47 protein-coding genes and 1 riboswitch (1 of these 48 running past the window's edge) are annotated in these 57,671 nt (G+C 63.4%); of the genes, 33 read left to right on the forward strand and 14 right to left on the reverse strand.

The window, feature by feature from the left end; translation table 11 throughout:
- The first annotated feature begins 218 nt into the window (after positions 1-218).
- Positions 219-322: riboswitch (TPP riboswitch) on the forward strand.
- The 4 genes from thiM (at position 310) to BANT918_RS13580 (ending at position 3,644) form a co-directional block, all read left to right on the forward strand.
- A complete protein-coding gene (thiM, locus tag BANT918_RS13565) occupies positions 310-1,146 on the forward strand; it encodes a hydroxyethylthiazole kinase (protein ID WP_101620761.1) in 837 nt (278 codons plus the stop codon). It overlaps the preceding riboswitch by 13 nt.
- Positions 1,143-1,955, forward strand: coding sequence for a thiamine phosphate synthase (gene thiE, locus BANT918_RS13570; protein WP_101620762.1), 813 nt, complete (start codon positions 1,143-1,145; stop codon positions 1,953-1,955). The genes thiM and thiE overlap by 4 nt, the downstream gene beginning before the upstream one ends.
- Complete coding sequence (gene thiD / locus BANT918_RS13575) at positions 1,952-2,818, forward strand: bifunctional hydroxymethylpyrimidine kinase/phosphomethylpyrimidine kinase (protein ID WP_101620763.1); 867 nt, start codon at positions 1,952-1,954, stop codon at positions 2,816-2,818. Before thiE ends, thiD begins: the two co-directional genes overlap by 4 nt.
- Positions 2,819-2,912: 94 nt before the next feature.
- On the forward strand, positions 2,913-3,644 hold the full coding sequence (locus BANT918_RS13580) for a TenA family protein (protein ID WP_101620764.1): 732 nt from the start codon (positions 2,913-2,915) through the stop codon (positions 3,642-3,644).
- A gap of 131 nt (positions 3,645-3,775) precedes the next feature.
- On the opposite strand, the gene BANT918_RS13585 is transcribed toward BANT918_RS13580, so the two are convergent.
- Entirely contained in the window at positions 3,776-4,312 is a 537-nt protein-coding gene (locus BANT918_RS13585; protein WP_233429415.1) for a DUF1648 domain-containing protein, read from the reverse strand.
- A 787-nt stretch (positions 4,313-5,099) separates the two neighbouring features.
- Here BANT918_RS13585 and BANT918_RS13595 point away from each other — a divergent pair.
- A complete protein-coding gene (locus BANT918_RS13595) occupies positions 5,100-7,004 on the forward strand; it encodes an HNH endonuclease signature motif containing protein (protein ID WP_233430490.1) in 1,905 nt (634 codons plus the stop codon).
- A 184-nt stretch (positions 7,005-7,188) separates the two neighbouring features.
- Here BANT918_RS13595 and BANT918_RS13600 read toward each other — a convergent pair whose 3' ends face one another.
- Genes BANT918_RS13600 through nadA form a run of 4 tightly spaced genes read right to left on the reverse strand, consistent with a single transcriptional unit; the run spans position 7,189 to position 12,349 of the window.
- The gene (locus tag BANT918_RS13600) at positions 7,189-8,433 is read right to left on the reverse strand and encodes a cysteine desulfurase family protein (RefSeq protein WP_101620767.1); all 1,245 of its coding nucleotides are present in this window, start codon (positions 8,431-8,433) and stop codon (positions 7,189-7,191) included.
- Position 8,434: 1 nt separating this feature from the next.
- Positions 8,435-9,430, reverse strand: coding sequence for a carboxylating nicotinate-nucleotide diphosphorylase (gene nadC / locus BANT918_RS13605; RefSeq protein ID WP_101620768.1), 996 nt, complete (start codon positions 9,428-9,430; stop codon positions 8,435-8,437).
- Positions 9,424-11,058 (reverse strand): L-aspartate oxidase, encoded by a 1,635-nt coding sequence (gene nadB, locus BANT918_RS13610; RefSeq protein WP_101620769.1) that lies wholly within the window; start codon positions 11,056-11,058, stop codon positions 9,424-9,426. Before nadB ends, nadC begins: the two co-directional genes overlap by 7 nt.
- 7 nt (positions 11,059-11,065) lie before the next feature.
- Positions 11,066-12,349, reverse strand: a complete 1,284-nt coding sequence (gene nadA / locus BANT918_RS13615; protein WP_101620770.1) for a quinolinate synthase NadA — start codon at positions 12,347-12,349, stop codon at positions 11,066-11,068.
- 278 nt (positions 12,350-12,627) lie between these two features.
- Between nadA and panB the strand changes: the two genes are divergently transcribed.
- From panB to BANT918_RS13630, 3 genes are all read left to right on the forward strand, one after another.
- Positions 12,628-13,599, forward strand: coding sequence for a 3-methyl-2-oxobutanoate hydroxymethyltransferase (gene panB / locus BANT918_RS13620; protein WP_101620771.1), 972 nt, complete (start codon positions 12,628-12,630; stop codon positions 13,597-13,599).
- Positions 13,599-14,450 carry a pantoate--beta-alanine ligase gene (gene panC / locus BANT918_RS13625; RefSeq protein ID WP_101620772.1) on the forward strand — a complete coding sequence of 284 codons (852 nt, stop codon included), beginning with the start codon at positions 13,599-13,601 and terminating at the stop codon, positions 14,448-14,450. The genes panB and panC overlap by 1 nt, the downstream gene beginning before the upstream one ends.
- 359 nt (positions 14,451-14,809) lie before the next feature.
- Entirely contained in the window at positions 14,810-16,396 is a 1,587-nt protein-coding gene (locus BANT918_RS13630) for a mechanosensitive ion channel (protein ID WP_101620773.1), read from the forward strand.
- 122 nt (positions 16,397-16,518) lie between these two features.
- Here the strand turns inward: BANT918_RS13630 and BANT918_RS13635 are convergent, their stop codons facing one another.
- Positions 16,519-17,289 (reverse strand): LysE family translocator, encoded by a 771-nt coding sequence (locus BANT918_RS13635; protein WP_101620774.1) that lies wholly within the window; start codon positions 17,287-17,289, stop codon positions 16,519-16,521.
- Positions 17,290-17,515: 226 nt separating this feature from the next.
- On the opposite strand from BANT918_RS13635, the gene BANT918_RS13640 reads away from it, so the two are divergent.
- The 8 genes from BANT918_RS13640 (at position 17,516) to BANT918_RS13675 (ending at position 25,001) form a co-directional block, all read left to right on the forward strand.
- Positions 17,516-18,418: a LysR family transcriptional regulator gene (locus BANT918_RS13640; RefSeq protein ID WP_101620775.1), complete on the forward strand. Its 903-nt coding sequence runs from the start codon at positions 17,516-17,518 to the stop codon at positions 18,416-18,418.
- A 174-nt stretch (positions 18,419-18,592) separates the two neighbouring features.
- Positions 18,593-19,726: a GuaB3 family IMP dehydrogenase-related protein gene (locus tag BANT918_RS13645; RefSeq protein WP_101620776.1), complete on the forward strand. Its 1,134-nt coding sequence runs from the start codon at positions 18,593-18,595 to the stop codon at positions 19,724-19,726.
- On the forward strand, positions 19,686-20,741 hold the full coding sequence (locus BANT918_RS13650) for an SURF1 family protein (RefSeq protein ID WP_233430492.1): 1,056 nt from the start codon (positions 19,686-19,688) through the stop codon (positions 20,739-20,741). Before BANT918_RS13645 ends, BANT918_RS13650 begins: the two co-directional genes overlap by 41 nt.
- A 2-nt stretch (positions 20,742-20,743) precedes the next feature.
- Positions 20,744-21,181, forward strand: coding sequence for a DUF3817 domain-containing protein (locus BANT918_RS13655; RefSeq protein WP_101620777.1), 438 nt, complete (start codon positions 20,744-20,746; stop codon positions 21,179-21,181).
- Positions 21,182-21,225: 44 nt separating this feature from the next.
- On the forward strand, positions 21,226-22,806 hold the full coding sequence (gene guaA, locus BANT918_RS13660; RefSeq protein WP_101620778.1) for a glutamine-hydrolyzing GMP synthase: 1,581 nt from the start codon (positions 21,226-21,228) through the stop codon (positions 22,804-22,806).
- A 92-nt stretch (positions 22,807-22,898) separates the two neighbouring features.
- Entirely contained in the window at positions 22,899-23,585 is a 687-nt protein-coding gene (locus BANT918_RS13665) for a biotin transporter BioY (RefSeq protein ID WP_101620779.1), read from the forward strand.
- Positions 23,582-24,352 (forward strand): energy-coupling factor ABC transporter ATP-binding protein, encoded by a 771-nt coding sequence (locus tag BANT918_RS13670; RefSeq protein ID WP_101620780.1) that lies wholly within the window; start codon positions 23,582-23,584, stop codon positions 24,350-24,352. The genes BANT918_RS13665 and BANT918_RS13670 overlap by 4 nt, the downstream gene beginning before the upstream one ends.
- A gap of 10 nt (positions 24,353-24,362) precedes the next feature.
- Positions 24,363-25,001, forward strand: a complete 639-nt coding sequence (locus BANT918_RS13675; RefSeq protein WP_267892109.1) for an energy-coupling factor transporter transmembrane component T family protein — start codon at positions 24,363-24,365, stop codon at positions 24,999-25,001.
- A 140-nt stretch (positions 25,002-25,141) separates the two neighbouring features.
- Here BANT918_RS13675 and BANT918_RS13680 read toward each other — a convergent pair whose 3' ends face one another.
- Positions 25,142-26,296 carry a glycosyltransferase family 4 protein gene (locus tag BANT918_RS13680; protein ID WP_233430496.1) on the reverse strand — a complete coding sequence of 385 codons (1,155 nt, stop codon included), beginning with the start codon at positions 26,294-26,296 and terminating at the stop codon, positions 25,142-25,144.
- 270 nt (positions 26,297-26,566) lie between these two features.
- On the opposite strand from BANT918_RS13680, the gene BANT918_RS13685 reads away from it, so the two are divergent.
- The 3 genes from BANT918_RS13685 to BANT918_RS13695 all read left to right on the forward strand — a co-directional run bounded on the left by BANT918_RS13685 (position 26,567) and on the right by BANT918_RS13695 (position 30,813).
- Entirely contained in the window at positions 26,567-27,205 is a 639-nt protein-coding gene (locus tag BANT918_RS13685; protein WP_101620781.1) for a LemA family protein, read from the forward strand.
- Positions 27,202-28,056 (forward strand): tRNA pseudouridine(38-40) synthase TruA, encoded by an 855-nt coding sequence (gene truA, locus BANT918_RS13690; protein ID WP_101620782.1) that lies wholly within the window; start codon positions 27,202-27,204, stop codon positions 28,054-28,056. Before BANT918_RS13685 ends, truA begins: the two co-directional genes overlap by 4 nt.
- A gap of 204 nt (positions 28,057-28,260) precedes the next feature.
- On the forward strand, positions 28,261-30,813 hold the full coding sequence (locus tag BANT918_RS13695; RefSeq protein ID WP_233430498.1) for a bifunctional metallophosphatase/5'-nucleotidase: 2,553 nt from the start codon (positions 28,261-28,263) through the stop codon (positions 30,811-30,813).
- Between the two features lie 57 nt (positions 30,814-30,870).
- On the opposite strand, the gene BANT918_RS13700 is transcribed toward BANT918_RS13695, so the two are convergent.
- Positions 30,871-33,015, reverse strand: a complete 2,145-nt coding sequence (locus tag BANT918_RS13700; protein WP_101620783.1) for a hypothetical protein — start codon at positions 33,013-33,015, stop codon at positions 30,871-30,873.
- Positions 33,012-35,636 carry a hypothetical protein gene (locus tag BANT918_RS13705; RefSeq protein ID WP_101620784.1) on the reverse strand — a complete coding sequence of 875 codons (2,625 nt, stop codon included), beginning with the start codon at positions 35,634-35,636 and terminating at the stop codon, positions 33,012-33,014. Before BANT918_RS13705 ends, BANT918_RS13700 begins: the two co-directional genes overlap by 4 nt.
- Positions 35,637-35,901: 265 nt before the next feature.
- Here BANT918_RS13705 and rplM point away from each other — a divergent pair, with 265 nt between their 5' ends.
- The 4 genes from rplM to BANT918_RS13725 all read left to right on the forward strand — a co-directional run bounded on the left by rplM (position 35,902) and on the right by BANT918_RS13725 (position 39,946).
- Positions 35,902-36,345, forward strand: a complete 444-nt coding sequence (gene rplM, locus BANT918_RS13710) for a 50S ribosomal protein L13 (RefSeq protein ID WP_009883872.1) — start codon at positions 35,902-35,904, stop codon at positions 36,343-36,345.
- Between the two features lie 34 nt (positions 36,346-36,379).
- Positions 36,380-36,895 carry a 30S ribosomal protein S9 gene (gene rpsI / locus BANT918_RS13715; RefSeq protein ID WP_101620785.1) on the forward strand — a complete coding sequence of 172 codons (516 nt, stop codon included), beginning with the start codon at positions 36,380-36,382 and terminating at the stop codon, positions 36,893-36,895.
- Between the two features lie 278 nt (positions 36,896-37,173).
- A complete protein-coding gene (glmM, locus tag BANT918_RS13720) occupies positions 37,174-38,526 on the forward strand; it encodes a phosphoglucosamine mutase (RefSeq protein WP_101620786.1) in 1,353 nt (450 codons plus the stop codon).
- A 478-nt stretch (positions 38,527-39,004) separates the two neighbouring features.
- Entirely contained in the window at positions 39,005-39,946 is a 942-nt protein-coding gene (locus tag BANT918_RS13725; RefSeq protein WP_145996987.1) for a hypothetical protein, read from the forward strand.
- A 349-nt stretch (positions 39,947-40,295) separates the two neighbouring features.
- Here BANT918_RS13725 and BANT918_RS13730 read toward each other — a convergent pair whose 3' ends face one another.
- Both BANT918_RS13730 and coaA read right to left on the reverse strand, forming a co-directional pair.
- The gene (locus BANT918_RS13730; protein WP_101620788.1) at positions 40,296-42,158 is read right to left on the reverse strand and encodes an ABC transporter ATP-binding protein; all 1,863 of its coding nucleotides are present in this window, start codon (positions 42,156-42,158) and stop codon (positions 40,296-40,298) included.
- Between the two features lie 256 nt (positions 42,159-42,414).
- Entirely contained in the window at positions 42,415-43,452 is a 1,038-nt protein-coding gene (coaA, locus tag BANT918_RS13735; RefSeq protein WP_101620789.1) for a type I pantothenate kinase, read from the reverse strand.
- A 111-nt stretch (positions 43,453-43,563) separates the two neighbouring features.
- Between coaA and glmS the strand changes: the two genes are divergently transcribed.
- Complete coding sequence (gene glmS, locus BANT918_RS13740; RefSeq protein ID WP_101620790.1) at positions 43,564-45,438, forward strand: glutamine--fructose-6-phosphate transaminase (isomerizing); 1,875 nt, start codon at positions 43,564-43,566, stop codon at positions 45,436-45,438.
- Between the two features lie 10 nt (positions 45,439-45,448).
- A complete protein-coding gene (locus tag BANT918_RS13745; protein ID WP_101620791.1) occupies positions 45,449-45,871 on the forward strand; it encodes a holo-ACP synthase in 423 nt (140 codons plus the stop codon).
- 407 nt (positions 45,872-46,278) lie between these two features.
- Here the strand turns inward: BANT918_RS13745 and BANT918_RS13755 are convergent, their stop codons facing one another.
- A complete protein-coding gene (locus BANT918_RS13755; protein WP_101620793.1) occupies positions 46,279-47,571 on the reverse strand; it encodes a hypothetical protein in 1,293 nt (430 codons plus the stop codon).
- A gap of 187 nt (positions 47,572-47,758) precedes the next feature.
- Between BANT918_RS13755 and BANT918_RS13760 the strand changes: the two genes are divergently transcribed.
- A protein-coding gene (locus BANT918_RS13760; protein ID WP_101620794.1) for an IS3 family transposase occupies positions 47,759-48,999 on the forward strand; the annotation gives its coding sequence in 2 pieces (ribosomal slippage) (positions 47,759-48,080 and positions 48,080-48,999; 1,242 coding nt in all).
- Positions 49,000-49,046: 47 nt separating this feature from the next.
- The gene (locus BANT918_RS13765) at positions 49,047-49,379 is read left to right on the forward strand and encodes a glycosyltransferase (protein ID WP_233430503.1); all 333 of its coding nucleotides are present in this window, start codon (positions 49,047-49,049) and stop codon (positions 49,377-49,379) included.
- Between the two features lie 728 nt (positions 49,380-50,107).
- On the opposite strand, the gene BANT918_RS13775 is transcribed toward BANT918_RS13765, so the two are convergent.
- Positions 50,108-50,635 carry a hypothetical protein gene (locus BANT918_RS13775; protein ID WP_101620797.1) on the reverse strand — a complete coding sequence of 176 codons (528 nt, stop codon included), beginning with the start codon at positions 50,633-50,635 and terminating at the stop codon, positions 50,108-50,110.
- 581 nt (positions 50,636-51,216) lie between these two features.
- Between BANT918_RS13775 and BANT918_RS13785 the strand changes: the two genes are divergently transcribed.
- The 6 genes from BANT918_RS13785 (at position 51,217) to BANT918_RS13810 (ending at position 57,326) form a co-directional block, all read left to right on the forward strand.
- On the forward strand, positions 51,217-52,521 hold the full coding sequence (locus BANT918_RS13785) for a M20 metallopeptidase family protein (protein ID WP_101620798.1): 1,305 nt from the start codon (positions 51,217-51,219) through the stop codon (positions 52,519-52,521).
- Between the two features lie 10 nt (positions 52,522-52,531).
- A complete protein-coding gene (locus BANT918_RS13790) occupies positions 52,532-54,127 on the forward strand; it encodes an NAD(P)H-hydrate dehydratase (RefSeq protein WP_101620799.1) in 1,596 nt (531 codons plus the stop codon).
- A gap of 90 nt (positions 54,128-54,217) precedes the next feature.
- On the forward strand, positions 54,218-55,432 hold the full coding sequence (gene alr / locus BANT918_RS13795) for an alanine racemase (RefSeq protein ID WP_101620844.1): 1,215 nt from the start codon (positions 54,218-54,220) through the stop codon (positions 55,430-55,432).
- Positions 55,432-56,076 (forward strand): tRNA (adenosine(37)-N6)-threonylcarbamoyltransferase complex ATPase subunit type 1 TsaE, encoded by a 645-nt coding sequence (tsaE, locus tag BANT918_RS13800; RefSeq protein WP_101620800.1) that lies wholly within the window; start codon positions 55,432-55,434, stop codon positions 56,074-56,076. Before alr ends, tsaE begins: the two co-directional genes overlap by 1 nt.
- A complete protein-coding gene (gene tsaB, locus BANT918_RS13805) occupies positions 56,073-56,801 on the forward strand; it encodes a tRNA (adenosine(37)-N6)-threonylcarbamoyltransferase complex dimerization subunit type 1 TsaB (protein WP_101620801.1) in 729 nt (242 codons plus the stop codon). The genes tsaE and tsaB overlap by 4 nt, the downstream gene beginning before the upstream one ends.
- 36 nt (positions 56,802-56,837) lie before the next feature.
- A complete protein-coding gene (locus BANT918_RS13810; RefSeq protein ID WP_101620802.1) occupies positions 56,838-57,326 on the forward strand; it encodes a GNAT family N-acetyltransferase in 489 nt (162 codons plus the stop codon).
- Here the strand turns inward: BANT918_RS13810 and BANT918_RS13815 are convergent.
- Positions 57,307-57,671, reverse strand: partial view of a maleylpyruvate isomerase N-terminal domain-containing protein gene (locus BANT918_RS13815; RefSeq protein ID WP_101620803.1) — the final stretch only. 403 nt of this gene lie beyond the right edge of the window; 365 of the gene's 768 nt are visible here — the last part of the coding sequence; its start codon lies beyond the right edge, outside the window; its stop codon occupies positions 57,307-57,309. The genes BANT918_RS13810 and BANT918_RS13815 overlap by 20 nt on opposite strands.

Consider the following 57,671-nt stretch of genomic DNA (forward strand, 5'->3'; position numbering starts at 1 on the left):
CGCAGCATCCGGAACGGTTCGCGAAACCACCGACGACCCCGGCACCAGCCGAGGTCGTCGGGATCAACCATCGAGAGATAGACACGCTAGCAGCGTGAGTGACTCCAAACAGCTTGACAGGGCGCGCTCAATGAGCTTTTCCTTGGGCAGGGCCAGCTGCAGGGAGGCGCGGCGAGCAATCCAGCTCGCCCCGCCTCGGTGGTGCTGATACAGTCGTGGGCATTGACATGGGGTGCCTCGTGAACATGAAGCGCGGCTGAGAGAACACCCATCGAACCTGATCTGGGCCATACTAGCGAAGGGATCGTCATGGTTGACTTCGACCTGCGTTCTGCCAATGCACGACTGCGTGCGAGCAATCCACTCATCCAATGCATCACCAACACGGTCGTGCAGCAATTCAGTGCCAACGTGCTCCTGGCCATCGGTGCTTCCCCTGCGATGCTCGACCACGACGCCGACGCCGCACAGTTCACGCACATCGCCAGCGGACTGCTGGTCAACTTCGGCACGGCCACGAACCAGCAGTTCCTCGCGGCCGACGCCGCAATCGATGCAGCCAACGAAGACTCCAAGCCGTGGGTCCTCGACCCGGTGAGCATCGGCGCCGTCGACTTCCGGACCACGCGAATCCACCGTGCTGCCGGCTCGGGACCCACCGCGATTCGCGGCAATGCCTCCGAGATCGCGGCACTCGCGGGAGTCGGCCTGGGCGGACGAGGCGTCGAATCCACTGACGAGGTCGACGCAGTGCTTCCCGCGGCAGCAACCCTGGCAAGGACAACCGGTGCCATCGTTGCAGTCTCGGGTCCCAGAGACGCGATCCTCGCTCATATCGACGGGGTCGATCATGTCGCCCGCCTTGATGGGGGACACTCCTATATGCCGCTGGTCATCGGAACCGGGTGCTCTCTCGGTGCAGTCACCGCCGCGTATCTCGTCGGCGCAACGACTTCCTCGGCGAGGTTCAATGCTGTCGTCGCGGCCCATGCGCACTTCAAGGTTGCCGGTGAGGCCTCCGCAACTGGTGCAAAGGGGCCCGGCAGCTACTCGGTGAACTTCCTCGACGCGCTGTACACACTCGACGCGAAGCAGCTGGCGGGCGCGCAGATCGAGGCCGACACGATCGAAGGACCACAGTCATGAGCGAAGCGAGTTGCGAAGCCAACTCCCGTCTGGCAGGCATCGACACTCGGCTCTACCTCGTCACCGACTCGACCCAGTGCCGGGAAGCTGGACGCAGTGTCGCCGACACTGTTCGCGAGGCAGTCGCCGGGGGAGTCGGGATCGTCCAGGTCCGGGACAAGGACATCGACGATGACGCCTTCTACACCCTGACCCGCGAGGTCATCGCCGCCGTCGACGGTGCAACTGCCGACAGTGCAACGGCCGATGGTACTGCGTGCGGAGAGAAGCGCCGGGTGCCCGTCGTCCTCAACGATCGAGTCGCCGTCGCCCAACGGCTCCTCGCCGAGGGCTCGCTCGTCGACATCCACGTCGGGCAGACGGACACACCTGTCGAGCAGGTGCGCGATCTCGTCGGCCCAGAACCCCTCATCGGGCTCTCTGCGGCCAACGGTGCCGAGTTCTCCGCAGCCCGGGAATCGGGAGTCGTCGACCTCGTCGGAATCGGGCCCGTCTACGACACCACGACGAAGACCGACGCACCCGACGGAATCGGGCCCGACCGCCTCGGCGAGCTTGTGGGCGAGGCAGGATTACCTGCTGTTGCCATCGGCGGGATCAGCACTTCTCGTGCCGCTGAACTGCGGGGGCGGGGGCTGATCGGGATCTGCGTGGTCTCTGCCATCTGCCGCGCCGATGACCCGCGTGCCGCGGCGAAACAGCTGCTCGCGGCGTTCGGTGACGGACAGGTGACATTGGCTGACGGACAGGCGACTTTGGCTGACGGACAGGTGACATTGGCTGACGGACGTGCGGAGGCAGCTCAGTGACCACTCGTCCGCCTATCGCACTGTCCATCGCCGGCACCGACCCCAGCGGGGGAGCCGGCATCCACGCCGACCTCAAGACCTTCACGGCCCGCGGGGTGCTGGGCACCACCGCAATCACCGCACTCGTCGCGCAGAACACTCACGGTGTGTCCCAGGTGTACGGAATCGACGATGCGTTCGTCTCGGACCAGCTCGACAGCGTCTTGAACGACATGCCCGTCGACGCCACGAAATCAGGGATGCTCGGCTCACGCTCACTTGTGGAACTCGTGGTCGCACGTGCAGCCCAGGGACAGCTGGGCTACTACACCGTGGACCCGGTGATGGTCGCAACTTCCGGGCACCGCCTCCTCGAGGTCGATGCCGTGGCCGCAGTCCGCGATCACCTGCTCCCGGTCTCGGACCTCATCACCCCTAACCTGCCCGAGGCGGCGCTGCTGATCGGTGACGATGAGCCCGTGGCCCAGAATCCGCAGGAGATGTTGGACCAGGCCAGACAGCTTGTCGACCGCGGTCCTCGTGCGGTGCTGCTCAAGGGCGGGCACGCGATCGAGGGTGACGTCGCGGACGTTCTCGTCACCGCCGAAGGTGCCGTCACCGAGTTCACCCACCCACGAGTGGAGACGCCGAATACCCATGGCACGGGGTGCACATTGTCGGCCGCGATCACCGCCGAGGTGGCCGTGCTCAAGCGTGAACGTGCAGTTGACGAGGTGAGCTCGGACCTTCTTCACGAAGCCGTGGACAGTGCCCTGAACTATCTGGCCCGGGCACTGAAGTCCGCCGCCAACTGGCAGGTCAGCCTGGATCCGAAGGGTGCCCACGGTCCCGTCGACCACCAGGTCGACATCGTCCGCCGCTAAAACAACCAATCACACACCCGGTTCAGCATGCCATCCGGGTGCCGCACAATGACGCTTCGGGACCGCCGAGGTCCCTTGAAAATGGGAGACATCAATGACGACAGACTTTTCTGCAGGCCCTCAGACCACTCAGCTGTGGGACCGAGTGCGCCCCATCGTCGAGCAGATCGAGAACCTGCCATTCCTCGGCCAGCTCGCCGCGGGCAGCTTGGACGTGAATGCCTTTGCGAACTACATCGTCCAGGATGGGATCTACCTCAACGGCTACGCGAAGGCGATGTCCTTCCTCGCCGCCGGTGCCAACGACCGGAATGAAGCACGGTTCTGGGCCAGTTCGGCAGCCGAGGCCATCAGTGTGGAAGAGGAGATGCATGGTGAGCTGCTCGCCGATCCTCGCCTGGCCGCAGCCCACGACGAGCTCGTCAGCAGCGGGGCCGGTTTCAAGGCCTCACCCACCACCTTGGGCTATGTGTCCTTCCTCGTCGCCACGGCAGCCAGCCGCTCCTATGGTGAAGGCGTGGCCGGAGTCCTGCCGTGCTTCTGGGTCTATGCGCACATGGGCAAGGTCCTCGTCGAACGGGCCGGTCAGATGAGTGCTGATCACCCGTACCGCACCTGGGTCCAGACCTACGATTCACCCGAATTCGATGAGTCGACCCGGCAGGCTGTGCAGCTGCTCGAACAGGAACTCACCAACGCCCCCGCCGAGGTGGCCGCACAGATGCGTGCCACGTTCGAGCAGGCATGCGTGTACGAACTCCACTTCTGGGCCTCGGCGCATGCGATGCAGGACTGGGATGCGGGAGTTTTCGTTCCGAAGAGCTGAGTATCGTTTGCCGGTGCCGGTGCCGGTGCCGGTGCCGGTGCCTGTGCCGGTGCCAGTGCCAGTGATGGTTCCGGTGATGGGGACTGTGCAGGTTCTGGTGATGGGGGACAGGGGACGGTGCTGGGGACTGTTCAGGTTTCGGGTTTGAGTTGGCGAAGGAGATTCCACATCGCGATGGCGGTGATCACTAGGAACACACCAGTTGGAAGAATCAGAAGGGCTTCCGGCCACGATCTGCCCATTCCGACGTCGAGTGTCTGCGCCAGCGACACTGTAAACAGCAGAGCACAGGCACCAGCGGTGATTCGCATGAACTCCATCAGACAGTCGAAGAGATAGTCGCGTTCACCTCGTTGCAGCCAATACTCCTTGTGGGGAATATTGACGAGTCCGAGCGGCAGTTTCTCGTATATTTGGCGGATCGAGAGCAGTGCTGGGATGCCCACTCCCAGCGGAACGAGCCATGCCATGACTTCGCTCTTTGACGACCAACCATCGGGCTGACCGTTTGCGCCGAAATGGCTCGGGACCTGGTCAGGTGCGTTGAACCAGGCCCACACTGCAAAGCCGATGAGCACCAGAATCGACAGCACTGCGAAGATCAGCGCTGCGAGTCCTGGCCGACGGGGCGGACGATGACTGATGCTCGGGTCTGTCGAGGAAGGCACCCTGTCACTCTATCTGCCCGTTCAGTCCGGGACTACAGGCAGGCTTAGGGCTCCGGGCGGTCTTAGGACTCCGGCCGGTGCAGGTTTAGGCCCGGTGTGGCCTCAGGCTCAATGGGTCCCAGGTGGATCGTCGGCGAGCCCTGCTCTTGGACCGAGTGATCCCATCGCGTGCCATCCGCGACGCAATGTGGTCCACAGGAGGACATGGTCGACTTCCATCAGGGGCACGCGGTCATGTCGCGGGCAGGCAAATCGTCCGACGAAGAACACGATCGTTGTGAAACACACACCGATGATAAACAGAATAAGCAGATCCATGACGGCCCCCTCACACCCGACTCGAATGCTTGGTTCCATCTTCTCTCCAAAACAAGAAGAAAGATAGGGCCACCTCCCAACAAGTGGACTGCAGACCGCCCCTATTCCTGAGACATTTCTGCCCGCGAAACGATCGCCCATTGCAGGGAACCGAGATCGGAATTCGTCGCCGGCGCTGCTGGCGAAATCGTCAATTGGGGGTGGCTGAATCCGGTGGCGCCGTGGCTCTTCTTCTGCTCAGCGGATGTAAGAGACAGAGCTTCTGGTGATGGTTCTGTGCTCAGGGGCCGATTGTCGTTCTACTCGCTGACCTGGACCGTTACAAGTTTGCTGCGTTTTTCGCCCATCAATAGGTACAACAATAAAAGAATGAACGAACAAAAATAGAAACTCAAGGGTCAAAAACAGTGAACTCGGAGTATAATTGAAGGAAGAGCAACAACGATGTTGGCGAATGGACTTCAACACCATGACTCTCACCCCCGACCGCACACCACACAACCCGGAAGAGCGTGACCCACGCCCCGGCACTGGTGATGCCACGGCGGGAAAAGACGCGGCTTCTGACACCACTTCTGATGCGGCTGAGACTGAGACTGCGGCTTCTAGTGAAGAGGCGTCGTCATCGGATGAAGATGCGTCGTCGGATGGGCCACCGTCCTTGTTCGACCAACTCAAAGACTCCAACCTCGACCTCACCGGCCACCCCCTGGCGAAGAAGTTCGAATCCCTCCCCGCCGTCCCCACAGGCGACCCAGACGACCCGAAAGAGTCGGATGATCAGGGTCAGACAGGTGAGCCCAACGATCAGGACGGGTCGGACGCTGATGGTGCGGAGGTTGCTGATGGCAATGGTGCCGCGGCCTGTACGGCTCCGACTGTCGATGATTCGAGTGGCTCAAATCCCACTACTTCCGACTCCAGTAGTCCTAGTCCTCATCCTTTGTTGTCGAATGAAGAGTGGACAGATCTGTCTCGCTTCGCACCCGAAGTCACCAACAGCCTCACCGCGCTCAGTGGCCTCAAGGATGGGTTGCGGACCTTTGACCGGCGGATGGGTCCCGATGATGCGATCAGACTCATCGATGGACTCGAAGCCCTAGGCCGCGTCAACGAGGCACTATCGACTCTGGCCCTAGCCGTGTGTGAACGAGTCGGAACACCCACCGACTATGGTGCCAAAACCACGAAGGCCCTCATCCAAGACCGGTTGAACATCACCAGCCGCGAAGCCAACCGTCGCACCGAAATGGCCAAGAACCTCGGCGGACGGGTGACCCTGACGGGTCAGCCACAAGCACCGGTCTATCCCATCGTGGCCGATGCCTTCAACGAAGGCCGCCTCTCCGCTGACCAGGCCAGTCTCATCAAAGACTGCTTGAAGTCGCTGCCCACCTGGGTCAGTCAAGCCAATTGTGACTACGCCGAAACGACACTCGTCGAGAAGGCACCCAGTGTTAGGGTCCATGACCTGCGTGCCATCTTCGCTCGCATCCTGGCTCATATTGATCCTGACGGGCAAGAGCCCGTCGATGCCACGGATCGGACCATGTACAAGGTGAGCATGCATGCTCGTGATAACGGTGATTGGGAGATCGCTGGTCTCCTGGACCCTGTCACGGGTGGTGTGCTCAACGGGCTGCTGACGCAGAGAACGAAGATCGGCAAGACCGACGAGAGTGCCACAAGCGTCAACGGTGGGGAGGACTCTGCCGGTACTGACGATCACGCCGACACCGAGTCTGGTGTTCTTGAAGATGGAACTCTCGTTGATATGACGGGGCAGAGGTTGAGTGCTCAGGAGTGGATCTACGAACGCTTCGCGACTTTGATCGGGCGCATTGACATGACGCGGACTGGTCAAGGCTCGCAATACGCTCTGGTCGTGACAGCGAAGGCTGAAGATCTTGCGAAGGGTACCGGGGCTGGTGCCACGGGTACTGAGAATCCGGTCCCGATCAGTGAACTCGTTCGCAACGGTCTGAACGGGGCGGTGTTCTTCGAACTGATTTCGGAGAAGGCGAAGACGATGCAAGTGGTCACGGAGAATCGGTTCGCGAACGCGAAGCAGATCGCGGTTCTCACTGCTCGTGATCAAGGGTGTACGTTCCCTGGCTGTGATGCACCGCCGGGGTGGTGCGATGCCCACCATATTGTGGAATGGGCACAAGAGGGCAGGACCGATATCAACAATATGATGTTGAATTGTTCGGCCCACCACCACTTGTTGGATAGATCGGAGTGGGAGACGGTGATGCTTAAGGATGGGCGTCCGGCGTGGGTGCCTCCTGCATCGATTGATCCGGCTAGGCGGCCGATATTGCATGCGAGATTCGTGGCTCAAGAAGTCATCGACACACTCTTCGACGAATAGATCGTCCTTAGACCGGCAGCGCACTCATGTGTCGTTGGCCCATTCTTAGAACGGCAGCCCATCCTCAATTCGGCTGCACCTCCATAGATCATTGGCCCACTCTTCGCTTGGTAACGATGCCATCCAGGTTAGCGCCGGTGCAGCACTGGATCAGTGACAAGAGGCCAGGCGCGGGCATGACGGATCAGGTGTAGCTGAGAGCCAAATTCGACACCGCAGCCGATACCGAGCGAGCTGCCCGCCGACCCTGCTCGGCAGTGACATTTGCTGAGAACGTGAAACGCACACTCGTCTTCGCGACATCATCGTCGATGCCCAAAGCAGTGAGCACATGCGATGGCTCATCCGAGCCGACGGCGCAGGCTGAACCACTCGAGGCAGTGATGCCGAGACGTTCGAGTTCGAGCAGCACGGCCTCGCCGCTAGTGCCTGCGAAGCAGAACGAGGCGTGATTGGGAGTGCGCACCGACTCGCTGCCGGTGAGGAATGCACCCGGAACGGAATCCAGCACCTCGGCGATGAAATCGTCACGAATGGTCTGGACGCGTTCGGCAGCCTCTGCCCGCTCCGCCTCGGCGAGTTCCAAAGCGGCAGCAAAGGCCACAGCCAAGGCCACATTTTCCGTCCCCGACCGGCGCCCGGACTCCTGACCGCCACCGTGGATAAGCGGTTCGAGAGGGATCCGCGCCCGGATTGCGGCGACGCCGATTCCCTTCGGCGCACCGACCTTGTGCCCGGCCAGGCTCATGGCGTCCACGCCGAGCCCGCTCAGCGGCAGCCAACCCGCCGCCTGCACCGCATCGGTGTGGAAGTACGCACCGGCATCGTGTGCGACGTCAGCCAAGGCCGCAATGTCGGCAACGGTACCGATCTCATTGTTGGCGTACCCCAGGCTGACCAGCAGTGTGTCCTTGCGCAGGGCCGAACGAAGGGCGCTTGTGGTGATCACTCCATCGGACTCGACGGGCACCTCCGTGATCTCGAACCCGTGCCGACGAACCAAGAAATCCGCCGAGGCGAGCACCGCCTCATGTTCAAGGGCAGACGTCACGATATGTCGGCGAGGTGGTCGACCCTTCCTTCTGTCACCAGAGCCAGAGTCGCCAAGTGCCCCCGCCTCAAGGGCACCCGCCTCAAGAGCGACCGCCCCGAGAGCGATCCCGACGATCGCAAGGTTGTCGGACTCGGTGCCGCCGCTGGTGAAGATGATGTCGGTGCTGCGCATTCTCAGCACCTTCGCGACCCGGCGACGGGCATCCTTCAGCGCCTCGGCCGAGGTGCGGCCGACCTCGTGATGGCTCGACGGGTTACCGAAGGCTCCGGTCAGATACGGCCATGCCGCTTCGAGAGCCTCCTTGCGCACGGGAGCCGCCGAGGCGGTGTCGAGGTAGAGCGGTGCTCCCGTGTCCAGCTGCTGATCGAATGGCATCTCAGTTCGACCCTGCACCGATGTTCGACCCCACGCCGGTGTTCGACCCTGCACCAGTGGTGGACCCCACGCCGATGTTCGACCCTGCACCGATATTCGGCACCGCGTCGGCTTCGAAGCCCCGATCGATACTGTCCGAAAGGTCCAGGTCGAGCCCCAAATCGATCGCGCGCATACTATGGGTCAGTGCTCCGGATGAGATGACGTCGACTCCGGTGGCGGCGATGTCTGCAACGGTGTCGAGGGTGACGTTGCCGCTGGCCTCAACGACTGCACGACCCGCAATGAGTTCGACTCCGGCCCGCAGATCGGCCAGGGAGAAGTTGTCGAGCATGATGATGTCGGCGCCACAGTCGAGAACAGGTGCGATCTGTTCGAGCCGATCGACCTCGACCTCAATCGTCGTCGTATGGGGAAGCCGGGCACGGGCCGCGCGGATCGCTTCCGCCACCTCGGCTCCCTCACCTGCTAAAACGGCGAGGTGATTGTCCTTGACCATGACCGCGTCGGAGAGCCCGAACCGGTGATTATGCCCACCTCCGCAGCGCACCGCATGCTTCTCGAAAGCACGCAGCCCAGGGGTCGTCTTGCGGGTATCGACAATGCGCACACTGTGACCGGCGGAGTTCGACGTAGCGGCCTCGACGAAGGCTCTGGTCTGAGTCGCGATGCCACTCATCCGCTGGCAGAAGTTCAGCGCGATCCGCTCCGCCCGCAACACGGCACGCGCCGGGCCCGACACCCTCGCCAACGTGTCACCGGGAGAGAAGACTGCACCGTCGGCAACACTGACATCTACCTCGACACCGGCGTCGACGAGCGAGAATGCTCGTGCAAAAACCTCACCACCAGCAAAGACGCCAGCCTCTCGCGCCCTGAGTACCGCCTTCGCCGAGGCGCTAGCCGGCACAAACGTGTCTCCCGTGATGTCGCCCCACGGGGCATCTTCATCGAGGGCGAAGCGAAGTGCGGACTCAACCGTCGCGGTCGTCAGCATGAAACAGCCTCCTGAAGCAGGGCAGTGGTGGATCCGAAGAGTATCGGAGAGGGGGCGGGAAAGTCCGAGCGTGTATGGGCCCCGCGACTTTCCCTCCGCGCGAGGGCATGAGAAGCGATAGACCGGGCAATGAGCACAAGGTTGGCGGTCTCGACACGTTCGACCAGTTGCTGTGGTGCGTATTCGCCCAAGGTACGTGGAGTGGCACGTTCACCCTCGCCGAGGTGGTCGAGCAGTGCCCGCAACCCGTGATCGTTTCGTTCGACGCCAAGATGAGCCCAAGCCAGAGCCTGGAGATCTTCACGAGAGACTGTGCTCGCTGCACAAGAATCTGTCCCGAGGCGAGCCTCACGCGTGAGGCTCGCCTCCGACAACTGCGCGGAGGTGAGCCCTGTCTCGAAGCCTGGGCCAACGTCGATGGCTGCCGCTGCCCGTGTGCCGAAGACAGCTCCTTCGAGCAGGGAATTCGACGCGAGACGGTTGGCTCCATGGACACCGGTGCAGGCGACCTCGCCGACTGCGAAGAGGCGAGCGATGCTGGTGCGTCCGTCCAAGTCAGTTCTGATGCCACCCATGAAGTAATGGGCTGCCGGGGTGACCGGAATGAGATCGGTGGCCAGATCGAAGCCGTGCGCGGCCAGACCGCGAGCGATGCTGGGAAAACGGGTCATGACCTCGGGCACAGATCGGGCATCCACGTAGCAGGGGCGACCAGCTTGGGCAGCCATTCTTCGGTGGATCGCCAGGGCCACGACATCACGGGGCGCCAGCTCACCTCGGCGATCGACCTCTGGCATGAACCGATGGCCGTGAGCGTCAAGGAGGGGAGCGCCGGCACCACGGACTGCTTCGGAGATGAGGAATCCGGACCCGGCCAGCGAGGTGGGATGGAACTGGTAGAACTCCATGTCGGATACGGCAGCGCCGGCACGGATTGCGGCCGCCAGACCATCTCCGGTGGCAGCTGCGGGGTTCGTCGTATGCGCATAGAGCTGACCTGCCCCACCGGTGGCCAACACGACGGCATCGGCGCTGAGATGCTCATGTGCACCGTGCCGAAGTACGTGCACACCGGTGACTTCGCGTCTGCTCACCGCATCTGTAACTTCGCTGCTGAGACCACACCCTGCATCAGGCTCTGTAGGAGAAGTGACCAGGTCGAGAAGCATCGTGTGTTCGAGCAGGCGCACGGTGCCAGTAGCGACGGCGGCGCGAAGTGCCTTCGACAGAGCGTCGACGATCGCCTTTCCGGTGGCATCACCGCCGGCGTGGAGAATACGCGGAATCGAATGCGCTCCTTCCAAGCCGCGCGCCCAATCACCGTTCTCGTCGCGGTCGAAGGCGACGCCGGCAGCCGCGAGCTCGAGGATCCTCTCTGGCCCCTCGCTACACAGGACGCGCACCGCTGTGGCATCGCTGAGTCCGGCACCAGCGCCCACACTGTCAGCGATATGCGATTCGACGGTGTCATCGGTACTGATCACTCCGGCGATTCCTCCCTGTGCCAGAGCAGTGTTCGACTCGCCGAGGCGGCCCTTCGTCACCACGGTGACCTCGTGCCTGCCCGCCAGCCGCAGAGCCGTGGTCAGGCCCGCGATTCCGGACCCGATGATGAGTACGCGACTCATGCGCCCCTCAGATCCGAGGTTTCGCAGCGAGCATCCGCTCCAGGGACACCCGAGCCGAATCGGCCACCTCGGCGTCGACCGTGATCTGGTTGATCACTTGGCCCTCGAGCAGGGCTTCGAGGACCCAGGCGATGTAGCCGGGGTGGATGCGATACATCGTCGAACACGGGCACACCACCGGATCGAGGCAGAAGATCGTGTGCTCGGGATGTTCGGCGGCCAACCTTTGGACGAGGTTGATCTCGGTGCCGATCGCGAACGTGGTGGGTTCGGCCGCCTCGGCGATGGCCTTCGTGATGTAGGCGGTGGAACCGGATTCGTCGGCCGCGGCCACGGTCTCCTGCGGGCACTCGGGGTGGACGATGACGCGGACATCGGGATGATCGATGCGTGCCTTTTCGATCTGTGCGGGGGTGAAGCGTTTATGCACCGAGCAGAATCCTTGCCACAGGATGACCTTCGAATCCTCGATGGTGTCGGGGGAGTTGTTGCCCAGCGGGCGAGCCGGGTTCCACAGCGGCATGGCCTCGAGGTCGATGCCCATGCCCAGGGCGGTGTTGCGGCCCAGATGCTGATCGGGGAAGAAGAGTACCCGCTGGCCGCGCTCGAATGCCCACTCGAGGACCACCTCGGCGTTGGATGAGGTGCACACGATCCCGCCGTTCCGACCGCAGAACCCCTTGATCGCGGCCGAGGAATTCATATAGGTGACCGGGATGACGGGCACCTTGCCATCGGCGTTGGGCTCGGTGCCCAACAGGTCGCTCAGCTGCTCCCAGCAGTCCTCGACCTGGTCGATGTCGGCCATGTCGGCCATCGAACAGCCCGCGGCGAGGTTGGGCAGGATCACCGACTGCTCAGATGTCGAGAGCAGATCCGCAGTCTCGGCCATGAAATGGACGCCGCAGAAGATGATCGCCTCGGCCTCCGGGTGGTTCTGCGCGGCCTTGGCGAGCATGAATGAGTCGCCGATGTAGTCGGCATGTTCGACGACCTCGACCCGCTGGTAGTGGTGACCGAGGATGACGACCCGCTCGCCGAGTTCGGCTTTGGCGCGGATGATCCGCTCGTCCAGCTCTGCCGCCGAGGCGTCCCTGTACTCCCGTGGAATCTCACCCTGGCGAGGGGCTACCGAGGGGATCGGATCGTCCATCGAGGCCCCCGGCCCATAACCGGGCTTGACGTCGACATCCCACGGGGCATCGATGAGGTCGGTCGAACACATTTCGTCGCCCGAGCCGGTCGCGGAGATGTCCTTGAGGGTGAGCTCAATCGAAGCTGTTGTGGTCATCATCGTCCTTCACAGAGTGGGGCGGTGCGCCCTGAGAACAGAGCAGATCGCCCCCGAAAAAGGTTTGCGCAGATTTGAGCTTAATGATCATCGCTCGTAATGTAAAACACCACCGTGCGGTGAACCGGGGCGATGATCTAGTCTGGAAACTGGCTCGCAATCCGAGTCGACCCGAACGTGAACTCGCGCGATTCGACCGGCACCACCGTCTGCCGCCGACTTGTGCTCATGCGCCGCTGACGATGCGCCGCCACCCAGACGAAGGCCGACCGAAGAGGATGCCCATGCCCCTGCCCCATGAACCGACACCCGCACAGCCCGAGAAATCTGCGGCTGATGACGACGAGTCGACCCCGCCCTACGGGGGCGGTGCCAGCCAGACCGCTTCCGGTGCAGGTTCTGCCGGTACGGATTCGACCAGCGCGGGCACTGCCGGTGCGGTCTCGCTTCCACCTCGGCGGGTGCGGACTCTCGATCTCATCAAAGCCAAGTCAGAAGGTCGTCGCTGGGCGATGCTGACCAGCTATGACCAGTACACGGCGGCCCTGTTCGAGCAGGCTGGGGTCGAGGTTCTGCTGGTCGGTGACTCCGCGGCGAATAATGTCTACGGTCACGAGACCACGCTGCCTGTCACCGTTGATGAGCTCATTCCACTGGCTCGCGCCGTCTCGAGCGCTACCTCGCGGGCCCTCATCGTGGCGGATCTGCCCTTCGGCAGCTACGAGATCTCCGATGAGCAGGCAGTCGCGACTGCCGTGCGCTTCATGAAAGAGGCCGGTGTCCACGCGGTCAAGCTCGAAGGGGGAGCGGCCGTGGCCACCCGCATCAAGGCGATCACCACCGCCGGCATACCGGTGATGGCCCACATCGGCTTCACGCCGCAGGCCGAGCACAACCTCGGCGGGTACAAGGTCCAAGGGCGTGGGGATGCCGGCAATGCACTGTTGGCCGATGCCCGAGCGGTCGCCGAGGCGGGAGCATTCTCCGTGGTCATGGAGATGGTTCCAGCCGGCCTGGCTGGACGGGTGAGTGCAGAATTGGCGATTCCGACCGTGGGGATCGGCGCCGGTGCCGACTGCGATGCCCAGGTGCTCGTATGGCAGGACATGGCAGGCCTGCGAACGGGGAAAGCACCCAGATTCGTCAAGCGATATGCCGACCTGCACTCGGTGCTCTTCGACGCCGTCGGACGCTACGTCGACGAGGTCAAGAGCGGCGAATTCCCTGAACCCGAACGGAGCTTCGACTGATGGAGGTCGGTGGAATTCAGGCGCTGCGTGCCTGGCGCAAACGACAGTCGGGCACCGTGTCTCTGGTACCGACGATGGGGGCTCTGCACTCGGGGCATCGGGCACTGATGGACCGGGCCGCGGCCTCCGGGGACGCGGTCGTGACCAGCATCTTCGTCAACCCACTGCAGTTCGGAACGGACGAAGACTTCTTCAAATACCCGCGTCCTTTCCAGGCTGACTTAGACGTCTGTGAGGCCGCAGGAGTGGACTTCGTGTTTGCTCCGGCGCTGGGGGAGATGTACCCCGCTGCCCCCGAGGTCACCGTCTCCTCCGGGCGGATGGGCACGGTGTATGAAGGTGCGGTGCGGCCCGGGCATTTCGACGGGGTCCTGACGGTGGTGGCTAAGCTCTTCACCCTGGCGTCACCGGACTCGGCGGTCTTCGGGCTCAAGGACATCCAGCAGTTCTGCCTGGTCAAGCGCCTGATCGATGACCTCAACTTCGACATCGATCTGATCGGCCTGCCCGTGGTCCGCGACGAAGATGGTTTGGCCATGTCGAGCCGCAACGAATACTTGGCCCCCGCAGATCGAGCGGCCGCCTTGGCCATTCCTCAGGCCTTGGACGCCGCTGCCCAGGCAGCTTCTGATGGATCACCGGCTGGCGTCGAGGCGGCGGCGCAAGCGGTGCTTCATGTGGCTGCCGAGCGAGGAGATCTCGACCTCGGCTATCTCGGCCTCGTTGACGCGACGACCTTTCAGCCGTGTGCACAGGACTTTGAAGGACAGGCACTGTTGCTCATCTCGGCGACCGTGGGAGGAACTCACCTCATCGATAATGTGTCGCTCGAATTTCATCGGTCTGCGTGAGCGGAAGCGGGCGTTCCTGGTCGGCGAAGTCGACTGTTTCGTTTCACTGGAATCGACTGTCAGGCACGAATTTCCAAATGATTCACCTGTTGGAAAACTCTGTCGGTATTTGTCGCAAGGAATTGGGAAATTGATCTCCAGCCACCATTCGATACGTAACCGTGACCTGAATATATAGAAATTGTTAAGTTACTGAAATACGCCTGTGGACGGGATTCTGGAGACAGTGCCGATTGTTCCATCAACCGTCGTGAACCCGCTGCGGCCCCTTGTTCTGAGTGTCCGTTGTAAATAGACTCCAAATCAGCAACCGCGAAAATTGGACTGCTAGTTCGCCGTAGCCGACGGAGATGACGGAAATGCAAAGCGCAGATATATGGTCAGTTCTCACGAAAGTGGGACTGGCGATTCTTATACTCATAGTCACATGGATACTTGCTTCAATCGTCAAATGGGCGATCGGGAAATTGGTGACGAAGATACCGGCACTGCAGCGTGACGGAAGCGACGGTCGCCAGATCGGAAAGTCGATCGGTCAGATCGGCGGGCTGATCATCTGGCTGCTCGGTCTCATCGCCGTGCTTCAGCTGTTCAACCTCGACCAAGTCCTCAGCCCCCTGCAGGGACTGCTCGACGGAATCTTCGGCTTCCTGCCCAATATCATCGGTGCAGGCTTCATCTTCTTCATCGGCTTCGTCTTCGCCAAGATCGCCAAGCAGCTGGTCCAGACGGCACTCAACGCCGTGGACCTGACCAAGCTGACGTCGAAGTTCCGTTCATTCGGTGACCGAGCCACTGGTGTCGCTGAGACTGCCACCGGCACCGCGCCGCAACAGAACAACATGAACACGCAGCAGGCCGCCTACGGCCAGCCACAGCAGGGGTATCAGGGTCAGCCCGGTCAGCAGGGTCACCCAGGCGCAGGCAACCCCAACGCCGAAGCGAACGCCAAGATCTCATCTCTTGTCGGCAACCTCGTATTCGGAATCATCATCATCGTTGTCTCGATCTCGGCGCTGCAGGTGCTGGGCATCGCGGCGATCTCGCAGCCGGCACAGCAGATGCTGGAGATCTTCCTCAACGCCATTCCGCTCATCATCGCGGCAGGAATTCTGCTGGCTATCGGCGTGGTCATCGCCAAGTTCCTCGGCAACCTGCTCGAGGAGGTTCTGCGTGGAGTCGGTACGGATCGTGCCGTCGATTCGATCGGTATCGTTCCCGAAAGCACCAGCGCCTCAAGCGTGATCACCAAGATCGTGCAGGTTGCGATCATGATCTTCTTCGCAATCATGGCGACTCGTCTGCTCGGGTTCCCCGAAATCACGAACATCCTCAACGAGATCCTCGACCTCGGCGGCAGTGTTCTCTTCGGGGCCGCAATCATCGCCGCAGGGTTCCTCATCGCAGCACTGATCGGGAAGTTCATCACGAACTCCGCCGCCAGCAAGGTCCTGCGTTACTCGGCCATCGCGCTCTTCATTGCGATGGGTCTGCGTTACATGGGTCTTGCCGATTCGATCATAAACCTTGCCTTCGGTGCTGTGGTCATCGGCGGCGCCGCCGCTGCCGCACTGGCCTTCGGCCTGGGTGGTCGCGATGCGGCAGCCAAGATGCTGAACAAGGTCGATGTCGAAGCCGCTGTCGATAACGCCGGTGGAGCTGACCATCATGCCAGCAGTGCCGGCAGTGCCAGCGGTGCAGGCAGCGCTGGCAGCAACGCCAGCGCCACCGGCCCCGGAAGCACCGGGATCGGAAACAGCGGAATCGGAACCGGCGGAGTCGGCAGCACCGGACACGGCGGAGCCGGAACCGCAGGACATGGTTCGGCTGGAACTGTCGGCCGCGGCGGCGCCGGTGCCGGGGGAGACGGTCCACTCGGCGGTCCCGAAGATACCGGTCCGCTCGGTGGTCCCGAAGGCGGCGGTCCAGTACCGCCTGCCAGCTGAGTGATATGACAGGTTCAGCTCACGCTGGATGATATGAAAAAGGTGCGGGTCGGGGTGTTATCCCCGGCCCGCACCTTTATCTGTCTGCACCTTGCCCGCTACTTGCCTGCCCTGCGGCGGGGCTACATCGGGATGGCGATGACAGCGATGCCCATGATCACGAGGACCGCGGCGGAGACGGCTTCGATGTAGAAGTCGGTGCTTCTTCTCTGCAGAGCGGCCGCGGCCATTCCGGCCATGAAGGCAAGGAGGATCTGGTAGGCCAGCATCAAACCGATCACGACCGAGATCAGCAGCAGGTAGTCGACGCCCCCGGCAGATGACGGCACCAGGGTCGGCATGACGGCGAGGAAGAAGAGTCCCGCCTTCGGGTTGCTCAGCGAAGAGATCAGGCCCCGACGGTACGAGATGACGGAGCGCAGCTGTCCCCATGATTTCTTCGCACCGGATCCGGTGCTCGCGTCAGCAGCGGAGCCAGGACCCACCTCGGCGGTGTCGAAATCAGTGCCTTCAGGCTCAGCGCTCTCCAGCTGGGTGAGATCATCGGTAGCTTCCACGATCTCACTCACTGGTCCGCGCGGAGGCGTCCCGCGCAGTTCGGAGCGGATCCGCAGGGCCTGCCGAGCAGCCAGGCCGCCGAGCAGGCACAGGTAGAGTCCGCCGACGACCTTGAGAACGATCAGCGCCGAGGGGAACGTGGTGAGCAGGGCGGAGATTCCGGTCAGGGCCGCGATCATCCAGATCGTCATGCCGGTGGCGGATCCGAGCGAATAGATCAACCCGGCCTTGCGGCGCAGGGCCGAGAGGCGAACCGTGAGGATCGTCTCGGGGCCAGGGGTGACGGCAAGTGCGGTCGCAGCCCCGGCGATGGTGATGAGCTCGGCTCCGGTCATGGTGCTCCTTCAAGGACGGAGACCAGGCGGTTGGCCTGGTCTCAGTGGCAAATGCGACGCTGCACGATGACGGCTCGAGGGAATGCGCACGGATCGATATGACACGGTCGCGACGAGCTCTGTCTCAAGTCTGCCGCACCCGACCCCGATTAAACATATTGAGAAAAGCAATCATTTGCTAACTACCATTCGGTGCCACCGAATGGTCATCGGATAGTCTGAGAGTATGTGGGATCTCAACCGACTGCGCATCTGGCGGGCCGTAGTAGCCACCGGCTCCGTCGTCGACGCAGCCAGAAGTCTCAACTACACGCCGGCCACGGTCAGCCAGCACATCACCACCCTGCAGAAGACCGTCGGCGTCCCCCTTTACCGCAGGTCAGGACGCGGCATCGAGATCACGGATCTGGGCAAACGCCTGGCCGAGGAATCTGCCGATGTCTTCACCGGCCTGAGCAGGCTCGACACCCTCGTGGAGAGTTTTCGCACCGTGAGCCGGCCCCGCATGCGCATTGCAGCGTTCACCTCCTTCAACGCCGGACTGCTGCCGGGAATCATCGAATCGGTCGCCCTCGAACACCCGGACATGCGCTTCGACATCCAACTCAATGAACCGGCCAAGGTCCGCCGCAGCCACTGCACGATCGAGATCCGCAGCGAAGTTCCCCAGGACGACGAGGTTCATCTGCCCGGCATGACGCGCACAGTCCTCTTCGACGACGACTACCGAGTCGTGCTCTCAGACAGGCACGAATTCGCCTCGCTCGAGTCTCTTCCGTTCAAAGACCTCGAAGACCAGCGGTGGGTCGACTACGACCTGTGGGCGGGACCGACCAGCAAGGTCGTCGACCTCGCGTGCGCCGCTGCCGGTTTCGAACCCCGGACCTTCGCCGCCTCGGAAGATGAGTTCGCCGCCCTCGCTCTCGTCGCCTCGAACCTGGCCATCACCGTCCTGCCGCGCCTGTCCTCTGCCCAGCTGCGCCCGGGTCTGACCGCGGTCGGCCTCACCGACCCCACGCCCGTGCGCCGCGTCGTCATGCATGTGCGCGAGCGCGAAGCGCACCTGCCGCACGTGCGCTCCTTCGTCGCCGCCGCCGAGGCGGTTGTGGCCGACTACCTGGCCGGCTGAGGTCCGGTTGAGGTCCGGCCGGGGTCCGGCTGACAACCCGGCTGAGGTCTGGTTGAGGTCCGGCGGGGACGTCGGCTGACAACCCGGCTGAGAACCTGTTCTGCCCAGGGAGACTCTCCGTTCCTCATAGTGGGCTGAGTCCCCGGCGTCAGGGCGGTGGGATAGGCTGTTCGGGTGAGTTCTGAAATCGAAATCGGCAAAGGCAAGCGCGGTCGTCGCGGCTATTCACTCGACGATATCGCCGTCATCCCTGCTCGGCGCACCAGAGATCCCGAAGATGTATCCCTGGACTGGCAGATCGACGCCTACAAGTTCGACCTCCCATTCATCGGAGCCCCCATGGACTCCGCCATGTCCCCGGAGACCGTGATCGCCTTGGGCAAGCATGGAGGCCTCGGCGTCCTCGACCTCGAGGGACTTTGGACCCGATACGAGGACCCCACTCCGCTGCTGGCCGAAATCTCGCAGCTGCCAGCTGAGATGGCGACCTCACGGATGCAGGAGCTCTACTCCGCACCCATCCAGGCCGAACTCATCACGGCCCGACTCGAACAGATCCGCGAAGCAGGAGTCACCGTCGCCGGTGCCCTGACACCGCAGCGGACCCAGCAGTTCTATAAGACCGTCATCGACGCAGGTGTCGACATCTTCGTCATCCGCGGCACCACTGTCTCCGCCGAGCACGTGTCATCGCAGACGGAACCGCTCAACCTCAAGCAGTTCATCTACGAACTCGACGTTCCCGTCATCGTCGGCGGTGCCGCTACCTACACCGCGGCCCTGCATCTCATGCGCACCGGTGCCGCCGGTGTTCTCGTCGGCTTCGGCGGGGGAGCGGCGGCGACAACACTTAAGACCCTGGGCCTCCACGCTCCGATGGCCACCGCCATCGCCGACGTCCACGCCGCCCGGCGTGACTACATGGACGAATCCGGCGGTCGCTATGTCCATGTCATCGCCGATGGCGGACTGGGCACCAGTGGTGAGATCGTCAAAGCCTTCGGCGTCGGAGCCGACGCCGTCATGCTCGGTACCGCGCTGGCCCGGTCGACCGAGGCCCCCGGCCGCGGCATGCACTGGGGCGCCGAGGCCCACCACCCTGAACTTCCCCGCGGACACCGCGTGGAGCTGGGAACAGTGGGCAGCCTCGAGCAGGTTCTGTTCGGACCCGGACGCACAGCCATCGGCGAACTCAATCTCGCCGGTGCCCTGCGTCGTGCACTCGCGACCACAGGCTATGTCGATCTGAAGGAATTCCAGCGCGTAGATGTCACCGTCTCGCCCTATCAGCCTGGATCGGTGGTGTGATCTGTTCCGCCTGGCGCTGACCCCCAAATGGTTGGGGGCTCTGCTTTTCGTGCTGATCATGGTCACCTGCTTCGTCGGACTCTCGGCATGGCAGGTCGACCGCGCTCAGCACAAGAACGATGCTGTCGAATCGGCCGATGTCGGGCAGATCGAACCGTTCAATGACGTTATGGAAGCCCAGGCCCCGATGCCGGGCATCCTCGCCGACCAGCGTGTGAGCCTGTCCGGACACTGGCTCCCAGACGATCAGGTCGTCGTCCCCGGGCGCGTCCTTGCTGGGGACAAAGGCTACTGGGTCGTGACGATGTTCGCACCCGATGACGCCCGCCTCGACGACTCGGCCGGTGCCACCGCCGCTGACAAGACCATCGCGATTCCGGTTCTGCGCGGCTTCACCACCGATGAGGAAACCGCCATGGAATCCCGTGCGGCAGAGGGCCCAGTCGAGATGAAGGCACAGATCGGCCCCATCGAGGGCCCGATGCCCGGCAACTCACTGCCCGATGGGCAGGTGCGCAGCGTCTCGACGGCACAGCTGATCAACCTGTTCCCCGACCTGCTGACCTATTCGGGCTTCCTCATCCCCGAAGAGGCCACCGGCGACGCCGCTTCCATCGCGACGGATGGCCTGTCCTTCGTGCCGCCGACGATGACGCGGGACGAGGGCGGATTCGATCTGCAGTCCGCGGGCTACGCGATCGAATGGCTGATCTTCGCCGTCATGGCCCTGTATATGTGGTGGCAGCTTCTACGCGATGACTTCGTCCGGCGCCGGCTCGGCGGCGATCCTGATACTCAGGATCTGACTAACCGAGTCGAGTATGTTGTCGTCAAGTCCGCAGGGCAGTCCTCGATCGATCCCGAGGTGATGTCGGGACTGACCGGGCTTCCCACCCACAAGCATGGGGCGAAGAAGCCTCGCACCCGCCGCGGCAGACGCGCTGCGGGTGGCAGCGCCGACTCGACTGACGCCACTGCCAATTCGACCAACACCACCCCGACCGGAGGAAACTGAGCGTGAGCGAAGAACCCGAGTCCCAGGATTCCCGCCCCGACTTCGACGACAGCGATGTGTGGAGCGTCAAGCGCTTCACCTCGGCGCGCAATGCGTGCAAGTTCTATCGTGTGATGGCCATCATCACCGGAACGATGCTCCTCATCCTCACCGTCGAGATGGTCTACAAGTATCTCCTCGCGGCTGATTCGTCGACGGCACTGAACTTCGGCGGCTTCAACCTGGCGGCCGCGATCGCGATCTGCCACGGCTGGTGCTACGTCGTCTACCTCATCGGCTGTTTCTGGCTCAACCAGCAGATGCGCTGGACGCTGGGCCGCTACATCGTGTTGGCCCTGGCAGGCGTGGTTCCTGTGATGTCGTTCATCCTCGAACGTAGAATCCACCGCCAGGTCGAAGCGGAGCTGGCAGCGGCCGTGGTGGTCGCTCCCAAGAGCTGAGACCAGTAGTTGGGCACTGGGTGCCCGGTGTTTAGAATTGGGTCATGACGCAAACCCAGAGCACACAGGTGCCTCCTGTCCTCGTGGTCGATTTCGGTGCGCAGTACGCGCAGCTCATCGCCCGACGGATCCGCGAGGCGGGACTGTATTCCGAGATCATCGCCCATGACGCACCGGCCGCAGAGTTCGCGGCCAAGAATCCGGTCGCCATCGTGCTCTCGGGCGGACCCTCGAGCGTCAACGATGAGGGCGCCCCCGGATTCGACACTGCTGTCTTCGACCTCGGCGTGCCCACCATGGGCATCTGCTACGGCTTCCAGCTCATGTCGACCACACTCGGCGGGCGAGTCGCCGAAACCGATAAGCGCGAGTACGGCTCGACCCCGGTCACGGTCGCCAGCACCGGTTCGCTGCTGGCGAAGACCCCGAACAGCTACAAGGTGTGGATGTCCCACGGAGACTCCGTCGCCGAGGCGCCCGCTGACTTCGACGTGCTCGCATCGACCCCGGACACCCCGGTCGCCGCCTTCGAGTGTGCGGCACGCAAGTTCGCCGGTGTGCAGTGGCACCCCGAGGTCCTTCACTCCGAGCATGGGCAGCAGATCCTCGAGAACTTCCTCTTCAAGGTCGCCGGTCTCACGGCCGACTGGACCAACGCCTCGGTCATCGACGAGCAGATCGAACTGATCCAGCAGCGTGCCGGATCGAAGAAGGTCATCTGCGCCCTGTCCGGCGGAGTCGACTCCTCCGTGGCTGCGGCACTGGTCCACAAGGCCATCGGTGACCAGCTCACCTGCGTCTTCGTCGACCACGGTCTCCTGCGTGAGAACGAACGCGAACAGGTTGAGAACGACTACGTGAACTCCATCGGTGTCCGTCTGGTCACCATCGACGCGCGTGAGCAGTTCCTGTCCGAACTCGCCGGCGTCACCGATCCGGAGACCAAGCGCAAGATCATCGGCCGCGAGTTCATCCGCACCTTCGAGAAGGCCGCAGCCGACCTCGTCCTTGAGGCCAAGGGTGAAGGCGAAGAGATCGGATTCCTCGTCCAGGGCACTCTCTACCCCGACGTGGTCGAATCCGGCGGCGGTTCGGGCACCGCGAACATCAAGAGCCACCACAATGTGGGTGGGCTTCCCGATGACATCACCTTCGAACTCATCGAACCCCTGCGCGCCCTGTTCAAGGACGAGGTCCGCGCCATCGGTCGTGAGCTCGGAGTCCCCGATGCCATCGTCTCCCGCCAGCCGTTCCCCGGCCCCGGGCTGGGAATCCGCATCATCGGCGAAGTCACGGAAGACCGCCTGTCGATCCTGCGCCGAGCCGATGCCATCGCCCGCGAAGAGCTGACCAAGGCAGGCCTCGATTCAGAGATCTGGCAGTGCCCGGTCGTCCTCCTGGCCGACGTTCGCTCCGTGGGTGTCCAGGGCGACGGGCGCACCTACGGCCATCCGGTCGTGCTGCGCCCGGTCTCCAGCGAAGACGCGATGACCGCCGATTGGACACGGGTTCCCTACGACGTCCTCTCGGTCATCTCGAACCGCATCACGAACGAGGTCGACGACATCAACAGGGTCGTCCTCGACGTCACCTCCAAGCCTCCGGGCACCATCGAATGGGAATGATTCTGTTGACCGACTACAACTCCTGAACAGTGTTCAGTTAGGGTTGGGGATGCCCGAGTGAGTCTCGGGTCCATCTAGCCATCGGAGAACTCATGTCACATGCGCACACCGCCAGTCCCACCTCGGCGACGGCCTCCCGGCCGAATTCAGCCGGCAGAGCCGGAGATATCGCCCTGATCGCGGTCTTCGCCGCTCTGCTGGCGGCGTTCGCGATGATGCCGCCGATCCCTGTGGGCCCGGCCGGTGTGCCGATCACGCTGCAGACCTTCGCCGTTGCGCTGTGCGGTTTGGTGTTGGGTCCGTGGCGCGGAGGGGCCGCCGTCCTGCTCTACGTCGTCCTGGGGCTGTTGGGCCTGCCGATCTTCTCCGGCATGAGCGGCGGCATCGGCATACTCGCCGGACCCAGCGCCGGCTACATCACCTCGTTCACGCTCTACGCCCTGGCCGTCGGATTCGTCGCCCGCTGGGCCATTCGCCGCTTCCGTGGCTCGAAGCTGTGGATCGCCCTGTTCGTCGGCGGGCTGGGCTCGAGCCTGCTGCTCAACCACCCGCTCGGGATCCTCGGGATGTCGATCAATGCCGACCTGCCCCTGGGGGTGGCTGCGGTCGCCGACCTCGCGTACTGGCCCGGGGACATCATCAAGAACGTCCTCGCCGTCTCCGTCGCACTCCTCATCCACCGGGCATTCCCCGATGTCCTCCGCCGCCGAGGTGTCTCGACGCCGGTGCCGAACGCGGCGACTGCGGGTGCCGACTCCGAAGGTATTGGCGCACGGTGATCGTCGGAGGCAGGTTCGCTCCTGATTCCGCGGGGGAGGGGGCACCGGAGATCTCGTTCGCCGAGGTCTCAATCGGGGTCCTCGATGACACTCCGACTGGCGATGTCTACCGCCCGATCCTCACCGACGTCAACGTCACTTTGGACGAGCCGATGATTGCGATCATCGGCGCCAACGGATCAGGGAAGTCCACGCTGCTGCAGCTCTTCAACGGACTGGTCACAGCCAATTCCGGCCGGGTGCTCATCGACGGCCTCGACCCGGTTGAGCAGGCGAAGCAGGTCCGCTCGCGTGTGGGCTTCGTCTTCACCGATCCGGCAGCGCAGCTGGTGATGCCGACTCCCCTCGAAGACATCGAACTTTCCCTGCGCAAACGTGTTCCGAAGGCGCAGCGCGGCGCTGCCGCACTGGCCGTGCTCGAGGAACTGGGCATCGCTGACCTTGCCGATCGCAGCGTCTATGAGCTTTCCGGCGGTCAGCGCCAGCTCGTGGCTCTGGCCGCAGTGCTGGCTGTTGACCCGCAGATCCTCGTCCTCGACGAACCGACCACACTTTTGGACCTGCGCAACAAGGAGAAGCTGCGGAAACTCCTGGCAGACCTTGTCGTCAGCCGAGGCGTGCGCGTGATCTTCTCGACCCATGACCTCGACTTCGCCGGGCTGGCCGACCGTGCCCTCGTCGTCGATTCCGGACGTGTCGTCCACGACTCGGCCCCTGCGGAGGCGACTCGGATGTACCGTGAGCTGATCATGAGCGACTCGTCATGAGCGTCGTCCGATGAGCCGCCGATCCCGCGCGGGTATCCGACCTCGCCCGCAGCTGTTCGGGAAGGTTGCGCACAATCCCGGTTGGCTGCATAGAACAGCACCAGAGGTGAAGCTTGCTGTCATCGCCCTGATCGGAGTCGTGGCACTGATCTTCCGGGACCCGGTCATCAACTGGTCGATGTTCGCCGCTCTTGTCGTCCTCGGCTTCACCGCCAGACTGAGACTGCATCACTTCCTTAGGACCTGGATCTATGCGGCGGTGCTGATCCTCATCGTCGTGGCCATGCAGTACTTCTTCGGATCGCTGCGAGCCGGCCTCACCGTCGGCGGCACCGTGTTCGCCTGTGTGCAGGCCGCGATGCTGCTGACACTGACCACAACCGTGGCACAGCTGCTCGACACCTTCACCCTCATCGTCTCACCACTGCGCCTACTCGGCGCCAGTCCCGACACGATCGCCCTGACCGCAAGTCTCATGGTTCGTGCCATCTCCCACATCTCCGGCCTGCTGGGGGAGGCCGACCGTGCTGCCCGAGCTCGCGGCCTCGACTCGAGCATCAAGGCCAGGGTCGTCCCCGCGATCCTCCGCTCGGTCAAATACGCCCAGGACACAGGCCGGGCACTCGACGCCCGCGGAATCGTGGACTGAGCACCCCCGGGCATCGAGACCACCCCGGAGCGTTGAGAGCACACCGGAGCATTGAGAGGCGACTCCCTACTCTCTGCTTTGGGCGCGGCGCTCGGCGCTCGACGTTCTGACCTGCGCTCGGCTCAGCGTGGGGCGCAGGCTCAGCCTGTCTGGACGGTGAAGCCGCGGCCCAGTACCTGCGGGTGCGGGTTCTCGATCGCCCGCGAATAGTGGCCGATGAGCTGTGAGCACACGCTCTTCCAGCTGCGGCTGTGCACCTGCTGGCGTCCGGCGACACCGAACGCGCGACGCTTCGCCTCATCGCCGAGGAGGTCGGTGACATGTCCGCGCATCGCCGCCAGATCCTTCGGTGCGTAGAGCCACCCGGTATGGGAGGAGTCGACGAGATCAAGCGGGCCGCCGCGCGCGGGTGCGATGACGGGCACCTCAGAGGCCATTGCCTCCTGGATCGTCTGGCAGAAGGTCTCGAGCTCGCCGGGGGCGACCATGACATCGAAGCTCGCCACTGCCTGAGCCAGGGCCTCGCCGCCCAAGAAACCGGCGAAATGCGCATTCGGCAGGCTCCGTTCGAGCCGGGCCCGCCACGGACCGTCGCCGACGATGACGAGCTTCGAGCCGGGCACATCATCCAGCACGGCCAGATCCTCGACCTGCTTCTCGGCGGCGAGCCGACCGACGTAGCCGATGATCTTCTCACCGCCTGGTGCCACCGACCGGCGCCAGGCCTCTGATCGGTGACTGGGGTCGAAGCGGGAGGAGTCGACCCCACGTGCCCACAGATCCACCTCGGCGACTCCGAGCCCGGACAGCTGCTCGAGGGTGTACGACGATGGGGCCAGAGTCAGGGAGGCGTGCTGATGGATGTTGCGCACGTGCGACCACAGCATGGCCTCGATGCCGTGCATGCCGTACCGAGCGGCGTAGGCGGGAACCTCGGTCTGATAGATCGCCACTGTGGGCAGGTCGAGGCTCTGGGCAGCCAGGACCCCGCGCCAGCCGAGCACGAAGGGGCTGGCCAGATGGACGACATCGGGGTCGAATGTCTCCAACAGCCGTTTGATGCGGCTGACACCGCCGGGAGCCACACGGACCCGGCGATACTTCGGCAGGGCGATCGAAGGAACACGGATGATGCGGGCTCCGGCGACCTCCTTGGGGCCGTCGCGGCGTGTGCCTGGTGCGATGATGAGGACCTCGTCTCCGCGGTCGGCCAGATGGTCCAGGACGCGGAGGAGTGAGTGGGTGACCCCATTCATGTTGGGGAGGAAGGACTCTGCAATGATCGCTACTCTCACACAACTCAGTTCACGCCCTCAGGGTGACGGACGGGCGACATCGAGACGACCGTCCGGCGACGAAATGCTGAAATCGCCGCGCACAATCCCAACTGTCACCGCACTGTGGTGCTGCCAGCGACGAGTGGCTGGCCCATCAGCGACGAGTGGCTGGCCCATCAGCGACGAGGGGATGACGCATGTGTCACGAGCCGGTGGCTAGTTCGCGGCGAGTCTGAACCCCGCGTAAACTGAAGTGTCGGCAATGCGAGTGAGTGGGGAGAGGCGAGAATGGTCTGGTTCATTGTCGGAGCATGTGTGCTCGCCCTCGTCGTCCTCGCACTGGTCCTGACTCTTTTGCGGTTCAACCAGCTGTCGATGGCTCGTTCACTCTGCGATGAGGCCAAACGTCAGCTGCTCGTCGAACTCCGCGGTCGGCACGCGCTCGTGCCCGCCTACATCGGGACCCTGCAGCAGGTCACCACGCAAGATCTCAGCTCTGTCGAACTCGCGCTCGCCTCGGCCGAGCGTGCACCGTTCGGCCCTCGCGGTGCTGCTGCGGAGAGTGCGCTGACTCGTGCCGTCGACGATGCGGCACAGATTCCCAGCCAGATCGGCGACAGGGCCATTGCCACCGATTCTTCCCTGGCGATGCAGGCGAGTCCCAGTGAAGAGCTCGACACCACGATCTCGCTTCTGCACGGTCAGCTGAACGTGCTGACCGATCGCATCCTGTCCGGGGCCCGCATCTACAACACGAACGTCGATCTCTACCACCGGCAGCGAGAACGAGTCGTGTCACGGCTGTTTCAGAATGTGTTCAAGGCCCGCGAGCCCTTCACCGAGGCGCAGCCGCAGCAGACTTTCACCGAGGCGCAGCCGCAGCAGCAGTCTGGAGCCCAGGACCAATCAGGACCGGCCGGATCATGACGCGCTTCCGCATCGACCTCGGCTATCGCGGCACCGACTTCCACGGTTGGGCGAAGCAGCCTGGCCTGCGGACCGTGCAGGCATCGCTCGAGGCTGGACTGTCCCGGATCACCGGCGACGAGGTGGCCACCGTCGTTGCCGGGCGGACCGATGCGGGAGTCCATGCGAGACGACAGACAGTCCACATCGACCTGCCCACGGCCGGCATCGAAAAGCTCATCGGCAAGTCCTCCCGATCCGCCGAGGCGGCACTGCTCTCGCGTCTGCGCGGAGTCCTCACGGTCGATGACACCGATGACATCATCATCCACGCCGTATCCGAGGTCCCAGAGGACTTCGATGCCCGGTTCTCCGCACTGTGGCGGACCTACCAGTACAGACTCGCCGACCGTCGGTCCTTCATCGACCCGCTGCTGACTCCCGTGACACTGCGGCACAAAGGTGAACTCGACGCCGAGGCCATGGCCGAAGCCGCACGCGAGGCCCAGGGCCTTCACGATTTCCTTCCCTTCTGCAAACCACGGGCAGGTGCGACAACGATCCGCACCCTCTACGAGCTCGAGATCACCCGGGACCAGGACGCCGTGATCAGGATCGATCTGCGTGCCGATGCCTTCTGCCACCACATGGTTCGTGCCCTGGTGGGCGGGCTGATCAAGGTCGGATCCGGCACCTGGCCGGTGACTCGCCCGGCGGAACTCCTCGCCGAGGCGGACGCCGGCATCGACCCCGAAGTCCCAATGTTCGTCACGCCCGCACACGGGCTCGTCCTCACCGGGGTGGGATATCCCGAGGCCGAGTTCTATGCCTCCCGGGCAGCCCAGACGATGGCTCGGCGCACTCAGGACTAGCTGTCGTCCTCGGACATTGATCACCGTTGACTGGGCACCTTGTCGTCTGTTTGTGAGAAAACCTCTATCCAGATGTGAGAATCCTGTGTACATTCACATGTAGGTAACTTCCCGTTCTCTTCGGCACTGCAGGATGAGTCTGCTTGATCCTCGCGAGGCACAGTGGTTGTGCAGTGGATGAAATGACCAAAGGAAATCACATACATGTCGAAATTGATGACGAAGATGCTGGCAACAGGAGCGGCAGTGTCGATGCTGACTCTGCCTGGCATCGCCCCTGCCGTTGCCGCATCGCTCGGAGGTGATTCCGTCAAGGAAGCACCCGCCGAGAGCAGCAACCCCGAACCACCGCAAAGCAACTCATCCCCAAGGGACTCATCCGGCGCAGACTCGTCCTCTGTCGGAGGCGACGACACCGAGGATTCGGATACTTCGGCTCAGGCTGCAGCCGAGGGCACACAGGTCCAGCTGCTCAACATCACCGACTTCCACGGACGCATCGCCGAGGCTGGCACACAGGTCGCCTCGGTCGTCGAGGAAGAGCGCGCGAAGTATGCGGCTCAGGAGGGCACCGCCGGAACCGGGTTCCTCTCCGCCGGCGATAACATCGGAGCCTCCACCTACGTCTCCTCCTCTCAGCAGGACACCCCGACTCTTGACGTCCTCAACGCAATCGGCCTCCAGGCTTCGACCGTGGGCAACCACGAGTTCGACCAGGGCATCGACGACCTCACCGGCAGAGTCTCTTCCGAAGCGGACTTCCCCTACGCCGCCGCCAACGTCTACGACAAGGGCACCACCGACGTCGTCGACGGGCTCGAGGACTACACGACGATCGATGTAGGTGGCGTGAAGATCGCTGTCATCGGCGTCGTCACCAAGGACACCAAGTCGCTGGTCTCACCCACCGGCATCGCTGATCTCGATTTCGGTGACCCCACTGACGCCGTCAACCGTGTTGCCGGCGAGATCGAGGCTCTGCCCGAAGACGAGCAGCCGGATATGACGGTTGTCGAGGCCCACCTCGGCGCTTCGAACACGGAAAGCCTCGGCGATGCCCAGGCCTCGAACGCTGAGTTCAAGAAGCTCGTGACAGAATCAGATGCTTCCGTCGATGTGCTCTTCACCGGCCACACCCACCTGCCGTCCTCGTTCGAGGCCCCTGTACCCGGTGAACCCGACCGGACCCGCCCCGTCGTCCAGGCCGGCAACTACGGAAAATACGTCGGCCAGGTCCAACTCGAAGCCGATGAGAACGGAAACTGGACCACCGCGGACTCCGATCTCATTGCGACGGAGGATAAGAGCTACGATTCGCCTGTCGTCGACGAAGTCACCCAGATCATCGCTGACGCCGACGAAAAGGCGAAGGTCCCGGGCTCTGTCGTCGCAGGTGAGATCAGCGAAGACATCACCCGCGCCACGAAGGGCGGCGAGGAGGACCGCGGTGCGGAGAGCACTCTGGGCAACCTCGTCGCTGACGCCCTCAAGGACGGAGTCGAGGGCACACAGCTCGACGACGCCGATTTCGGCATCACGAACCCGGGCGGATTGCGCACGGACCTGACATGTGACGACATCTACAACACCGAAGGCAAGTGTGAAGTCACGGCCGCTGAGCTCAGCGCGGTCCTGCCCTTCGCCAATGACCATGGGGTCGTGACGATGCAGGGCTCCGACGTCATCGGCCTGTTCGAGGAGCAGTGGCAGCCAGCAGATGCCTCGCGCCCGTTCCTCCACCTCGGCATCTCCGACGAGCTCGAAGTCGTCTACGACTCCGACGCCGCTGAGGGTGAGCATGTGGAGTCGGTCGAGGTCGATGGCAAGAAGCTCGACCCGAACAAGGAATACAGGGTCGCGACGCTGAGCTTCCTCGCCTCCGGGGGAGACAACTTCTTCTCCTTCGCCAAGGGTGACTTCGAACTCTCCGGGCTCACGGACTTCGAGACCTGGGTCGACTACTTCGAGAAGCGCACGGAAGGCAACGAGAAGGTCTCACCAGATGACGACGAACGTCAGGCCGACCTGACCAAGGACGTCATCGACAACGGTGACCTCACGGTCGATCTCGCCGCCCCCGACGAGGGCATCGAGCCCGGTGAGAGCAAGAGCTTCGTCCTCAACACCACCGCCGAGGAAGAGGTTCCGGGACCTGTCGACGTGAGTGTTGACCTGCCCGAGGGCTACACCGTCAGCGCCGCTGATTCCGGATCGACGGGAGCCCAGAAGGCTGCGAAGACAATCACCTTGGATTCGATCCCAGCCGGTGCCAGTGACGTCTCCATCAACGTCACCGCACCCGAGGATGCCTCCGGAGAGGTCACCGTGGAGGTGGGCATGAAGGCCGGCGACGGGCAATGGTGGGATGACAACCCGCTGCCGGTCAGTCACGAGTTCGAGGCCACGGCACAGGTCGGCGATGAGGCGAATGCGGCGGCTGGTGATGACGGCGGTGCCGATGGCACGTCCGACGGCGCCGGATCGGATGCCAACGCCAACGGCGGTGCCGATGGTGATGACGGATCCGCAGACGCGTCGGGATCGGATGCGAACGCCAACGGCGCGAACGCGAATGCCTCCGGGGCCACCTCGGCGAATGCGGATGGCAGTGGAGCCGACGCCGATGGTTCGAAGGACGGCGGGGACCTGCCTCGCACCGGCTTCGAAGCCATGAACCTGGTGGCTGCGGCACTTGCGCTCATCGTCGCAGGCAGTATGGCCGTGACCGTGGTGCGCCGGCGCAAGACCACTGTGTGAGGCAGAGGATCAGCACCGGCTGAGACGCGTCACGAAGTGACGTCGAGCAGGCGGCGGTCAGACGGGACCAGACAGTTTCGTCTGACCGCCGCTGTCTTCTGTCTGCTTCGTCTGGAAGGTTTCGAGGTGGACGAGGACGGGGACGAGGAAGAGGATGCCCACGGCGGGGACGACGATTCCCGAGTCGTTGATGATTGTGCCGACGCCCAGCAGGATGGCCAGGCTGATCATGCCCGCCCGCAGCAGTGAGATCCGATTGTAGGCGTCGGTCATTCCCGGCAGTGAGAAACGCTGGGGTGCCAGTGCCAGCCAGAACACCCCGATGATGATGAGGGGCAGGACCAGCGTCATCCACGACTGGGTCAGGATGTCGATATTCATGCCGATCTTGCGGGTCAGAACACTCAGGGCCTCACCGCTGATGATGGAGTCGAAGAAGCGGCCGAAGTGGGTGCGCTGATCGGCGGGACGCAGCCAGTCGATGAACAGGACCGCCAGCATGACGAAGCCCGCGATTCCCACCGTCAGACCCATGCGTTTGAGCGAGAATCTGATCCCTGCGGCCGCGAGCACGAGGTAGGCGACGCCGATGATCAGCGTCGGTACGGACCCGAACTTCGTGCCCAGCCCCGGTGCGGCCAGGATGACGCTGGACACGAGGATGGGCACGGTGACGATGAGGATGCGCACGATCGGTCGTGTCGTCAGCGACGCGAACCCGGCCACGGCCAGCAGCAGGGCGCAGCAGTAGAGCGCGAGTGCGGAGTTGCCGATGCCGTAGAACCTTGATGCGATGAGCAGCGGCTCTCCCAGCAGTGTCGACATCTGGAGCGCAGAACCGGTGATCACGTCGTAGGCGAGGACGAGGACCGTGACGACGCAGACGAAGAGCACCGGTCCGAACTTGTACCCGCGCCACGGGCCCAGCAGGGCGATGACGCCGAGGATCAGTGACCAGCCGGCCAAGGCTCCCAGCATCGCAATATCCGGGTTGGTCGCTCTCTCCCACGGCACGGTGTTGACCAGATAGGTCGAGACCGGCATTGCGGCGAAGACTATGCCCAGCCGGTAGGCACCGGTTTGGATGAGGGCGCGATGATTCTTGCGCAGGAGCCAGGCCAGGACCAGCAGGCCGACCATGAGTGAGGCGATGATGGGGAAGAACCAGGTGGACAGTTCGTTCTGGGTCTTCACCGCCACCTGACGGTCGAGAACCGCCTGGAAGCGAGACTCCCAACTTCCGCCGGCGTTGTCGTAGGTCATCGGAGCACCGGCCACATTCGCCATGGGCTCGCCGCCGCTGAGTTCGACGAGCGTCGGTGCGATGTCGGGGACCTGCACCAGACCTGGCTGCCGTGTCGACGAGGACGTCAGCAGTCCCGCAGCGCTACCGGGTTCGAGTGCCATCGTCGCCTGCATCGAGGAACCGTCGTTGTCTCCGTCAGCGATAGAGGAGAAGATCACCGGCGAGTTCCCTTGAGACAGCCCCTGCGAGGCGTCGCCATCGCTCCATCCGTTGGCGTGGAGGATCGTGCCGACCCGCCGGTCGAGGCTCTTGAGGGAGTATCCGTCCGAGGTGGTGTTGCCGAGGTCGATCAGCGACAGTTCGCCGTCTTCCGAGGCCTGTGTGGCCTTGTCCGCGAGATCATCGCCGACTGGAGACCAGCCTTTCACATGTCCGTTGGGAGCGGCTGCGGCAATGGCTGCACCGGGGCCGAAGGCCTTGATCGTCGGCACCGACTCGGAGAGTCCGCCCAATAGGGCGTCGTAGTTGTCCCCACGCGCCACTTGGCTGTAGACATCCCAGTCCGCAACCCAGCCATCCAGCGGCGGGGCCGGCTGACGGCATTCTTCGCGGGGCTCGTCGGCGGCGCGACGTCCCGACCCCACGGCCAACCAGCCGTCGACCGGGCAGCTGCTGGCTCGCACGCTGCGAGGAGTGATGGTGCCGATCTGTGCGGACTTCATCATCTTCCACAGGTTCGGGGTGGTGCGCGGATCGAGGTCTTCGAAGCTGAAGCCGGAGACCCCAATGAAGATCGGCGCATTCTCCGCCGCTGATTTGGTGGTGTCCGTCGTCGCGGCCGAGCCTGCGGTGTCCGCGGTCGTGCCCGCCTGGGACGCCGGCGGGAGCCCGAGGATGAGCAGAGCGATGACGAAGACGCCCAGCAGCACCCGCAGCGGGAACATCTTCGCCCTCATGTCCGATCCTTCCTGGCCTCAGGCGGACTTTCAGAGGAGTCTGCAGCAGGGGGCTTCGCGGCAGAGGTCTCGGCCGTCATGAGGATGGTCCGTTGGCTGCTCCGGCGTGGCCAACGGCCGGTGACCTTCTCATCGGCATGTTCGGCGCTCAGCGCCAGCAGATAGGGCAGCAGCACCATGGCACCAGTCGAGGGCACGGCGATGCCGGAGTCGGTGATGACCAACCCCACCGCCATGCCTGTGGCCGCGGCGAGGAATCCGAAGTGGATGTCCTGGTCCGCGAACACCTGCGGCAGGCGTCCCCGCCATGTGTTCGTCAGACGACCGGTGCGACTCGTGACAGTCATGTTGGGGAAGTGGAGCAGGTAGCGGAGGAAGAACAGGATGGCGATGATCGCGAGGGGAGTGACGATCGCCAGCGCCGGGTTGATCTGCATGATGTGGAGATTGGCGCCGAGCTTCCGACCGACCACCTGCAGGGCTTCACCGGTGACGATCTGGTCGAAGAAGTTCCCGAAGTGCGATCGCGCTCCCGGCTCACGCAGCCAGTCGAGGAACGCGATGCCCAAGAGCACAGCCAAGGAGGCGAGGCCGATGAGTGCGAGGCGGAAGACGGAGAGGCGGATACGACTGACGAGTGCCAGCAGCACGAGAAGACCGGCCAAGGTGGCGATCGTGCCCCCGAACTTCGCTCCCCAGGACGGATTTCCGGACACGAGCACCGCAAACAGCCCGAGGGTGAGGGGAAGGATGAAGACCATCCGACGATGCCCATTCGCCCGCAGCCAGGAGATCGCAAGACCCAGGAAGTTGAAGAGGCTGACGATGAAGATTGCCGCACCCTGATTGCCCAGACCGTAGTAACGGCCGCCGACGATCGGGTTATAGCCCAGCAGTGAATTGCCCTGCAGATGCGAACCGGTGATGAGGTCTGCGGAGAGGATGAGGAAGCTCAACAGCGAGAGTGCTGCCACACGACCGCGCCAGGTTCGCCCCCACGGTGGAAGCAGAGAGGCACCGAAGAGGAGCGCGGCCGAGACTGCGACCGAAACACTGAGACCGAACCCGGGATGCGGCAGTCTGGCCCACGGGAACAGCCCGGCCAGGAACGCGCTCATCGGCAGAGTCGCCACGGCCAAGGAGACCCAGCCGAGGAACCTGTGCACGGTCGGGGCGATCGTCGCACCGCCTCGGCGACCGAGGAAGCACCGGCTCAGGAGGAGGCCGCACAAGATGAACAGGAGATAGAAGGTGGTATCGAGAAGCAGGGAGAACGTCGACAGATGCTGGTAGATCGAGTTCGCCTTCTGCGATTCCGAGACGAGGTCGTCGATGCGCTTCTGTGGCTCATCATCGCTCGGTGTGCTGTCGAAGGAGATGCCGCTGGGGGAGGAGATGCCGAACTGGCCGAGGATTCCCGGAGCGATGTCCGTGAGCTGCAGGAGACCGGGGGTGCGGGTGCTTGCCGAGGACAGGCTGCCTGGTTCGTAGCCGGGACCGGAAGCGATGAACGCGCGCAGCTGCGGCAGACCCGAGCTGTCGCCGAGGCCGGCCACAATGATCGTGGGCTCTCCACTTCCCGGCGTCGCGGAATCACGTGCTTCTGCCAGTTTGGTGCCCAAACGTTTGTCGGCCTCGGCAACGCGTTCCTCACGGTCGAAGAAGTCAGGGACGGTGTAGGAGTAGTCGGGGATCGGATCGTAGAGCCAGGCCGAGGAGCCGATCGATCCCAGGTCGACGAGATTGAGCCGGCAGTCCGTGGCGGCCGCGTCGTCGGTGTAGTTGGCTACGATGCCGTTCTCGTCAGCCGCAGCATAGGCCGCGCCGGGACCCTCTGCGGCGACGCAGGGCTTCAGCTGTGCTTCATCTGCCGCCGGGCCAGTCTCAGATGGGGCCGCCTTCCCCTGCTCGCGGATGAGGCGGGCGAGCATCCCGTAGTCCACCGAGTATCCGGAGTCGATGTTCGGTTCCTTGATGGACTCGAAGTCGTCGATCGTCGCGGTCGTCGTGCCATCTGCGGAGCTCTGGGCGAGATCTTCGTCACTCGATGCGTCTGTGCCGACACCCGACTTCGTGGCGTCATCCACGCCGTCGAGCGTCTTCGCCACAGCATCGTTGGCGGTCGAAGGTGCACTCAACGGTGGGCAGGTAGCCTTGTTGTCTTCCTGCTCTGGATCAGCGGGCGGTCCCGCCTGTGCCCGTGCACCGGCACCCATGGACAGCCAGCCCGAGCCGGGGCAGGTGGCCGAGGCGATGGTGCGCACATTCAGGTTGGCAGCCGAGCCCTCGGAGAAGAGTGCATAGAGGTTGGGTGTGCGCACGCGATCGATATCATTGATGGTCAGACCGGGTATGCCGTAGACGATTGTCTTGCCGGCGGGGTCGCGCGAGGCTCCGGAATCCTCACTCGACGGTCCGGTGTTCGCCGATAGCGTGGTCGCCGCCGATGCTGTGGTGCTGGCAGGAGAGCTTGAGGATGATCCGGTGGCCGCTGACTCGTCTGCCGCGGTGGCCGGTGACTGTGCCGGGCCGAGCGCGAGCACCAGAAGCCCGAGGACTAATCCCAGCACCAGGAGTCTGTATGCGGGAAGGCGCGTGGGCAGGAAGGATGTAGGCGGCACAGGTCAATAGTATCGGCTCGGCTTTCCGCCCGCTCTGGCACTGGCCTGAGCGTTTGCTCCGCGAGCGAGCTTGCATGTATATTTGATTGTCGTTGTGTGTGTCCGTCGTGCTCCCTTACATAGCCTCATGCGTTGCAGGCCCGTAGGTGAGGGGACGATTTCGATGGGCAGACCCGATTCAAGACAACGAGTGCCTTGACTCATCAGACTCACGACCCGATGAATCATCAGCACTACACCAAGAGATACGAAAAGAAGGCTACTTTTGCGTACGTTCACACCCAAGCCCGGCGATATTGAGCGCCAGTGGCACGTCATTGACGCCACTGACCAGGTGCTCGGTCGTCTTGCTGCCCAGGTTGCACGCCTGTTGCGCGGCAAGCACAAGACCACCTTTGCTCCTCATATCGACACCGGTGACTTCGTCATCATCATCAATGCAGACAAAGTCGCATTGACCGGTGCGAAGCTCGATCAGAAGCGCGCTTACCACCACTCGGGTTACCCGGGTGGTCTGAAGAGCGTCAACTACGCCGAGCTTCTCGCCACCAATCCCGAGCGCGCAGTCGAAAAGGCTGTCGGCGGTATGGTTCCGAAGACTCGTCTCGGACGTGCCCAGATGCAGAAGCTGAAGGTGTACCAGGGTGGAGAGCACCCACACGCCGCTCAGAATCCGCAGCCGTACGAACTCAGCCAGGTCGCGCAGTAAGCGCGCCTGAGCTCTAGACATACCGAGGAGAACCGTGGCTGAAGAAACCACCACTGCGACAGACGCTGTCGAAGAACCAACCGCAACCGAATACACGTCGGAGACCCCCGACTCCGCAGGCCTGGGCGAACAGACCGCCGGCGGACGTGGTCAGTCCCTGACCGCTCCCGGCAGTGGAGTCGGCCGCCGCAAGCAGGCAATTGCTCGCGTCCGCCTGATCCCCGGATCCGGTGAGTGGACCATCAACGGACGCACTCTCGAAGAGTACTTCCCGAACAAGCTGCACCAGCAGCTCGTCAACGAGCCCTTCCGTCTCCTGGACCTCGAAGGGCGCTTCGACGTCGTCGTGCGCATCTCCGGTGGCGGACCTTCCGGCCAGGCCGGAGCCGTTCGTCTGGGCATTGCCCGTTCGCTCAACCAGATCGACGAAGAGTCGAACCGTGCTGAGCTGAAGAAGGCAGGCTACCTGCGCCGCGACGCACGCGTCCCCGAGCGCAAGAAGGCCGGTCTCAAGAAGGCCCGTAAGGCACCTCAGTTCTCGAAGCGCTGATTCTGCTGTCAGGACTGCGCCTGGTCTGCCGCTGAAGCGCAGTCCCCGACAGTTCAGCTCGATGAACACCGCAGTGCGGCCCCGAACCGGATTCGGGGCCGCATTTCGTGCATTCACCTGCTTTTCACCCCCTCTCTCGCCTCGACACAGGCGGTGTCGTCTCGCACCGACATGGGCGACACATCTCAAACCAATTTCGGGCGTCGTACGGTCTGCCCACCACCGCCTCGGCGGCGCTATGGGCTAAAATCGACGAGAAATTGAGGAAAGGACTTTCCATGTCACGACTCTTCGGCACCGACGGTGTCCGTGGACTCGCCAATCGCGACATCTCCGCACGGCTGGCGCTCCAACTCTCCGTTGCAGGTTCGCGGGTTCTCACCCGCGGTTGGCCGGAAGGCAAGCGTCCCTTCGCCGTTGTCGGCCGCGATACTCGAATCTCCGGCGAGTTCCTCTCCGCCGCGATCTCCGCGGGCATCGCCTCCGCAGGAGTCGACGTGCTCGATGCGGGAATGCTGCCCACCCCTGGCATCGCCAGCGTCGTTGCGGACACGGGTGCCGCCTTCGGGGTCGTCATCTCCGCCTCCCACAATCCGATGCCGGACAACGGCATCAAATTCTTCGCGGCGGGCGGGACGAAGCTCGATGACTCCGTCGAGGATTCGATCCTTGCGGTCCTCGACGAGGACTGGGAGCGTCCCACCGGCGCCGAGGTGGGTCGCATTTCCCGTTATCCCGCCGCTGCCGACGAATATACGGAGAAGCTCGTGCGGTCCCTCGATGCTGAGGGTGCACGCCCCCTGTCCGGTCTCAAGGTCGTCGTCGACTGCGCTCACGGAGCCGCGTCCATCGTCGGACCTGCCGCCCTGCGCCAGGCCGGTGCCGAAGTCATCGTTTCCGCCGCTGAGCCCGATGGCTTCAACATCAACGACGGTGTCGGTTCCACACACCTCGAACCACTCCAGCGTCTCGTCGTCGAAACCCAGTCCGATCTGGGTGTGGCCTTCGACGGCGACGCCGACCGCTGCCTGGCTGTGGACTCCCTGGGTCGTGTCATCAACGGTGACCAACTCATGGGCATCCTGGCGATCGGCCTCAAGGAGCTCGGCGAGCTCACTGGCAACACGCTCGTCACGACCGTGATGTCGAACATCGGCCTGCGCCACGCCATGGACAAGTACTCAATCAATACGGTCCAGACCGCTGTGGGTGACCGGTACGTCCTCGAGCGCATGCTGGCAGACGGCTACGTCCTCGGTGGCGAGCAGTCCGGGCATGTGCTCATGCTCGACCATGGTTCGACCGGCGACGGCGTGCAGACGGCCCTGCACCTGATGAAGCGCATGGCGGATTCGAAGCGTACGTTGGCTGACCTGGCTGCCGAGATTCCTCAGCTGCCCCAGGCGCTCGTCAACGTCAAGGATGTTGACAAATACAGTGTCGACCACCCCAAGGTTGCGGCCGAGGTGAACGCTGTCGAGGCTGAGCTCGAAGGCTCGGGTCGCGTCCTGCTGCGGGCCTCGGGCACCGAGGCGCTGATCCGTGTCATGGTCGAGGCGGAGACCGAAGACATTGCCCAGGCCCAGGCCGAGCGTCTGGCTGCCAATGTCAAGGAACACCTGGGACTGTGAGCTTCCTGATCCGGTAAGCGCATCCCTACCCGAGGCAGAGGCCGCAGTCGCATCGAGCGCTGCGGCCTCTGTCGCCTCCCAGCTTCGTTCGCTGCTATGTTCGCTCGATCCACGGCTAGTCTGATTTTATCGTCGCCGGAGACGACTTTTCCGTACGCCACGTTGATCGGGTCCCGAATGCATACTCCCGAATGCACAGTCCCGAATGTATCGTCAGCGCGTCGAGCTTCTACATCCAGTTTGATCGGCGGAGTCGGGTTCACTCTGCGTGGTGGCCGTCGACGGGGGCCTTGCTGAGAGATAGTTCCGACATCAATGGTGTGAGCGAGCGGTGGTGCGACGGGACCTTGCACGGTCTGTGCGCTCGAGTCACGGTTCATCCACAGCCGGAATTCAGAACGTTGTCTCGACATCACCGTTCGACGATGCTTGCCTCATGTTCGCGTGCATATCTGCTTTGGAGCTCAGGAACGCCGGGTTGTCTGTTTACCAGATCACTCTTGCCGAACGATGCTGTCTGCGACGAGTTCGCCGCGGTATCTACGTTGTGGCCCGTGCCTGCGCCGAGCCTGCCCACCATTTTGTGGCGACGATCGCAGAAGCTGCGAGCACCAGCCTGCCACAGGAGTCGAAGGGAATGCTCAAGCGCGGTGAGGATCTGCGCATCATGGTGAGATCATATGTCGGTGACCTGCCGCCGGGCGCCGTATTCTCGCATCGAAGTGCTCTGATCATTCATGGACTGCCTGTTCCGTACTTCGCCCAGAACGAAGCCCCGTGTGTGGAGTCGGTACATCCGAAATTCGGTGTGAGGCGAACCTCTATCCTGATCCGAAAGAGAGAGATCAGCGACGACGATTTGGTGATTGTCAACGGTATTCGCACCACCTCGGTCTTGCGTACACTGTTCGACGTCGCCCGTGACTTCCCACTGGCATTCGCCGTTGCTGTGATCGATGCGGCCGTTCGCCAATCACGCGTTTCAGCGAATGAGATCGAAAGCTATTGTGTCAGCCGCCCGCCGAGAACGCATCAGGCGCGGATCGCCTCGGTGCTCGAGAATATCGACCCGCGCCGAGAATCGGTCGCAGAGTCGATCACCGCTGTGCGCTTCGTCGAGTACTCGGTACCCGGATTCGAACCGCAGGTTGTGATCCGCGATGAGCGCGGCGACTTCGTCGCGAGGACGGACTTCACGAACGAGCAGGCCGGAGTCATTGCCGAGTTCGACGGTGCAGGAAAGTACTATCTGAAGAATTCAGAGCCGAAGTCGGAATTCGAGCTCGAGAGGCGTCGAGAGTATCGCCTTCGCAATCTCGGGTACGTGGTCTTTCGTCTGACTTGGTCGCAGATCTTCTCCGCCGAGCTGTTCATTCGCATCAGAGCTGCTGTCGAACAGAGGACGAAGAGATGTCGATGAGGCACTGTGGGCCCGTAGGAATACCTTCGGGCGCCAGGTCTCGGTAGGGCGATGACACTCGATCAACGCTGGGTCCGAATATGTCGACACGGGCGACGACATATTCAAGCTTGGCGTTGATCGAGGGCGTTGACCGAGGGCGTTGTCCGAGGGCGTTGACCGAGGGGCGTTGATCGAGGGCGTTGTCCGAGGCCCGGACAGAACCGCTTTGCGCAGAGTTAGCTATCGCCGCGAACTGACTTCAGCACGGGTCACTCACCCGTCGATTCGGTATGCGGCAGAGGCCGCAGTCGCATCGAGCGCTGCGGCCTCTGATGTCGCCCAGCTCAGCTCGCGGCGTCTGCCCAGCTCAGCTCGCGGCGAACTGTGTTTCGTAGAGTTCCGCGTAGCGTCCGCTGTGAGCCAGCAGCTCCTCGTGCGAACCCGACTCGACAATGCGACCGGCCTCGACGACGAGGATCGTATCGGCCTGCCGGATCGTGGAGAGCCGGTGGGCGATGACCAACGCGGTGCGTCCACTCATCGCCTGGGCCAGCGCCTGCTGTACGGCTGCCTCGTTCGTCGAATCCAGGGCCGAAGTCGCCTCATCGAGGACGACGACCTCCGGGGCGGCCAGGAGCATGCGCGCGATGGTCAACCGCTGGCGTTCACCACCGGAGAGCCGGTAGCCGCGCTCACCGATGACCGTGTCCAAACCGTCGGGCAGAGCCGCGATGACGTTGTGGAGCTGGGCCCGATCGATAGCCTGGTGCAGCTGCGCATCGGTGGCTTCAGGTTTGACCAGGGTGAGGTTGGAGCGGATCGACTCGTGGAAGACATGGCCGTCCTGAGTCACCACTCCGACCGACTTGCGCAGAGACTTGTAGGACAGCTCGCGCACGTCCACTCCACCGATAGTGATCGACCCTGAGGTCACGTCGTAGAGGCGGGGCAGCAACGAGGCGATCGTGGACTTGCCCGCGCCGGAGGAACCGACCAGAGCGACAGTCTGACCGGCAGGGATTGTGAAGTCGAGTGAGTGCAGGACCTCCTCCCCGCCACGGGCGTCGAGCACGGAGACGTCCTCGAGGCTGGCGAGGCTGACCTGATCCGCACTGGGATAGGCGAAGTCGACGTTCGAGAATGTCACGTCCAGCCCGCCCTTCGGCAGGGCCTTCGGTGTCGCAGGTTCCTTGATCAGGGGCACAAGGTCGAGGATCTCGAAGACGCGCTGGAAGCTGACGACGGCGCTCATGATGTCCAGACGCGCATTGGCGAGCATGGTCAGGGGAGTGTAGAGCCTGGTCAGCAGCAGTGCGAGTGTGACGACCTGGCCGGCGTTGAGGTGGCCGAGGACGGCCTGGGCGCCGCCGATGCCGTAGACAAGGGCCAGGGCCAGGGCCGAGACCAGGGTCAGCGAGGACACGAACGTCGACTGCAGCATGGCAACCTTGATGCCGATGTCCCGGACTTGGGCGGCACGATCGGAGAACTCCTCGGACTCGGTTTTCGGGTTGCCGAAGAGCTTGACCAGGGTCGCGCCTCCTGCGGAGAACCTCTCCGTCATCCGCGTCGACATGTCAGCACTGTTCTCCGCTGCCTGGAACTGCAGGGAGGCGAGCTTTCCACTGAGCAGCCTGGTGGGGATGATGAACAGCGGCAGCAGCAGGATCGAGAGCACCGTGACCTGCCAGGAGATGGTCACCATCACGGCGACGGTCAGCACCAGAGAGACGAAGTTCGACACGATGCCTGAGAGCGTGTTGGAAAACGCACGCTGGGCCCCGATGACATCGGTGTTCAGACGGGAGACCAGAGCGCCCGTGCGGGTGCGATTGAAGAAAGCGATCGGCATTCTCTGCACATGGTCGTAGACCGCAGAGCGCAGATCGAAGATGAGCCCCTCGCCGATCTGCGAGGAGAGGTACCTGTTGAAGATCGAGATCGCGGCGTCCGCGATCGCCAGACCTCCGATCGCCACGGCCAGCCAGACGACGGTCTCCACAGGCCCGCCGCCGGTGATCGCGTTGACGACCCTGCCGGCGAGGACCGGGTTGAGGACCCCGATGACGGCTGTGCCGACGGAGAGTGAGAGGAAGACGATGAGCTTCTTCTTGTGCCTGGTCGCGAACGAGGCGATGCGGCGGTAGGTGCCCGGTTTGATCGAGGTCTTCGGGGTCTTCTTGCTCGACACGGAGCTGTACATCACCCTGTGTGCTGACTGCAGACTCATATCGGCCTCATTTCTTTGTGGCGTTCCGCCTGCGTCTGGGGCGAACGGACGCAAGCGGACACAGCTGTCCTTCGGTTCGAGACCACCACGCATGGTTCGCGCAGGATTCAAACCGTGCACTCAGTGCAACTATCGCAGGTCGGAATCTATTTCATCATCGGTCCAGATCCACGCCCCACGTGAGAGACCTCACGGCCCGGTCACGCCTGGGACCAGGAACCGCTGCGCCCGAGCGCACACGGTCAAGCGTCTGAGGTCAGAGCTTGCGCAGCTGGACCTTGCGGATCGTGTGGTCGTCCGACTTGTGCAGCACGAGGTCGGCACGACCGCGGCTGGGCTGGACGTTTTTGCGCAGGTTGGGGAAGTTGATCGAATCCCAGATCTCCGTGGCCAGGGTGATCGCCTCGTCATCATCGAGCTTCGAATAACGGTGGAAGTAGGAGTCCGTGTCCTGGAAGGCACCGTGCTTGAGCTTGAGGAACCGGGAGATGTACCACTGTCGGATGTCCCGGGAACGGGCATCGACGTAGACGGAGAAATCGAAGTAGTCGCTGATCGACAGGCCCAGTGTTCCGTCGCTGCGGGGCCGGGCGGGCTGGAGGACGTTGAGGCCTTCGACGATGAGGACATCGGGGGAGCGGACGACCACCTCGGCGCCGGGGACGATGTCGTAGGTGTGGTGCGAGTACACGGGGGCACGGACCTCGGGGGAGCCGGACTTCACGGCGGAGATGAACCGCAGCAGTTTGCGCCGGTCGTAGGACTCAGGGAATCCCTTGCGCCCGACCAGGCGTCTGCGCTGGAGCTCGGCGTTGGAGTAGAGGAAGCCATCGGTGGTGATGAGCTCGACGCGGGGGGTGTCGGGCCATCTGGCTAGGAGTTCGCGCAGAACACGCGCGGTGGTGGACTTGCCGACGGCGACGGAGCCGGCCACACCGATGACGAAGGGCGTGCGCTTGGCCTCCTGCGGTTCAAGACCCAGTTCGTGCAGAGGGGAGAAGAACTCACGAGTCATCTCATGCGTGCTGCGGCGGGCAGAGACATAGAGATTGAGCAGGCGGGACAGAGGCAGGTAAACCTGAGCCACCTCGTCGAGGTTGATCCGGTCGCCCAGACCGCGCAGACGTTCGATGTCGCGCTGCTTCAGCGGCAGAGGTGTGGCCTGCGCCAGAGTGCCCCAGACGTCACGGTCGAACTCCCAGAACGGTGATGTCGGTTCGGCCTCGGGCTTGCGTCCGATGTTGAGGCCGGCCAGGCGCCGCGCGCGGTCAAGGATGGGATCGACGTGAGACATGGGAGCAATTGTGTCATGCGTCATGCCTGTTCGGATCGTCGAGGTGACAACGAGAGATCGCCGAGGTGGTCGATGCAACGATATTTGACTTGATTGCGTAAAATTCCACTCATGTGTGGAATCGTTGGTTATGTATCCAAAGCAGACGTGGACAATGCTGATCACTCAGCGCTCGATGTGGTGCTCAGCGGCCTGAAACGGCTCGAATACCGGGGCTATGACTCCGCGGGAGTCGCCCTTGTCACTCCTGCTGGTGTTCTGGAGACCGCGAAGAAGGCCGGCAAGCTCTCGGCGCTGACCGATGAGCTCGAGGTCAACCCGCTCCCGAAGGCGCAGACGGGCATCGGACACACCAGGTGGGCCACCCACGGTGGACCGACCGACCTCAACGCCCACCCGCATGTGGCCGACGGCGGAAAACTGGCGCTGATCCACAACGGCATCATCGAGAACTTCGCCCAGCTGAAGAAGAACCTCGTTGCCGAGGGTGTCGAATTCGAGTCCGAGACCGACACCGAGGTTGCGGCCGCCCAGCTGGCCAAAAACTACCAGGACACCGGTGACCTGACGAGGGCCATGCGCGTGACCGCCACGCAGCTCGAAGGTGCCTTCACCCTTCTCGCCGTTCACGCCGATGCTCCCGGTCAGGTCGTCGCCGCACGCCGCAACTCGCCCCTGGTCATCGGACTGGGCGAAGGAGAGAACTTCCTCGGCTCCGACGTTGCCGCCTTCATCGACTACACCCGCACCGCCGTGGAGATCGGTCAGGACCAGGTCGTGACCATCACCCCGGAGACCGTGGTCATCACGGACACCGACGGCAACGAGGTCGAAGGCGTTGAGTATAAGGTCGACTGGGACGCCGCCGCTGCTGAGAAGGGCGGATTCCCTTCGTTCATGGACAAGGAGATCCACGACCAACCACAGGCCATCGCGGACACACTGCTGGGACGCCTCGACATCGACGGCAAACTCACCCTCGACGAGATGCACATCGACGAGACCGTGCTCAAGACCATCGACAAGATCATCGTCATCGCCTGCGGCACCGCAGCCTACGCCGGCCAGGTCGCCAAGTATGCGATCGAACATTGGTGCCGCGTGCCCGTCGAGGTCGAACTCGCCCACGAATTCCGCTACCGCGATCCCGTGGTCAACGAGAAGACCCTCGTCGTCGCGATCTCCCAGTCAGGCGAGACCATGGACACGACCATGGCTGTGCGCCACGCTCGTCAGCAGGGCGCGAAGGTCATCGCGATCTGCAACACCTTCGGATCGACCATTCCCCGCGAATCCGACGCCGCACTGTACACGCACGCAGGCCCGGAGATCGCCGTCGCCTCAACCAAGGCCTTCCTCTCACAGGTCGTGGCCTGCTACCTGCTGGGCCTGTACCTGGCGCAGCTGCGCGGCAACAAGTTCCGTGACGAGATCGAAGTCATCCTCGACGAGCTCCAGACCATCCCGGAGAAGGTCCAGAGCCTCCTCGACAATGACAAGGAACAGGTCCAGGCACTGGCCCGCCGCAACCAGGACGTCGACTCCGTGCTGTTCCTGGGTCGCCACGTCGGCTACCCGGTGGCAATGGAGGGTGCGCTCAAACTCAAGGAGCTCGCCTACATCCACGCCGAGGGCTTCGCCGCCGGTGAACTCAAGCACGGACCGATCGCACTCATCGACGACGGTCAGCTCGTCATCATCGTCGTGCCGTCCAAGCGCGGCCGCGATTCCCTTCATGCCAAGGTCATCTCGAACATCCAGGAAGTCCGGGCCCGCGGGGCGAATACCGTGGTCATCGCCGAAGAGGGTGACGAAGAGGTCCGCGAGTTCGCTTCCGAGGTCATCTACGTTCCCCAGACGACGACGCTCATGGCACCGCTGCTGACCACGGTTCCGCTGCAGATCTTCGCCATGGAACTGGCCACGGCCAAGGGCCTCGACGTGGATCAGCCGCGCAACCTGGCCAAGTCCGTGACAGTGGAGTAAGGACGGCGACATGGCGATTCTGGGAATCGGAACCGACATCGCCGATGTGCCTCGGTTCGCCGAGCACATAGAACGCTTGCCCGAACTCCTCGATCGTCTGCTGACTCCGGCCGAGCAGCTCAAACGTAACGGCAAACGTCGCACGGATGCCTCCTTGGCGGCGAGATTCTCCGCCAAGGAGGCACTGAAGAAGGCGATCGGCTTCCCCGGATGGCTGCCCTGGCAGTCCGCCGAGGTGGTCCCCGCCAGGTCCGGTGCCCCCTCATTCCGTCTGCGGGGGCTGGTGCTCGAGCACTTCTACCGCATCGGCGCAACGAACATCCACCTCTCGATCACCCATGACGCGGACCTCACCATGACCTTCGTCATCGTCGAAGGCGAAGGACCTTCGCTGAGCCCCGACGTGGAATGGGCCGCGGACCATTTCGGGTAGGTTCGCAGTGGGGGAGTCATTCACTCACCTCGACCTCCGTGGACCGGTCGCCCCCATGGTCGCCCCATGAAGGGTGCGGTATGGCTTCGTCGAACGCACTGCCAGACAGTGGCCACTGCGGGAAAGAAGCGGAGAATGACTCGGTAAGTGCGATAGACGGCTTCGAAGGTTCGGGCACCACGAAGGGGCGGTGGGGGTAGACAACTCCGCGTTGGTCGATGATCCCGCCTGCTTCGAGGAGCTCACTCCTGATGCCAAGGCGTTGGTTCACGCGGATTCTGCTGTCGATGCACAACACAGCTGTCGATACACTCGCCACGATTGAGGTAGCTGCGATCGAGTAGGACAATGCCTGCATTGAGCACAGCGAGGTGGCCAGAATCTTGAGTTTGACCTGCTCAGAACCCTCACCACTGCGTTGTCAGGAGAGCCTCGATCGCGATAGCCGATGCCATCTGAGTGGCAAGCAGGGGCCGTTGCCACCGCAGTGGCAACAGCGATGGCAACACCAGTATCCAGATTGTGAACGGCAGCCAGATTCGTTCCACCTCCGCCTTGCTCATGCCCGACAGTGTCGCCACGAGGATCGAGACGAACCCGGCGCAGCCCAGGACAGCGACCACGCGCCGGCCTCTGTCGGCCCCCCGCCACGCTTCGGCGATGCTGCGGGGAAGGGCCGCCCATACGGCCAGTCCGCTGGTAAATGTCCAGGCCCCCAGGTTCGCCCACACCCAGTAGCCGTATTGCCGTTTGTGTTGGATCCCGTCGTAGTAGCGGGTGACCAGGACGGGGAACCCCTCCCACCACCGGAATCCGGCCAGGGTGAATGCCACGGCGACGGACAGCGCACCTCCGAGTGCCCAGGGCAGTGCCGACCATCTGCCGCCGAGATAGATCACGGCGATGGCGAGGATCCCCAGAAGCATCAGCCCATAGGAAAGATAGACGCACAGGCCGAGTAACAGCCCCGCCGGAAGACCGAAGCCGATCACGCGCGAACGGCGGACTGCTGTCGAGGCCAGCGCCAGAAGCGCCAGCCCCCAGGCAGCTACTGCCATGAACAGCGCATCAGCGGACACGCCCATCCAGATCGCCGCGGATGCGGCTATCAGCCAGGGCGCTGCGCGGCGGGCGAACTTCTCCGACGCCAGGGTCTTGACGGTCAGCAGGACTGCGACGACCCCGGTGCATCCGAGAGTCATGACGATGACACCAGCTGTGTACGGGTCCTCGATGCCGATCCGGTCGAGCAGGATGAAGAACAGCGTTGCGCCCGGTGGATGCCCGGCAATGTGAATGGGCCAGTGGTCAGGCGCGCGCAGGGGTACTCGTTCGATGAATCCGGACAAGAACGCAGGGATCGAGGACACTTCTTTGGCATCGACGAAGTATTCGCTGGGGCGGGCAAACACCTTGCTGATGCTTTCCTTGCCGCCGACATGGGCCAGTGCGGCTGTCCACAGCCAGGATCCGGTGAACACTGCGACCAGGTAGGGGCTCCAGTTCAGTGCGGAGCTGATCCGTCGCCAGCACAGAAATCCGGTCAGTGCAACGAGTACCGGCAACACCAAGGTGGGCGCCAGGTCGGGTGTCCACCTTGCCTTCAGAGGAGGCCAGTAGATGAAGACATCGGTTCCGGTCGCACGCGGCCAGATGATGGCGGCGGCGACCACTACCGCGCCGATCAATGTGCTGATCATCGCCGCTGTCCAGGCCCGGCGGGAAAGTAAGGATGCTTGGGTGGGCACGATCACATTTTAACACTGATAGTGTCACTCTATGGATAACCGCCTGGTACGTGAGCAACTTCCCTGCACGGGGCTGAACCCTGAGTGGTGGACACGCTGAGACTGGCCCATAATGGGCCGGAGAATGCGAGTAGAAACCATGCCGAAGAAGAAGTACTCGGATGAGTTCAAAGCCGACGCCGTCGAGCTGTACGAGACTCATCCAGACATGTCCTATACCCAAGTCGCGGCTGACCTCGGCGTCTCCCGCGGAGCAATCAAGACGTGGGTGTTCCAGGCTCGGAAGGCTGCCGGGGCGGTACCCACGAGCGCGCCCGATCACCCGGAGACGCCGGAGGAAGAGGTGGCTCGCCTACGGGTGGAGAATGATTCGTTGAAGGCCGACAAGCGGGCTCTGCGCACTGATGTGGAGCGTTTGGAAGAAGAGCGAGCCATCCTGCGCAAGGCCACGAAGTATTTCGCGGCAGAGACGACCTGGTGATCCGCTTCCAGTTCGTTGACGACCACCGACACACCTACGAGGTGAAGCGGATGTGTGCAGTGCTGGGCATCCAACGCTCGTCCTTTTACAAGTGGCGTGAGACCATGTCCGATCGCGCGGCTTCACAGGCCGCTGATGAGGCGTTGGTCGACCGGATCCGGGACCACTATGAGGAGTGGAACCACACGTACGGGTACCGGCGGATCACCGTCGAGTTGGCCGAGGATCCAGCAGTGGACGGGCCGGTCAATCACAAGAGAGTTGCTCGGCTGATGCGCCAGCACAACATCGTCGGTGTCCATCTGCGCAAGCCGCATATCACCACGATCAAGGACCCGGGTGCCCAGGTCTTCGCTGACCTGGTGAAGAGGGACTTCACTGCTGACGAGTTGGGGACGACTTATGTTGGCGACATTACTTATTTGCCCTACGGAAGTGAGGGGAAGTTCTTGTATCTGGCCACGGCCATCGATCTCTACTCAAAACGGATCGTGGGTTGGTCGATCGCTGACCATATGCGCACCAGTCTCGTTGAAGACGCGTTACACAATGCATCAAACAACAGACAAACATTACGGGGTGCGATTATGCACACGGACCACGGGCGTCAATATACGTCTTCGTCGTTCCAAGCGACGTGTGCCCGGTTGGGGGTGGTTCAGTCGATGGGCCGAATCGGGTCGAGTGCTGATAACGCCCTGGCGGAGTCGGTCAATGCGGCGCTGAAGCGTGAGGTGTTGCAGGGAGCTAAACGGTGGGAGAGCGCGGCCCAGTGTCGTCGAGAAGTGTTCCGGTGGCTGGTCCGGTACAACACGGGCCGCAGGCATTCGAGTCTGCGTTATCGAGCACCGCTTGACGTTGAGTGCGATTGGGCGTCTATGATGGATCTTGCCGCCTGATAGTACACATTGCTGTGTCCACTCTCAGGGGTTCACGCCCCACCGTGGTGATTCCGTGCCGCGACGAGGCGTTGGCATTGCCCGGCGTATTCAGCACCATACCCGGCGACATGAGCGTGATCGTCGTGGACAACGGTTCGGTCGATGGTACGGCCGGCGTCGCCCGCGGCCTGGGCGCCACAGTGGTGTACGAGGCTGTTGCCGGTTACGGCGCAGCGGTGCAGGCCGGAATCCTCGCGGCCACGACACCCTTGGTGGCAGTGCTTGATGGCGATGTGGATCGCCCTGAGTTCGGTGGAGAGCTGGTCACGGTATGCCGGCCGCATCGGGCCAGCTGGTATGAGTGCAGTAGCGGTCCTCGAATTCGAGCGGAGGGCTGATACAGAGTTGAGTGACAGCCAAGCTGGTTCGATGCCATCAGAATCATCTCGTAGTCAAACCGTTTCAAAACCCATGGGTTTTGAGGCAGAAAGGTTATGAGACACCTGTACGTGGCCAAGCCACAATAGCGTCGCCAGGCCCGCATCCGTCCCTGTGGGAAGTAGGGTGACCGTCATGAGAGAAATTAGGTTCTTCCCTGACTGGGGTAGAAAGGAACCCCTGTGGGAGTCGGACGCGTATGACTATGCTGTACGTGGGTCTGATCTCTCGATATCGCCGCAACTTCAGGCGGACCTCCGTAGTTACATGCGCTTCTGGCATGAGCATTTCCATGAAGAAGACGAGTGGGATTCCGTCTTGTCCAAGAATCATTTCTCAGATGAAGGATCTCGTCTCATTCGGGAGTTATCCGAACAGCTCAAAGGGTGTGCGGTCATCGTCGACGAGAGAGATGAATACGCAAGAGAGTGAGTCCAAAAGCAAGCCGCAGGATTTGCGATGACCAGGATGGACCGCTGAGGACGTTACCTGTCTCGTCAGTTGGTCGCGGATGACTTTGCATCAGCCTCTTCCAGCAAACAGCGCATCCGGAATCTGGCCGAGCCGGCCTTGAGCGTTCATAGATCGCCGCCGTGCTTCGCTGAGGCACACAAGATGCTGCAAACTTCGCATCAGTCCCAATCGTCAAAGCCGGGAAGCAACTTGAACCGAACCGTTCGCGAATCCATCAGCGGACGGGGTAGGTGGACAGCTGATCCCGTAACGCAACCGCTGCGTCTTGGATCTGGTGCTTGCTCGTGACAATGGCGAGCTGAGATCGCTTTGGCGATAGCGGGTCAAACGGAGGCACAGCGGCCTCATGACTTAGCCCAATCAGCAGCTCTACTTGCGATTCTGACTGCTTGCCGACCGCAAAGCTCAGGTTCGGCTCAGTAAACGTCAGCCATTTGGGTACATGTTCATCGACGTCAGGACTTTCAGGTGCTGAAGCCTCCTCGACGGGGGCAGTCGCCGTTGTGGCTACCTCGGCGATCTGCTGAAGCCAATCTGACAGTCTGACGACCTCCCAGGTGGTCAGGGACGGGTCCTGGAAAGACCATCGCGTGCCATCGCTCGCTCGCACAGACCCTTCAACAACTAACCAATTGGAATCCCAGGAGGCGGCGTCTGCCGGTTGGTCTTCAGTCTCTTGAGTCAGCCACTGGTAACCAGCGATTTGTAGTTCCAACTTCGTGTTCTCGTCGTAAAGTCGCACGCGTCCAGGATACGGCCTCATGGCTTGCTAGCGCGGTGAGCCGGATGGGCCTCCTGCTTGGTGCCGACTGTGCGCTCACTATCGGCTCCAGCCATTCCCGTTTCCGACATTGCCTCGCAACCCTACGGATATAAGACGTCTCGTCGTCCTCTCAAACCGGCACGATGTCACTGGGCGTGTTCCCCCGACCTTTCGAACTTGTCAGTCAGCCGTCGGATTCTTACAACTATGTTTTGCAACATGATGGGTGGTTCGGTGTACTCGCCGTTAGCTATGAGACACGTTGGAGCCCCGCCTTGGCGAAACTGACAGGTATACCCGCGTATTCGCCCGCGACCAATCCGCCGACTGCCAACATGCCGAGAGACAGGAATAGATCTTGGAGGTCGACCTTGCCGGATCGCTGACAGTCAGGTCCGCAATGCGACACGTTCTGTCGAGCGCGGCGAACTGGCGGCTCAGGTCGCTCGTGATCTCGGAATGTCGCGGGCGACCATCTGCCGGTGAAGCTCATACTAATGATCCCACCTCGGATCCGGACTTCGACACCACCTCGGCGCGGTCGGCAATAGACTCAGACCATGAGCACTCCTTCTGACACCGCCCCTGCCGATGCCGCCTCCACCGACACTGTCTCGGCGCAGACGGCGACTGCCCTCGACATTCACCTCCCCACCGCCGAGGATGCCGCGGACATCGCACCCGGCCTGGTCACACTGCGACGAGCCCTGCACGAGAACGCCGAGGTCGGACTCGACCTGCCCGTCACACAGAAACTCGTCCTCGACGCCATCGAAGGCCTCGACATCGAGGTGACGAAGGGCAACGGACTCTCCTCGCTCGTCATCGTGCTGCGCGGTGGGGCACGGAAGAACGACTCGACCGGTGTCGTGCCCGCAGTGCTGCTGCGCGGTGACATGGACGGACTGCCCATCCAGGAGGCGACCGGCTTCGACTTCGCAGCCACGACCGGCCGCATGCACGCCTGCGGCCACGACCTGCATACGACCGGCCTGGTGGGAGCCCTCAAACTGCTCCACCGCGACAGGGACTCCCTGCCCGGTGACGTGGTGTTCATGTTCCAGCCCGGTGAGGAAGGCTGTGACGGGGCCGGAAAGATGATCGACGAAGGCGTCCTCGACGCGGCCGGCACCCGTGTGAAGGCCGCCTTCGGCATCCACGTCTCCGCAGACCAGGACCTCGGCTACGCCTACTGCCGCCGAGGCTCGTACATGGCCGCCTTCTCGAAGATGTCCATCACGGTTCGCGGCAAGGGCACCCACGCCTCCCGCCCGGCGACCGGCAGAGACCCGATCCAAGTCGGCGCCATGCTCGTCGGGCAGCTCCAGGAATATGTGACCAGGCGCTTCGACATCTTCGACCCCCTCGTCATCACGGTCGGTCAATTCAACGGCGGCACCGCACCGAACGTCATCCCCGACTTCGCGGAGCTCGTCGTCAGCATCCGCACCTTCTCCGACGACGTCACGGCCCGAGCCGAAGCGGAGCTGCCTCAGCTCGTGGCCGAGCTGGTGTCCGCCCACGGCCTCGAGGCCGAGATCGCCTACGAACGGGTGCTGCCGCCGACGATCAACGACGACGCCGAGGCGGACTTCTTCCTCGACACCTTCGCCAACCTCTTCGGAGCCGACCGTGCCGTGACCCGACCCAACCCCATTCCCGGTTCCGAGGACTTCTCCCGTGTGCTCGAACAGGTTCCCGGCGCCTACGGACACTTCGGGGCTGCCCTGCCCAACCTGCCTGTTGAGGAGCGCGAGGCCAACCATTCGCCGCGAGCTCGCCACAGCGACGAGGGACTGGCCGATCAGGCACTGTTCCTGGCCCATCTGGCCGGTCGGAAGCTCGCCCGATTGGCCCAGGAATGAGGAGGCGCTGATGTCAGTCTTCGCCTACCCCAGCCAGGTCATCCGCGAGGCCGAACGTCCGCTGCTCGATGTGGGCGTCGACCTCATGTCACGAGCGGCCCGAGCGCTGGCGCGGTGCTCCGCCGAGGTGCTGCAGGAATCTCGTGGACAGGTGTCAGGATCGCGCGTCACGGTGCTCGCTGGGCCCGGCAACAATGCCGGAGACGGCCTCTTCGCCGCTGCCGCGCTTAGCCGGCGAGGTGCCCATATCACCGTGGTCACACTCTTCGAGGCCACCCATGATGGGGGCCTGGACGCCGCACGTCGAGCCGGGGCCGATGTCATCGGCTTCCCCGAGACAGATGCGGACATCAGTGCCGAAGTTCTGCGTGAGCTCACTCGCTCCGACCTCGTCTTCGACAGCATCCTCGGCACCGGCGCCAGACGCGGGCTTCCGACCCACATCGCCTCCCTCCTCAACGACTGGCAACGCTCGAGCAGCGTCAACGGCACACGGGGCAGGAACAGCGCCACGGGCACGCACGGCTCCAAGCGTGCCGCTGCGACCGTCATCGCCGTCGACGTTCCCTCCGACCTGTCCCCGGACGAAAAGGGTTCGACGGACCGGATCCACGCCGATCACACAGTGACCTTCGGCGGGCTCAAGACCGAGTTGACCGATCCTCGTGTCAGGGCCTTCACCGGAACGGTCACCGTCATCGACATCGGGCTCGAGCTCGATGCGAAGCTGGCCACCGCCGAGGTGGTCGACACCGGCGATCTCAACGCCGACTTCCCCCGCCCGGGGCCCGAAGAATACAAATACTCCCGCGGAATCGTCGGGATCCTCGCCGGATCCGAGGAATACCCCGGGGCAGGGGTCCTCACATCCACCTCGGCGGTCAACTGCGGAGTCGGCATGGTCCGATACCTGGGATCCCAACTGGTCGCCGAGTTCGTCATCGGCCTCCACGCTGAGGTGGTCACCGCCACCGGTCGCATGGACGCCGTCGTCATGGGGCCCGGCGACCCCGAAACCGAACACGTCCATGACGCTGTGGACTCCCTGTCCGAGACGAACGTTCCCGTGGTCCTCGACGCCGGTGGCCTCGACATGGTCGGTCGCGCCGAATCCGTCAAGGGCACGTGGCTGGCCGAACGTCCCGTCGTCCTGACACCGCACGCCGGCGAGCTGGCACGGCTGCTCAGCCGAATCCTCGGCGAGATCATCACCGCCAGCAGGATCAACTCCGAGCCCATCGGCTGGGCACAGATGGCCGCGCGTCTGAGCGGCTGCATCGTCCTGCTCAAAGGCCACCAGACCGTCATCGCCGCCCCCGACGGGTTCTGCGTGCTCCCCGAGGTCGGACCGGCCAGCCTGGCCACGGCAGGTTCCGGGGATGTGCTCGCTGGGATCATCGGTGCCATGGTCGCGATCGCCCACGCCAGGAACCAACACTCTTCGGCAGAGCATCCGCTGCTCGAGCGGGAACTGGCCCACACCGTGGGCCTCGGCGTGCTCGTGCACAATGCCGCCGGACGTCGGGCCGTCAACGCCGGGGCCCTGGTCGATGCCGTCGCCGAGGTGACCGGTGAACTCGTCCACGGCGGATACCTCATCGAGTGACCCGGTCCCCGTATGAGTGAAAAGGACTCTGTTCGCTCTGACACGATCCCTGTTCAAGCCGGCAGCGAGGGCGCACGGTATTCTTATCCAGTGACATCAACCGATTCCTCAGGGGCACTGGTGAAGGCCGAGATCGACGTGACCGCGCTGCAGGCCAATGCCGCGGCGCTGGCCGAGCGACTCGCACCGGCCCGCCTCAAGTGCGTCCTCAAGGCCAATGCCTATGGGCACGGCGTCGACATCGTCGCCCGCGGTCTCTTCGCCGCCGGCTGGCGCGACTTCTGCGTGGCTACGATCGGTGAGGCCCTGCACCTGCGTGAGATATTGGGCAGCGGTGTCACGATCATTGCGTGGCTGTACGGGCCCACCACCGACCTCGACGCTGCCCTCGCTGCCCACATCGAACTCGGCGTATCCACCGTTGCCAGCATCGACAGGCTCCGGCAGGCCGCCGAACGCACGCACACCACGGCCCGCCTCCACCTCAAGGCCGACACTGGGCTGGGCCGCAACGGACTCGCTCCGGCCGATTGGGCATTGGCCTTGGACCAGCTGCGGACCCTGGGCGACGAACCCGATCCGTGCATCGAGATCGTGGGAATCATGAGCCACTATGCGGTCGCGGACGAACCGGAACGGGGCGAGACTGCGCAGCAGACGCACATCTTCGACTTAGCCCATCGGGAACTGAACGCGGTTCTCGATGACGCGGAGGGCCGCCTCGGCGAATCGGATCGACTCGACGTCCATATCGCGAACTCACCGGCCGCACTCACTCTCTCACCGTTTCCCGGCACCTGCGCGAGGGTCGGCCTGTCGCTCTACGGGCTCTCCCCGCTCGAGGATCAGGACTCCACCGATCTGGGGCTGACGCCGGTGCTGAGGCTGGTCTCCCAGGTGGTCAATCTCAAGGACATTCCGGCAGGTCATGGCGCTTCCTATGGGCTGACGTTCACGGCGGCGGCGAACACGCGTTTCGCCCTGGTCCCGGGCGGCTACGGCGACGGGATTCCCCGGACGGCCTCGAATCGGGCCGAGGTCAGCATCCGCGGCACACGGTATCCGGTGGTCGGTCGGATCGCGATGGACCAGATGATCGTCGAGGTCGGTGCGGGCGAAGTCGCCATCGGTGACGAAGTCGTCCTCCTCGGACCCGACGGACCCAGCGCAGCTGAATGGGGCGACTGGGCAGACACCATCAACTACGAGATCGTCACCCGCATCAGCGAGCGCGTCGAGCGCGTGGAAGCCGGCGGGACGATCGGCGACGGCGGACCCCAGCACGGTGCGGGCACGGTGTCGTGATGAAGTTCGAACTGTCGTCATTGGCTCAGATGAGAGCCTTCGCCGAGGTGCTCGCCGGGCACTTGCGCGCCGGTGATCTCCTCATCCTCAGCGGCAACCTCGGTGCCGGGAAGACGACCTTCACCCAGTCCCTGGGGCGCGCGTTGGGCGTGGCAGGGCGCATCACCTCGCCGACGTTCGTCATTGCACGTGAGCATCCTTCGCGCAGTCACGGTCCTGCACTGGTCCATGTCGACGCCTACCGGCTCTCCGATGCCGAGGAGCTCGGGGACCTCGACCTCGACTCGGAGCTCGAGGAATCGATCACCGTCGTCGAATGGGGTGCGGGTGTGGCTGAGCAGCTCAGCTCGGACTATCTGGGTCTGACGATCACCCCGATGTTCAGCCTCGGCGAGGAGCCCGACAGGGATGCCTCGGCCGGGACCGATGCAGACAACCAGGGCCAGGACTCAGGCGAAGACGAGGACGCGATCGAGGACGAACGGCGGATTGTCGAACTGCACGGGCACGGCGCCACATGGGACGAGCGATGGCCGCGCCTGAGCGATTCGATTCGCACCGAGGCGGCTGTGGGGCCGAACGTCGCTGGCGCCGCAGGTGACGTCGACGCGGCCGTGGCTGCGGACGAAAGGGACAACACATGATCATTCTCAGCATCGACACCTCACAGTCAGCCTCTGTGGCCTTGGTCGACACCGCATCCGGTGCTGTTCTGGCCGTCGAACAGACCGATGACCAGCGCAGACACGTCGAATTCATCGGACCCGCCCTGTTACGGGTGCTGGCGCATGAGGTGCAGCCCGAGCTTGTCGTCACCGGAATCGGTCCGGGGCCGTTCACCGGTCTGCGGGTCGGGATCGCGGCCGGCATCGCGGTCTCTCAGGCTCGTGGCATCCCGGTCAGGGGAGTCCTGTCCCAGGCCGCGCTGGCCGAGGAGTTCTGCCGCAGGTCCGAGGGTGGCGGAGGGCCCGTGCTCATTGCCGCTGATGCTCGGCGCAAGGAAGTGTATTTCAGCGTCTACGAGGCTTCGGACGCTTCTCTGAAGTCCGGGCCTTTCGTGGCCAAGCCTGCCGAGGTCGCAGACGTGCTCGCCGACCAGGGGTATCGACTCGAGGTGCCGGGGGCCGAAGCCGGGCAGAGCTGCGATCGTGTCGACATCACCGCACGGATCGGCCGCGGCTTCGTCCTCTACGACGATGTCATCGGAGCATCGGGGCATCCCGAGCTCGTCGATCCGCGCGCAGAGTTCCTCGCGTTCTTCGCTGCTCGCTCGATCGCGGCAGGCGAGGAGCTGGGCGAACCGGTCCCGGAGTATCTGCGCGAACCCGATGCCAAGTCGGCCCCGGTGCGCGAGAGTCACTTGAAGTGAGTCAAGGCAGCCAGAAGTGAGTGAAGGCAACCAGAAGTGAGCGATGCGACTGAGCAAGACGACGTGGTCATCAGCGACGTGCACTGGTGGGATCTCGCGGAAATCGCGGACAACGACTCCCGGGTCTTCGGGGCCACCGCGTGGACCGTGCAGTACTACTGGGCGGTCATGGCGCAGCCGGGAACGGTCATGCTCATGGCCAGAACCGCCTCGGCGGGTCAGCGTTCTTCTGATTCGGCGGGGGAGCTGGCCGGATGGATCGTCATGTCTGTCGGTGGGGACGAAGGCGACGTGATGACGATCGCCACGACTGCGGCGGCCCGCGGCCATGGCATCGGCCGGTCCCTGCTCACGAGCGGGATAGGCTGGGCCCGGCAGCAGGGGGCTCACGTCGTCCATCTCGAAGTCGACGAGCACAACGAACCGGCACTGGACCTCTACCATTCCATCGGATTCTCCGAATGGGGCAGACGCCCGGATTACTACCCGGGTGCCGACGCGATCCTCATGCAGCTCCGCCCCTAGGGCTGGCCGGGCCGCGTCGATCGCCCTGCGCACCACAGGCTCCGAGGCGCCACAGGCTCTGAGGCGCCACAGGCTCTGCCGCCCGGCCGAAGAAGTGCTCACATTCTCCGAGTCCTCGCTGCTTCAGATGGCGGTGAAGTCTGGGGGGCAGCCGATCTCGGCCGGTGATCCCACGAAGAAGCTGCACGGCTTGCTTCGCAGTCGCGATCTGAGAGCACAGGGTGATGGCATTGCCGATGTTCTGCTGCAGGCGCTCGGGAATCGGCTGTCCAGTGGCCAGTGCGAGATCAAGGCCGTGCACGGTGAGTTCGAAAGCGCGCGAGGGCAGGTAGTCGTCGAGTCTCA

This window comes from Brevibacterium antiquum CNRZ 918, from assembly GCF_900169145.1.
In the GTDB taxonomy this organism is placed as follows: Bacteria; Actinomycetota; Actinomycetes; order Actinomycetales; family Brevibacteriaceae; genus Brevibacterium; species Brevibacterium koreense.

Coding starts and splice junctions, on each gene's coding strand:
- BANT918_RS13640 (WP_101620775.1), top strand. CDS start 17,516: ATGTGGGATCTCAACCGACTGCGCATCTGGCGGGCCGTAGTAGCCACC.
- BANT918_RS13700 (WP_101620783.1), bottom strand. CDS start 33,015: ATGAGGGCGAAGATGTTCCCGCTGCGGGTGCTGCTGGGCGTCTTCGTC.
- BANT918_RS13695 (WP_233430498.1), top strand. CDS start 28,261: ATGTCGAAATTGATGACGAAGATGCTGGCAACAGGAGCGGCAGTGTCG.
- BANT918_RS13755 (WP_101620793.1), bottom strand. CDS start 47,571: ATGATCAGCACATTGATCGGCGCGGTAGTGGTCGCCGCCGCCATCATC.
- BANT918_RS13665 (WP_101620779.1), top strand. CDS start 22,899: ATGTCACATGCGCACACCGCCAGTCCCACCTCGGCGACGGCCTCCCGG.
- BANT918_RS13685 (WP_101620781.1), top strand. CDS start 26,567: ATGGTCTGGTTCATTGTCGGAGCATGTGTGCTCGCCCTCGTCGTCCTC.
- nadA (WP_101620770.1), bottom strand. CDS start 12,349: ATGACCACAACAGCTTCGATTGAGCTCACCCTCAAGGACATCTCCGCG.
- BANT918_RS13595 (WP_233430490.1), top strand. CDS start 5,100: ATGACTCTCACCCCCGACCGCACACCACACAACCCGGAAGAGCGTGAC.
- BANT918_RS13650 (WP_233430492.1), top strand. CDS start 19,686: ATGTCACCGTCTCGCCCTATCAGCCTGGATCGGTGGTGTGATCTGTTC.
- BANT918_RS13785 (WP_101620798.1), top strand. CDS start 51,217: ATGAGCACTCCTTCTGACACCGCCCCTGCCGATGCCGCCTCCACCGAC.
- coaA (WP_101620789.1), bottom strand. CDS start 43,452: ATGTCTCACGTCGATCCCATCCTTGACCGCGCGCGGCGCCTGGCCGGC.
- BANT918_RS13790 (WP_101620799.1), top strand. CDS start 52,532: ATGTCAGTCTTCGCCTACCCCAGCCAGGTCATCCGCGAGGCCGAACGT.
- panB (WP_101620771.1), top strand. CDS start 12,628: ATGCCCATGCCCCTGCCCCATGAACCGACACCCGCACAGCCCGAGAAA.
- BANT918_RS13675 (WP_267892109.1), top strand. CDS start 24,363: ATGAGCCGCCGATCCCGCGCGGGTATCCGACCTCGCCCGCAGCTGTTC.
- thiM (WP_101620761.1), top strand. CDS start 310: ATGGTTGACTTCGACCTGCGTTCTGCCAATGCACGACTGCGTGCGAGC.
- tsaE (WP_101620800.1), top strand. CDS start 55,432: ATGAAGTTCGAACTGTCGTCATTGGCTCAGATGAGAGCCTTCGCCGAG.
- thiE (WP_101620762.1), top strand. CDS start 1,143: ATGAGCGAAGCGAGTTGCGAAGCCAACTCCCGTCTGGCAGGCATCGAC.
- tsaB (WP_101620801.1), top strand. CDS start 56,073: ATGATCATTCTCAGCATCGACACCTCACAGTCAGCCTCTGTGGCCTTG.
- truA (WP_101620782.1), top strand. CDS start 27,202: ATGACGCGCTTCCGCATCGACCTCGGCTATCGCGGCACCGACTTCCAC.
- BANT918_RS13630 (WP_101620773.1), top strand. CDS start 14,810: ATGCAAAGCGCAGATATATGGTCAGTTCTCACGAAAGTGGGACTGGCG.
- BANT918_RS13745 (WP_101620791.1), top strand. CDS start 45,449: ATGGCGATTCTGGGAATCGGAACCGACATCGCCGATGTGCCTCGGTTC.
- BANT918_RS13600 (WP_101620767.1), bottom strand. CDS start 8,433: ATGCCATTCGATCAGCAGCTGGACACGGGAGCACCGCTCTACCTCGAC.
- BANT918_RS13580 (WP_101620764.1), top strand. CDS start 2,913: ATGACGACAGACTTTTCTGCAGGCCCTCAGACCACTCAGCTGTGGGAC.
- BANT918_RS13730 (WP_101620788.1), bottom strand. CDS start 42,158: ATGAGTCTGCAGTCAGCACACAGGGTGATGTACAGCTCCGTGTCGAGC.
- nadB (WP_101620769.1), bottom strand. CDS start 11,058: ATGAGTCGCGTACTCATCATCGGGTCCGGAATCGCGGGCCTGACCACG.
- glmM (WP_101620786.1), top strand. CDS start 37,174: ATGTCACGACTCTTCGGCACCGACGGTGTCCGTGGACTCGCCAATCGC.
- glmS (WP_101620790.1), top strand. CDS start 43,564: ATGTGTGGAATCGTTGGTTATGTATCCAAAGCAGACGTGGACAATGCT.
- BANT918_RS13635 (WP_101620774.1), bottom strand. CDS start 17,289: ATGACCGGAGCCGAGCTCATCACCATCGCCGGGGCTGCGACCGCACTT.
- panC (WP_101620772.1), top strand. CDS start 13,599: ATGGAGGTCGGTGGAATTCAGGCGCTGCGTGCCTGGCGCAAACGACAG.
- nadC (WP_101620768.1), bottom strand. CDS start 9,430: ATGCTGACGACCGCGACGGTTGAGTCCGCACTTCGCTTCGCCCTCGAT.
- guaA (WP_101620778.1), top strand. CDS start 21,226: ATGACGCAAACCCAGAGCACACAGGTGCCTCCTGTCCTCGTGGTCGAT.